The organism is Pseudanabaena cinerea FACHB-1277 (assembly GCF_014696345.1).
Classification (GTDB): Bacteria; Cyanobacteriota; Cyanobacteriia; order Pseudanabaenales; family Pseudanabaenaceae; genus Pseudanabaena; species Pseudanabaena cinerea.
Genome location: NZ_JACJPY010000032.1, coordinates 1 through 47,833, shown reverse-complemented (window position 1 = coordinate 47,833; position 47,833 = coordinate 1). Strand labels below are relative to the sequence as shown.

General features: G+C 44.0%; 36 protein-coding genes and 1 pseudogene. 19 read left to right on the top strand and 18 right to left on the bottom strand.

Annotated features, from left to right (window positions below; genetic code table 11):
* Positions 1-395 precede the first annotated feature (395 nt).
* From H6F44_RS11555 to H6F44_RS11540, 4 genes and pseudogenes are all read right to left on the bottom strand, one after another.
* A pseudogene (locus tag H6F44_RS11555) lies at positions 396-1,784 on the bottom strand (HsdM family class I SAM-dependent methyltransferase); the annotation flags it as partial.
* Between the two features lie 127 nt (positions 1,785-1,911).
* On the bottom strand, positions 1,912-2,175 hold the full coding sequence (locus H6F44_RS11550; RefSeq protein WP_190351112.1) for a Txe/YoeB family addiction module toxin: 264 nt from the start codon (positions 2,173-2,175) through the stop codon (positions 1,912-1,914).
* Positions 2,172-2,414: a type II toxin-antitoxin system Phd/YefM family antitoxin gene (locus H6F44_RS11545; RefSeq protein WP_190351111.1), complete on the bottom strand. Its 243-nt coding sequence runs from the start codon at positions 2,412-2,414 to the stop codon at positions 2,172-2,174. The genes H6F44_RS11550 and H6F44_RS11545 overlap by 4 nt, the downstream gene beginning before the upstream one ends.
* 186 nt (positions 2,415-2,600) lie before the next feature.
* Positions 2,601-5,138, bottom strand: a complete 2,538-nt coding sequence (locus H6F44_RS11540) for a DEAD/DEAH box helicase family protein (protein WP_190351110.1) — start codon at positions 5,136-5,138, stop codon at positions 2,601-2,603.
* A 66-nt stretch (positions 5,139-5,204) separates the two neighbouring features.
* Between H6F44_RS11540 and H6F44_RS11535 the strand changes: the two genes are divergently transcribed.
* Positions 5,205-5,345 carry a hypothetical protein gene (locus tag H6F44_RS11535; protein WP_190351109.1) on the top strand — a complete coding sequence of 47 codons (141 nt, stop codon included), beginning with the start codon at positions 5,205-5,207 and terminating at the stop codon, positions 5,343-5,345.
* Between the two features lie 44 nt (positions 5,346-5,389).
* Here H6F44_RS11535 and H6F44_RS11530 read toward each other — a convergent pair whose 3' ends face one another.
* The 5 genes from H6F44_RS11530 to H6F44_RS11510 form a co-directional block, all read right to left on the bottom strand.
* Positions 5,390-6,157, bottom strand: a complete 768-nt coding sequence (locus H6F44_RS11530) for a Fic family protein (protein ID WP_190351108.1) — start codon at positions 6,155-6,157, stop codon at positions 5,390-5,392.
* A 120-nt stretch (positions 6,158-6,277) separates the two neighbouring features.
* Entirely contained in the window at positions 6,278-7,990 is a 1,713-nt protein-coding gene (locus H6F44_RS11525) for an ABC transporter ATP-binding protein (protein ID WP_190351114.1), read from the bottom strand.
* A gap of 178 nt (positions 7,991-8,168) precedes the next feature.
* On the bottom strand, positions 8,169-8,354 hold the full coding sequence (locus H6F44_RS11520) for a hypothetical protein (protein ID WP_190351107.1): 186 nt from the start codon (positions 8,352-8,354) through the stop codon (positions 8,169-8,171).
* A 34-nt stretch (positions 8,355-8,388) separates the two neighbouring features.
* Positions 8,389-8,556, bottom strand: coding sequence for a hypothetical protein (locus H6F44_RS11515; protein WP_190351106.1), 168 nt, complete (start codon positions 8,554-8,556; stop codon positions 8,389-8,391).
* A gap of 35 nt (positions 8,557-8,591) precedes the next feature.
* Positions 8,592-10,256: an ArnT family glycosyltransferase gene (locus tag H6F44_RS11510; protein ID WP_190351105.1), complete on the bottom strand. Its 1,665-nt coding sequence runs from the start codon at positions 10,254-10,256 to the stop codon at positions 8,592-8,594.
* Positions 10,257-10,436: 180 nt separating this feature from the next.
* On the opposite strand from H6F44_RS11510, the gene H6F44_RS11505 reads away from it, so the two are divergent.
* The 5 genes from H6F44_RS11505 to H6F44_RS11485 all read left to right on the top strand — a co-directional run bounded on the left by H6F44_RS11505 (position 10,437) and on the right by H6F44_RS11485 (position 17,479).
* On the top strand, positions 10,437-10,577 hold the full coding sequence (locus H6F44_RS11505) for a hypothetical protein (protein WP_190351104.1): 141 nt from the start codon (positions 10,437-10,439) through the stop codon (positions 10,575-10,577).
* Positions 10,578-10,820: 243 nt separating this feature from the next.
* The gene (locus tag H6F44_RS11500) at positions 10,821-12,782 is read left to right on the top strand and encodes an ATP-dependent nuclease (RefSeq protein ID WP_190351103.1); all 1,962 of its coding nucleotides are present in this window, start codon (positions 10,821-10,823) and stop codon (positions 12,780-12,782) included.
* A gap of 353 nt (positions 12,783-13,135) precedes the next feature.
* Positions 13,136-14,788 carry a dipeptide ABC transporter ATP-binding protein gene (locus H6F44_RS11495; RefSeq protein WP_190351102.1) on the top strand — a complete coding sequence of 551 codons (1,653 nt, stop codon included), beginning with the start codon at positions 13,136-13,138 and terminating at the stop codon, positions 14,786-14,788.
* 12 nt (positions 14,789-14,800) lie between these two features.
* On the top strand, positions 14,801-16,156 hold the full coding sequence (locus tag H6F44_RS11490; protein ID WP_190351101.1) for a pyridoxal phosphate-dependent decarboxylase family protein: 1,356 nt from the start codon (positions 14,801-14,803) through the stop codon (positions 16,154-16,156).
* A 213-nt stretch (positions 16,157-16,369) separates the two neighbouring features.
* Positions 16,370-17,479, top strand: a complete 1,110-nt coding sequence (locus H6F44_RS11485; RefSeq protein ID WP_190351100.1) for a sensor histidine kinase — start codon at positions 16,370-16,372, stop codon at positions 17,477-17,479.
* Positions 17,480-17,701: 222 nt separating this feature from the next.
* Here H6F44_RS11485 and H6F44_RS23770 read toward each other — a convergent pair whose 3' ends face one another.
* On the bottom strand, positions 17,702-22,849 hold the full coding sequence (locus tag H6F44_RS23770) for a translocation/assembly module TamB domain-containing protein (protein WP_190351099.1): 5,148 nt from the start codon (positions 22,847-22,849) through the stop codon (positions 17,702-17,704).
* A gap of 73 nt (positions 22,850-22,922) precedes the next feature.
* On the opposite strand from H6F44_RS23770, the gene H6F44_RS11475 reads away from it, so the two are divergent.
* Positions 22,923-23,336: a helix-turn-helix domain-containing protein gene (locus tag H6F44_RS11475; protein ID WP_190351098.1), complete on the top strand. Its 414-nt coding sequence runs from the start codon at positions 22,923-22,925 to the stop codon at positions 23,334-23,336.
* Between the two features lie 3 nt (positions 23,337-23,339).
* Here the strand turns inward: H6F44_RS11475 and thiO are convergent, their stop codons facing one another.
* Complete coding sequence (gene thiO, locus H6F44_RS11470) at positions 23,340-24,347, bottom strand: glycine oxidase ThiO (RefSeq protein ID WP_190351097.1); 1,008 nt, start codon at positions 24,345-24,347, stop codon at positions 23,340-23,342.
* Positions 24,348-24,503: 156 nt separating this feature from the next.
* On the opposite strand from thiO, the gene H6F44_RS11465 reads away from it, so the two are divergent.
* A complete protein-coding gene (locus tag H6F44_RS11465) occupies positions 24,504-25,073 on the top strand; it encodes a fasciclin domain-containing protein (protein ID WP_190351096.1) in 570 nt (189 codons plus the stop codon).
* Between the two features lie 169 nt (positions 25,074-25,242).
* Here H6F44_RS11465 and H6F44_RS11460 read toward each other — a convergent pair whose 3' ends face one another.
* The 6 genes from H6F44_RS11460 to H6F44_RS11435 form a co-directional block, all read right to left on the bottom strand.
* On the bottom strand, positions 25,243-25,896 hold the full coding sequence (locus tag H6F44_RS11460; protein WP_190351095.1) for a class I SAM-dependent methyltransferase: 654 nt from the start codon (positions 25,894-25,896) through the stop codon (positions 25,243-25,245).
* A 38-nt stretch (positions 25,897-25,934) separates the two neighbouring features.
* Positions 25,935-26,393: a chemotaxis protein CheW gene (locus H6F44_RS11455; protein WP_190351094.1), complete on the bottom strand. Its 459-nt coding sequence runs from the start codon at positions 26,391-26,393 to the stop codon at positions 25,935-25,937.
* Positions 26,394-26,567: 174 nt separating this feature from the next.
* On the bottom strand, positions 26,568-28,028 hold the full coding sequence (gene radA / locus H6F44_RS11450; RefSeq protein ID WP_190351093.1) for a DNA repair protein RadA: 1,461 nt from the start codon (positions 28,026-28,028) through the stop codon (positions 26,568-26,570).
* Positions 28,029-28,091: 63 nt separating this feature from the next.
* Positions 28,092-28,988, bottom strand: a complete 897-nt coding sequence (locus H6F44_RS11445; protein ID WP_190351092.1) for a branched-chain amino acid ABC transporter permease — start codon at positions 28,986-28,988, stop codon at positions 28,092-28,094.
* Positions 28,989-29,064: 76 nt separating this feature from the next.
* Positions 29,065-31,077, bottom strand: coding sequence for an NAD(P)H-quinone oxidoreductase subunit 5 (locus H6F44_RS11440; protein WP_190351091.1), 2,013 nt, complete (start codon positions 31,075-31,077; stop codon positions 29,065-29,067).
* A 300-nt stretch (positions 31,078-31,377) separates the two neighbouring features.
* Complete coding sequence (locus tag H6F44_RS11435) at positions 31,378-32,211, bottom strand: universal stress protein (protein WP_190351090.1); 834 nt, start codon at positions 32,209-32,211, stop codon at positions 31,378-31,380.
* A gap of 219 nt (positions 32,212-32,430) precedes the next feature.
* Between H6F44_RS11435 and trpB the strand changes: the two genes are divergently transcribed.
* Positions 32,431-33,672 carry a tryptophan synthase subunit beta gene (gene trpB / locus H6F44_RS11430; protein WP_190351089.1) on the top strand — a complete coding sequence of 414 codons (1,242 nt, stop codon included), beginning with the start codon at positions 32,431-32,433 and terminating at the stop codon, positions 33,670-33,672.
* 152 nt (positions 33,673-33,824) lie between these two features.
* Complete coding sequence (gene remA, locus H6F44_RS11425) at positions 33,825-34,085, top strand: extracellular matrix/biofilm regulator RemA (protein WP_190351088.1); 261 nt, start codon at positions 33,825-33,827, stop codon at positions 34,083-34,085.
* Between the two features lie 98 nt (positions 34,086-34,183).
* Here remA and rpaB read toward each other — a convergent pair whose 3' ends face one another.
* On the bottom strand, positions 34,184-34,921 hold the full coding sequence (gene rpaB / locus H6F44_RS11420) for a response regulator transcription factor RpaB (RefSeq protein ID WP_190351087.1): 738 nt from the start codon (positions 34,919-34,921) through the stop codon (positions 34,184-34,186).
* Positions 34,922-35,140: 219 nt separating this feature from the next.
* Here rpaB and H6F44_RS11415 point away from each other — a divergent pair, with 219 nt between their 5' ends.
* From H6F44_RS11415 to H6F44_RS11375, 9 genes are all read left to right on the top strand, one after another.
* Entirely contained in the window at positions 35,141-35,698 is a 558-nt protein-coding gene (locus H6F44_RS11415) for a J domain-containing protein (RefSeq protein ID WP_190351086.1), read from the top strand.
* Entirely contained in the window at positions 35,664-35,936 is a 273-nt protein-coding gene (locus H6F44_RS11410) for a DUF3143 domain-containing protein (protein WP_190351085.1), read from the top strand. Before H6F44_RS11415 ends, H6F44_RS11410 begins: the two co-directional genes overlap by 35 nt.
* A 340-nt stretch (positions 35,937-36,276) precedes the next feature.
* Entirely contained in the window at positions 36,277-37,293 is a 1,017-nt protein-coding gene (locus tag H6F44_RS11405; RefSeq protein ID WP_190351084.1) for an aspartate-semialdehyde dehydrogenase, read from the top strand.
* A 233-nt stretch (positions 37,294-37,526) separates the two neighbouring features.
* Positions 37,527-38,420 (top strand): 4-hydroxy-tetrahydrodipicolinate synthase, encoded by an 894-nt coding sequence (gene dapA / locus H6F44_RS11400; RefSeq protein WP_190351083.1) that lies wholly within the window; start codon positions 37,527-37,529, stop codon positions 38,418-38,420.
* Between the two features lie 83 nt (positions 38,421-38,503).
* Positions 38,504-40,369 carry a ribonuclease J gene (locus H6F44_RS11395; protein WP_190351082.1) on the top strand — a complete coding sequence of 622 codons (1,866 nt, stop codon included), beginning with the start codon at positions 38,504-38,506 and terminating at the stop codon, positions 40,367-40,369.
* 142 nt (positions 40,370-40,511) lie between these two features.
* Positions 40,512-41,111 carry a precorrin-6Y C5,15-methyltransferase subunit CbiT gene (gene cbiT / locus H6F44_RS11390; RefSeq protein ID WP_190351081.1) on the top strand — a complete coding sequence of 200 codons (600 nt, stop codon included), beginning with the start codon at positions 40,512-40,514 and terminating at the stop codon, positions 41,109-41,111.
* Positions 41,112-41,309: 198 nt separating this feature from the next.
* Positions 41,310-45,383 (top strand): GAF domain-containing protein, encoded by a 4,074-nt coding sequence (locus H6F44_RS11385; protein WP_190351080.1) that lies wholly within the window; start codon positions 41,310-41,312, stop codon positions 45,381-45,383.
* A gap of 198 nt (positions 45,384-45,581) precedes the next feature.
* Positions 45,582-45,941 carry a PAS domain S-box protein gene (locus tag H6F44_RS11380; protein ID WP_190351079.1) on the top strand — a complete coding sequence of 120 codons (360 nt, stop codon included), beginning with the start codon at positions 45,582-45,584 and terminating at the stop codon, positions 45,939-45,941.
* A 31-nt stretch (positions 45,942-45,972) separates the two neighbouring features.
* Positions 45,973-47,742: a PAS domain-containing hybrid sensor histidine kinase/response regulator gene (locus H6F44_RS11375; RefSeq protein ID WP_190351078.1), complete on the top strand. Its 1,770-nt coding sequence runs from the start codon at positions 45,973-45,975 to the stop codon at positions 47,740-47,742.
* Positions 47,743-47,833 lie beyond the last annotated feature (91 nt).

Sequence of the window (47,833 nt, the reverse complement as noted above, 5' to 3'; positions counted from 1 at the left end):
GAATGCTGCTGGTTTATGGAACTTCTATTTAGATTCTGCTTAAAAATGGATGGAAAAAGTAAAACCCTTTCTGTACTTTACTTTTATTTCCCAACAGGTCTATTTTCTAAATTTCTTACCCAAATAAGATTTCCATCTTTAAAATAAAACTCCCGATCATCCGAAACAATCCAAGAGATCCCAATTGTACCAACTGCTGAGATCAACAAGTCACCTTTTGCAGGTGATCCAAAGCGAGATTTAATCGACTGAAATCTTTCTTCAGAAATAAACAGTTCGAGTGTAATTTCGTGACCTTTGCTTAACTCAACTATCTCTTTAGTTCGATAAAATGGAATGCCAGATGGAACATATTCTTCTGCAAGTATTCTTTTGCTAGATGTTACTTCGGAAACATCACCTAGCTCAACCATTGGAAAATGACTACTAACAAAGCTTGTCTCTCGATATCTTTCCCCAATCAAATTATAATCACCACTAGCCGCAATCTTAGACTTCGGCACAATCAAAACCCGATCATCCTCACTCGTAATTAACTCCTCTCCCTTCGTAATTCGTAATTCGTAATTCGTAATTTGATCCAAAACAAACGGCAAATCATCCCCTTCAACCGCCCGCCTTTGTGCGCCCAACCCAAACCCATCATTCTCCACCTTAAAAAACGCAATCTTATCCGTCTTCTTCGCCAAAGACTTATCCAAAATCAAAATCGAAGTCTTCACCCCAGAATAAGGATTAAAAACCCCAGCAGGAAGCGAAATCACCGCCACCAGCGAATTTTCAACCAACATCTTCCGCAAATCCTTATAAGCAGTCTGACTCTGGAAGATAATCCCCTCAGGCACAATAATCCCCGCCCTACCCCTTGGCGAAAGATGTTCCGCCATATAGTCCACAAATAGAACCTCACTCCGCTTCGCCTTAATCGAAAACCGCTTATGGGGCTTAATCCCACCCTTCGGCGACATAAACGGCGGATTCGCAAGGATCACATCCGCAAACTCATTCCAGCGATCCTCAGAAGTCAAAGTATCGTACTCAAAAATTTGTGGACTCTTAAACCCATGCAAATAGAGATTTACCAACGACAACCGCACCATATCGGGCGAAATATCATAACCCTTAAAATTCGTCGCCATCTTCCCCTTCTCATCGGGCGTAAGCGTACTATTCCCCTGAGCATCCAGATTAGACCGCAAAATATGCTTATACGCCGAAATCAGAAAACCCGCCGTACCACAAGCAGGATCGAGAATCACCTCACCCTTTTTAGGTTGCAAAATCTCCACCATAAAATCAATAATATGGCGCGGCGTGCGGAACTGCCCCGCATCCCCCTGCGAACCCAACACCGACAGCAAATACTCAAACGCATCCCCCAACCGTTCCGAATGATCATAGGTAAAACCATCAATCACCTTCAAGAAACTCTTCAACGTCTCAGGATCGCGATAGGGAAGATATGCATTCTTAAAAATATCTCGAAACAACGCAGGAATCCCCGCATTTTGCGGCATCGTGCTAATCCCCTCACTGTAAAGGCTCAGCAACTCATGCCCACCCACGCTCGGACTCATCAACCGACCCCAACCAAACTTCGCAAACTCACCCGCAAAAAAACTGCGATCGCCCCCCAACTCCTCCACCTCCGCATCCATATCATCCATAAACTTATAGATGAGAGCAATGGTGATCTGTTCCACCTGTGACTTCGGATCGGGAACCTTCCCCACCAAAATATCACGAGCAGTATCGATGCGGCGTTTAGTTTCAGAATCAAGCATTAAAAATTACGAATTACGAATTAACAATTACGAATTGGTAGAATATTATAACTCCTAAGCGATACCCCTAACCCTAACCCAATAACTCGTAATTCGTAATTCCCAATTCGTAATTCCCAATTCGTAATTATTCATAATGCGTCCACATCCGAATCACCTTCACAACGCGATCGCTATCTAAAACTTGATAAACCAAACGATGCTGAATATTAATCCTGCGTGAATATGCACCCGCCAAATCTCCAACTAACTTCTCATAACTTGGAGGCGTTTGATAAGGGTTCTCTTTGAGAATATCCAACAACTTATCAGTCTTAGCTTTCAACCCCGCCGACAATAATTTCTGTGCATCCTTCTGAGATTGTTTTGTATATACAATTCTCCAACTCACCAGTCCAAATCCTCATCACAATCAGCGATCGCAGTAGCCAAACCAGCTTGAATCGATTCCCGCATATTTGGTATTGACAACAAATAAAGTGTCTCCTGAATCCCCTTCCAATCATCCTCCGATAACAAAACCGCATTACCACGCTTAGCCGTAATCAAAATCGGCTCATGGGACTCATTAGCCTCATCAATCAGACGATAAAAATTCGCCCTAGCCTCACTAGCCGTAAAAGTTGACATTACATTTTCTACTTAACTCAAAAATATAGCTTATTATAAGCGTACGCTATCCAGTACGTCAATAATCAATTACGAATTGATCAATTACGAATTATTAATTGACTTGCACAGCAAGCTATCCTAAGCCCAAAACAGAAAAAAGCTCCGTAATTCGTAATTCGTAATTCCCAATTCCCAATTCGTAATTCAACTAACGAATCTCTCCAACACCACAAACTCCCTCACATACTCAGGAATTAAATTACGGTATGACTTCGGCACAGCCTTAAAACTATCAAGGGATAAAAACGCATTTGTCGCTAACTCAGCATAATTTTTTGCCTCAATGATTTTCCGAATCTGGTCGTTAGTTACATAGGCTTTAAAGTAACTCTTAATCGCAGGAATTGACTCATCAGGCTGATAATTTGCCACAAACTTCTCAAATTCTTCCTCCAACAACTCATCCTTCAACTTAAATCTGGGAATTAAGCCAAAAATCTTTTCCAAAATCTCGCGCACCTCCAACCGCCGATCCACCGCCGCCGCCTTACGCAACTTTTCCAAGGTATAAGCCTGTTCAGAATCAGCAAAAAATTTCTCATTCACATAGGCGATCGCCTTTTCCCAATGCCCGACCTCGATCGCCGCCGCCAACTCGCGATCGTTGCGAATCACCTCCTCAAAACGCTCAAAATATAAGCGATCGATCTTCATGCCACCATAGGCTATCGCCTCTTCCTTGAGACTCGTAATGATATCTGCACCAAGATGCTCATAGCTATTAATCCCGCCAGTTCCACCTCCCGTACCGCCATCACCGCCACCAGTCTCAGCTTTCGGCTTAGGCAAAGCCAACACCTCATCATATTTAAAATCCTTCTCAAAGTATTCACAGTTCGCGAAGAAATCAAACAATTTAAAAGCAGTCTTCTCTGGATGCTTTACCGTTGCCTTGAGATCCTGATCATGCAAATCAGTCAAAAAATTATGCCTACGAGTCCCTCGTCCCTTAATTTGAATAAAATCTGTCGGTGAAAAGATCGGACGAAATAACCCCAAATTCAACAAATCAGGACAATCATAGCCCGTCGTCATCATCCCCACCGTCACACATACCCGCGCCTTGCTCGTGCGATAGGTTTCCAAAAAATTCGCCGTACCGCGCAAATTATTATTCGTAAAATTACTCGTAAATAGTTGAGCGTCCGTTATTTGTGATGTCACCTGTACTGCAAAATCTGAATTGTACCGATTCGGAAATATACGATCCGCCATCTCATTCAAAATTTCCGTCAACTTCAGCGCATGAGGCTGACTCACCGCAAAAATAATTGACTTCCCAATCTCGCCACTAATCGGATCGCGAAAAGCCTTCTCTAAAAAAGTCTTACAAAAAAGCTGATTGGTCGCTGATGAAAAAAAGCGCTTCTCAAATTGCCGAATTTTAAAACTCTCTTCCGTCTTTTCGCCTTCTTCATCCGTAAACTCCACCAAAAAGCCATCCTTAGACAAAAGCTCTGTCGTCACCTCAGTCCGCCCATCAACCACAGTTGGCTGAATCAAAAAGCCATCCCTAACCCCATCATTTAAACCATAGCTAAAAGTCGGAATTCCATCCGCACAGCCAAAAGTGCGATAGGTATCCAGCATTATCCGCCGTTCATATTCTCGTGGATCTTTAGTCGTGGGCTTAGCTCGATCAAATTGCTTCAGATAATCCTTCGGTGTCGCCGTCAGCCCTAATTTGTAGCCAATAAAATAGTCAAATACCGCCCGTGCATTCCCACCAATAGAGCGATGCGCCTCATCCGAAATCACCAAATCAAAATCCGTCGGTGAAAAGCGATCGCGATATTTGTTACCCGTTAGCAATGACTGCACCGTAGTCACCACAATATCCGCAAGTCGCCAATCATTACGATTTTCCTTATAAATTACCGTTTTATAGTCATTTTTAAGCAGTAGGTCAAAAGCTTTCTTAGCTTGCTCCTCTAACTCAATGCGATCGACCAAAAACAAAACCCGCCGTGCATTTCCCGTCTTTAAAAATAACTTGATCACCGCCGCCGAAGTCAGGGTTTTCCCTGTCCCAGTCGCCATCTGAAACAAAAAACGATCTTTCCCAGCTTGCACCGCACCTTGTAAAGCCGCGATCGCCTGTTTTTGATAACTCCTTAAAAATCGTAATTTATTCTTCTCAATAAAACTCGCTCTTTCCAGTTCATTCTTCCATCCTGCATCATTCTCATAATCAGGATATTGCGTCAACACCACATAATCATCATCAATCACCTCATCGACAAGACGTTGCGGATCAGCAATCACTTTCTGATACCCAATCACCGATTGAGGCGTAGGAAAACTTGTAATTTCATAGGGATTCCCTTGTTCCAAACCCCAAAAATAATGCTTATTGCCATTGGACAGAATCACAAAACGGCATTTTTGAGACTTGGCATAATCTCGCGCCTGTTCTTTCCCCACGAGCGGATCAAGATTCCCCGCCTTTGCCTCCAAAACAATAAACGGAGAACCCTTTTCATTCAGCAGCAAAAAATCAATAAAGCCCTTTCTCGTCTTCCCAAAATCCTCCCAAAATTCATCCAAATCCCAAGATGTAATCTGAGTCCCCGCCTCAAGCACGATATTCGCAGGCTGTCCCCCTTCCGCAAAAAAACGCCAACCCGATGATTCAAGCAACTTATTAATCTTAATTCTGACTGTAGCTTCATTATTTGTCATTACCAACCACCAGTATCAAACCCAAACATGGATTAATTTTTCTGCTTTATTTCATTATAAAACAACTTGCGATCGTCTGGCGATCAGCCCATAGCTAGATTAGTATCTACTGCCCCCAAGCGATCGTTATTTGGCAGCGACAAAGGTAAAATATTCATGTCCGATGACTTTGATGCTCCCTTGCCAGAGTTTGAGGAATATTCGTAATTGATAATTCGTAGAGGACTGGATAGAGATCATTTTGCGATCGCCTATTCTGTGTTCTTTTTCGGATTTAAAATATTGATGTATCGATCTAATCCTGACAAAACTTTTTCGGCAATCAACAAAATAAAGGACTGTTTATCATTCTCAGCTTGCACCTTTTCTAAAGCATCATAGTAAGCCATGCGACTTTCATAATCACCGCCAATAATTGCTAAAGGGAAACCATGCTGTAATAAAATCAAGTTCATAATTAAACGGGAAGTGCGACCATTGCCATCAATAAAAGGATGAATGGAAACTAATCTTTCGTGCATTTCGGCAGCTAAAACTACGGGATGTAAATCATTTTTATGGAGTTCATAAAATCGAAAATAATCTTCCATTAAATCTTGCAATAAATAGGGCTGCGGTGGTAAATGTTTACTTCCTGCGATCGCGACAGGTAACTTGCGATAAACTCCAGCATTCTTGCGATCTATGCCATACAAAACAATTCCATGAATTTGTTTGAGTATATATTCTGATAGCTCCATTTTTTGAGTAACTAGATCTTCAATGAACAAAATTGCTTCTTTATGATTAATTGCTTCCAAATGTTCGCGCATACTTTTGCCACTAATCGTCATCCCTTCATTGATTACAAGCTGAGTTTCACGCAAGGTTAAAGTATTGCCTTCAATGCGATTACTCTCATACAAAAATTCAACTTTTAAAGCTTCTTTAATTGTGGCATTGTCAAGATTTTGACGCAAAATGTCTAGCTCAGATTTGCGCTGATTAATCTTAGTTAGTATCGATTCTAGATCTTGCATGGTTAACTCTTGTCAAAATTCTACGCAAAATTACGCGAGGCAAATAGTATTCCCAATTAAGAAATGACATAGCCATTTTTAATTGGCGATTTTTAATTGGCGATTTTTAATTGGCGATTTTTAATTGGCGATCGCATGATCAAACTGGCGCGAATGTAATTGGGCATAGCGTCCTCCTTTTTGGAGCAAATCATCGTGGGTTCCTGATTCCACAATCTTCCCCTGTTCTAAAACAATGATACGATCACTGTTTCTAATGGTCGCTAAGCGGTGCGCGATAATAAATACGGTGCGTCCCTGCATTAAACGCTGTAACGCTTCTTGGACAAGACTTTCCGATTCGGTATCTAAGGCGGAAGTGGCTTCGTCAAGGATCAGGATTTTGGGATTATGCAGCACAGCACGGGCTATGGAAATGCGCTGACGCTGACCACCAGAGAGGTTTACGCCCCGCTCTCCCACCCATGTGTCATAGCCTTGGGGTAGTTCGCGAATGAAGTCATGGGCATTGGCAATCTTAGCGGCAGCTTCCACTGCTTGAGTGTCATAATCCTTTTTACCAAAGGCAATATTAGAAGCAACGGTTCCTGAGAAGAGAATGTTCTCCTGCGGCACTAGCGCTAATTGTTGGCGCAGGCTCTTGATCTGCACATCACGAATATCATAACCATCGATCAGGATCTTGCCATGATTGACATCATGGAAGCGCATCAATAAATTCATCATCGTTGATTTGCCAGCACCCGACGCTCCCACCAGCGCGATCGCTTCTCCTTGCTGTGCCACCAAATTGATATCCGTAAGTACAGGGCGATCGCTTTGATAATGGAAGCCCACATTAATATATTCCACTTTGCCCGTAACTTCAGGGAGAGGAATTGCGTGGGCTTTTTCGGTCACTACGGGTTGAATATCAAAAATCTCAAAGATGCGATCCACAGATGCTTCCGCCTGTTTGATTTCGTTATAGCTATTGGTGGTATTGGCGATCGGGTCAATTAAGAGCGCCACACCTGCCCCAAAGGCAACAAACTGTTCGGGCTTGAGCCAATTGTTAGCAATGAGCCAACCTCCCAATAAAAACAAAAAGCAAATTCCTGTCGCTTCCAAAAAGCCAACCACAGGATATTGAATCGCTCTCACGCGATCGGCGGCATATTTGCGGCGGCTATTTTGTTCTGCTTCCTGTTGAAAGCGTTCAATTTCATAGGCTTCTGTGGCAAAGGCGCGGACTAGGCGAATGCCGCTAAAAATCTCCGATAGCAAGGCGGCAAGATTAGAAACTTGATCCTGGCTACGGCGGCTTAGGCTCAACATCCGATCGCCAAACCAAGCAATTAAAATCGCAATTAAAGGAGCCACCGCCAGGGTGGTCAGCGTCAATATCCAGTTTAGATAAATCATATAAGCCAGTACAAACAATAATTGCAGGACTGACGGAATAAACTGATGAAAGAATTTACCGATTACTTCACCAATGCGATCGATATCTTCGGTGAGGCGATAGGATAGATCCCCCGTCCGCGATTCGGCAAAGTAATCTAAATCTAAGGTTTGCAAATGGGCATAGACATCAACACGCAAATCCCTCGCTGCATTTAGTGCTGCCTGTGCCATCATCGAGTCCTGCCCATATTGTGCCAAGCCCCGAAATACAAACATCACCACCGTAAAAGCGGCGATCTGCAAAATCCCATTCACATCGCCCTTGCCCAAGGCCTGAGCCACTCGCCCCATCAACTCTGCCAGCAGTGGCATTGAGCCGATAAAAACAAGGGTACATAAAAATGCTTTGGCAATGAGAAAGCGCTGGGGATAAACATAATCGCGCATTTGCCAATAGGAGGAACGTTTTGAAGGCTGCCCCGCAGATTTGCCCGCAGATTTGCCTGAAAATTTGTCTTTCAAACTTTTAGCTCAAATATTTGCAATTCACCATAAATTAGTTTCTCACTTTGTTGCATCCTCACTATATTTTTTTGAGGGCAGAAGCTAATTGACTGACAAATTCTTAACCATAAACGAGCAAGATACTCGTTTCACAAGGATTCTGCTTTTGTGGGTCAGACATCTTGTCTGACAAGGCTTGTAAATACTTTTGTGGGTCAGACATCTTGTCTGACAGGGCTTGTAAATACTTCTGTGGATCAAACATCTTGTCTGACAGGGCTTGTAAATACTTCTGTGGGTCAGACATCTTGTCTGACAGGGCTTGTAAATACTTCTGTCAGTCAATCAGGTTGGTCATGCTCAAGATAGTCAACTTCAGTACTTGTATCGCCCAGAGAGGCTTTGATGACTAAAACCGTGGCGACCTCAAAACTGGCGATTGAGGTTTGCGTACCATATTCAATTCGGTATTCAATTCGGTATTCAATTCGATTCAATTCGGTATTCAATTCGGAAAATCAGGTCGCAGTGCAACCTGACTTTTTTAGTTTCCGTAGGGGCGTGGGTAAGGTCTGAGCATAGGCGAGGTGCGATAGACAGGGAAAATTTGCACGGCTTGACCGCCGCGCTGAATGGGAATATCGGCAATTTTAGTAATGGAATCAAAATAGCCTTTATATTTATCAAGGGGATTGGGAAAGCGATCGTCCTTTAGAAATAGTTCGGAAGTGACGTATAGAGCCTGTTTGCCCACAAAATCTTGGGGCTTACTCCAATAGGCAAAGCCACGCAAATCTTCATCGAAACAGGTAACTTTTTTACCCAATGGCTCGATCGCCATGCCAACTTGACCCGCCACAAAGAAGTTATTCACAAATACAAAATCTGCTTTTTGTAGCTCAGCCTTTAGTTGGGGATTCTCCACAAAGGCTTGACGTAACTGCACAATATCCACCATTTGCGTAGATGGATCGTCCTTCGCTTCCCAAAAGCCACCCGCGATCGCTGCATCACCACCCTTCTGAGCAATGCCCAAATGAACGTGCAGTAACCCAATCAACAGCAGAGGTAAAATTACTAAACCCGACCCCCAAAGCCAATTGCGAATGAATTTTGGGCGTTTTAACTGCACTAATGCTGCCCTCTCTCCTAGCAAGAAAGTAGCGCCAAAGAATCCTGGCATATGCCAAGAGGGTAAAATTTGAATAAAACCACCTAAAAAGGTGAAGCCAAAAAAGATGGGCATGGATACACAGAGGATAAATAGACGTTTATTGAATAATGTTGCTTCAGCCGTTTTTAACTCTGGTTTTAATTCAGATTTTAATTCTGAAATGTCCGTAGAATCTGCTACCTGAGATTTTGAAGTTCTCTTATTCATAATCTCAGCCAAGCTTTTGAAGCTTGTCCACCAAATGGGAATGCCAAAGGTGGGGAATAGATAGCCCAAGGCAACTAGCACTGTTACCAGCAAGCGCTCTAGGCTATACCCAGTGGTGGGAATAGCGCGATTGCCTTGAAAACGGAAAGAAGCCCATTCGTGCTGAGCATTCCAAAACACGACAGGGGCGATCGCTGCCAAAAATAGGGCGATCGCTGCCAAAGTCCATTGCGAAAATAAAGCACGCCGATGTTGTGGGCTAACCAAACAAAAGAGAACTAAGCCACCACCTAGCAAAGCCCCGTGATATTTGCCCAAGAATGCTAGTCCTACCAATAACCCAACGATAGCGAGGCGGTAGGTGGGTTGATAGGATATGGAATTTGGGGAATTTGCGGATGGGAAAAATTCGATCGCTGCTACGTATAGACAGGCTGCCCAAAAGAACATCAGGGCATTATCGGGCAGGGTGAGGATGCCAAAGGCAATTTGGAAGATGGGAATCGTGGTTAAAATCGCGAGGGTCATGGTGGCGGCGCGATCGCCAAATAGTTTTTTGCTGGTTAGGTAGGAAAAAAGCAAAGTCCCCGTGTACAGCAATACGCCGCCGATGCGAAGGGTGAAAGGATTGGCGATGCCAGTGAGCCAGATGCCAATTCCCGCAGTAAAGGCAACTAGGGGCGGATGATCGAAGTAGCTGAGATGTAGGTTTTGGGTGTAGAGATAGTAGTAGGTTTCGTCAAAGCCGAGGTTGAGGTAGTTGGCGCATAGCAGTCTAAACAATCCTCCCCATAGGAGAATGGCGATCGCCCATTTTTCAATTTTCACACTATATTCCTTGTGTAAGTCCTTTCAGTAAAATTACGCTAACGATTGTACCCGCGATCGCCGATGAAGTAATTTCTAACCTACCTGCTTAGAAGATGGTTGGAGTGGTGATGATGCCCTCAATGCTGTCTTTAAAGTCAATTCCCACATTGATGACATCTACAAACTATTTATGGTGCTGTGGCAGGAACTGAGATTAATGAGGGGATAGATCGTTATGCCTATCATCAAGGTTTGTTTGTAATTAAGCCTTCAGGTGAGGGTGTGGCGATCGCCAATGATGACGATTTTAAAATTGCTACATGGCAAATCAGCACTTAAATCTAAATATTTGCCTAAAATCGCGTAAAAAGCTATATAATCATTCAAATGACATCGTACTTACTTAATTGATCTATGTGAAGGTGAAAGCAGTCACTTTATTGGTTCGATAGTAGTGACAAATATTGCTTCTAGATCAAATTATGAATCACACCAAATAAGAGTTCTGCTCTGCCTAGACCAAATCAATTCCAATGTTAATAGTTTTAATCAAGTCAATATCTTAATTTCAGAGCCAATAAAATGTTTATACGGTCGATAGAAATTAAAAATTTTAAATCATTTCAGGATGTCACAATTTTACTAAATTCTGACATCAATATATTTACGGGTAAAAACAATTCAGGAAAAACAACCGTTTTAGAAGCGATCGCATTGTGGCATGAATGTTTTACTAAATTAATTCGTCAGGCTGGACGAGCAACCAAAAATTATAATAAGGGAGATTATATTCTTGGAAATACACAAGACAAGTATTTCCCTTTTTATGAGATTCACAGTGTTCGCAGCCCTAACTTTGATGACATTTTCTATGAGCGTGACAAAACAAAAAAAATAGAGCTTACTGCACTATTAAATAATGGTAATAAGGATTTAGTAGTTAGTTTTCAAATAAGTGTATCTGGACTAAACTATGTTATAGAACTAATTGATTTTAATAAGTACGATTTTAAATCATTTAATAATTTCTTTCAAAACCTTCCCGTACCAATCAGCTTGTACTATGCATCACCTGTGCCAACAATTCGAGCTAGAGAGAATTTTGCAACTCTTCCTCAAGTAAAAGAAGCAATTCAAATAAGAGAATCATCTAGCATTTTGCGTAATCGTCTATATTCTTTATATCGTAATCAACGTAATCTTGATTTATATAGAAATTTTATTGATGACTTATCTTATATTCTATTTGACAATCAAGAAAAAATTGAATTTTATACTAATAGCGATATTCAGAAAGATACTCAGGTGATCTTAGAATTCCAAATTGGTAAACGTGGAAACAAAAAAGATATTAACTTACTTGGCAGTGGATCATTACAAATCATTGAAATATTACTCAATTTGTATGATCACGTTCAAATTACTGATCTGAATATTATTTTATTAGATGAACCAGATAGCCATATTCATAGAGATATCCAAAAGAGGTTGCTAGAAATTATAACTAAGTTTGCAGATCGTAATCAGGTTATAATGACAACTCATAATGAATCGCTAATACGTCATTCAGATATACGTCATCTTTTTCACTTAGAGAACAGTTTTCAAGGTAATTATAAACCAGTTGACAATAATGAGATTAGTAAACTTGGTCTTCGTTTTAAAGGTATTTATCCCAGTGTTACTAATCCTATTATCAGTTCGTTGGGAAATACTAATGGATTAGACTTTATTAATGGAATTGAATCTGATCGACTTATTTTCGTTGAAGGAGAAGATGATGCAAGAGCAATTAGTCTACTATTACAAAAAAGTAAGTCTTCAGCAAGCTCAAAAAAATATGTCTTTTGGGTTTTGAATGGAGTCAATCATATTTTTAATGATATCCTGTCTTATAAAACTGTTTTTTCTGTAATAAAAAATCAAAGAACATTATGGGAAAAGTCTGTTTTGATTTTTGACAGAGATTTTTTAAATGATGCACATTATCAAGCAATTGCTAAAGCAATGAAAGAAAAGCTTGGTTTAGAAACCTACATTTCGATTGCATATACATTTGAAGCTACCTTATTAACGGAGTTAGATGTATTAAGCCGCCTATTAGCAAAATGGATTGAGGTGTCATATTCTCAGCAAGTTGATACAGATACATTAAGAGAAAATTTACATATAAGTTATCAAGAGATTGAAAAAGATTTACAACAAAAATATCTCGACAATAATGAGTGGATCTTACAAGCTGCCCATAGATATATCAAAGTTAGAGACAGCTTAAAAATCTTATTCGCTAGATCTAAGTCATCCAATCTAATAGTTGAAGATAATGCTGAAATTACAATGTTATATCAAGAACATCTAAAACAATCTATTATCACTCAAAAATTCTTTAAACTAACAAAAAAAGAGGATGTATCAAAGATACTCAATGAAGTCTTGCAGCCTTATCACATTTCTTTTGATATTGAAAATGACTTTATTGATTTACTCAGGATGGTAGATCATTCAACTTGGTTTAAAGAATGGGACTTTTTATTAAACTTATGACTATTTTTGCTCATACTACAGCCTGTTTAGCTATCAAGGGGTACAATTTTAGCCTGTAACGGTTGCGTGGACTATTCTAATGTGTCCCATATTGCCTCAACAGGCTGTATCAAATAGATCAAATAAATATTTTAAGCGATCGCTGTTTGATTGAGATTGGGGGCGATGGTATTTCTATTTCGTGCCTTTACCAAAATCTGGGAGGGTGTATTTGCAACTCTATCGGGGATGGGGTTAGTAAGTTAAAAAGAAATAAGTTAATCCAAAGATCTGTTCTTCCTGTAAATATTCTTGCCATCCGCCTCTATAATCCTTTTTATAAATCTTTTTTAAATAAAACTTTATAAAACAATATGCTGCTTGAAGTTGACAATTTAACGGTTCACTATGGAGAGGCTCCGCCAGCCGTCGATCGCGTTAGTTTTCAGCTACAGGCGGGGGAAGCGCTAGGGCTAATCGGCGAAAGTGGTTGTGGCAAATCGACTGTCGGGCGATCGCTGATAAATCTATTACCGCGCTATGCCAGCAGCGAAGGTACGGTTTATATCGATGGTGAGGCGATCGCCACCAAAAAGGATGGCGCATGGCGGGGTGAAAAGGTGGGTTTGATTTTTCAAGATCCGATGACACGCCTCAACCCATTGATGAGCATTGAGGCACATGGCTTGGAGTTGCTCAATTCCCATTTTCCTAAGCTGTCCACAACTTCGGCAAAACAAAGACTCAAAGAATCTCTGCAAGCGGTACGCATCGATCCTAGCCGCGCTAAGCAATATCCCCACGAGTTTAGCGGCGGGATGCGGCAAAGGGTGGCGATCGCCCTAGCGCTATTGCTCAATCCTGTATTGTTGATTGCCGATGAGCCGACCACTAGCCTTGATGTCACCGTTGCCACAGAAATTTTAAAAGAACTTACGGAATTGCGCCGCAGTCGGGGGATGGGGCTGTTGTTAGTTACCCATGACTTGGGGATGGTGGCGGAATATTGCGATCGCATTGCGGTGATGTACAAGGGCGCGATCGTTGAGACTGGTACAGTGACGAATATTTTCACCAATCCACAGCATCCCTATACCCAGAGCTTGTTGCGATCGGTCTTGCATTTTCATCCCGAAGCCCTTGAAACTATTGCATCTGTTGATCATTCACCCACAGAAGCAACTAGCGCAACCGCTCCTGATAAGTCAACCGAGCCGCAGGTAATTGTTAAGGTCAGTCATTTAAAAAAGCATTATGTGACGGGTGGCAATTTTCTAGAGCGTTTGACTAATCCTGAAGCGGGGATTGTTAAGGCGGTGGATGGCATTGATTTAGAAATCTATGCTCAAGAGTGCTTTGGCATTATTGGTGAAAGTGGCTCTGGCAAAAGCACCACAGGCAGAGCGATTTTGCAACTAATCAAACCCGATCGCGGTTCCGTATATTTTAATGGTGTGGATTTGACGAGTCTCGCCCCTCAACAAATGCGAAAGATGCGATCGCAGATGCAAATGATTTTTCAAGATCCTAAAGCCTGTTTCAGCCCCAAAATGACCATCTTTCGCAGTGTTGCCGATCCCCTGCTAATCCATAGGCTAGTACCTAATCTAGAGGCGGCAAGGGAACCCGTGGCGAAGATTTTAGAAAAAGTGGGGCTAGATTTGCAGCTTGCCGATCGCTATCCATCGGATCTATCGGGCGGACAACTGCAACGGGTGGCGATCGCCCGTGCCTTGATTACCAATCCCAAACTGGTGATCTGTGATGAACCCGTGAGTATGCTCGATGCCTCGATTCAGAGCCAAGTTTTGCAACTGATGCGCGATTTGCAGCAAGAATTTAAACTCACCTATATTTTTATCACCCATGATTTGGCGGTGGCACAGTTCTTTTGCGATCGCATTGCGGTAATGCGTAAGGGTAAAATTGTGGAGCAGGGTACTACGCAGGCAGTTCTCACCAATCCGCAACAGGTCTATACCAAATCTCTGATTGCTTCTATTCCCCGCATTCCCCAAGTCCATTGATTTTAAATTCTAATGCCTGATTTTTCTGAGCAATCTTTCCTGAACGCGCATTTTCTCAATCCCGATCGCTCCAATCTGCCAGAGATCCGCAAGCTGGGCTATGCCTTTGTGGATCTCATTGTTGATGGGGTGCTAGATACTCAAAATCAGGCGTTTATTCAAGATTCTTCCCCCTTTGTCAGCATCATTCCCGAGCAGGGAGAAGCGCTGACAGAGATTATCGATGCGGTGCGATCGCAGATTTTGCCCCGCACGATCAACTTCCATAACCCGCGTTACATGGGACATATGGATAGTATCCCTGCGGCAGTAAGCATTTGGGCAGATGCGCTGATCTCGGCAGTCAATAACAATATGCTCAGTTACGAACTCTCTCCCATTTTTACGCAAATGGAAGCACAGTTGATGCAATGGTTCGGCAATCTATTTGGGATGGGAACTGATTGCTTCGGTACTTTGACGGCGGGAGGAAGCCTTGCCAATATTTCGGCGATGTTGTTGGCAAGGAACTGGAAACAACCTCAGAGTAAAGATCTGGGTAATATCGATCACCTAGTCGCCTTTGTATCCGATGCGGCGCATACTTCCTTTGAGAAGGCGATGAATGTGGTGGGATTGGGGAAGGACAATCTATTGCGGGTTCCGAGCAACGATCGCGGTGAAATCATTTTGGAAGCTTTAGAATCCATGGTTCAGCAGCAAATCCAACTGGGGAAGCAACCTTTTTTTATAGCGGCGATCGCTGGCACGACCATAACTGGAGCCGTTGATCCAATTCAAGCGGTGGGCAGACTCGCGAAACAATATGATTGCTGGTTTCATGTGGATGCTGCCTATGGCGGCGCTGGGATATTTACGCCCAAATTACAACCCCTCTTCCAAGGTTGCGACCTTGCCGATTCCCTGACCTTTAACCCGCAAAAATGGCTCTGGGTATCGCGCACCTGTGCGATGCTACTGGTCAAAAATAGGCAGCATCTCATTGATGGCTTTGATGGCAAACTGCCCTATATGGATGATCAAACCCTAAATTTTGGCAATCTCAACCTGCAAGGTACACGCCGCACCGATAGCCTCAAATTATGGATGGTCCTCAAATCGATGGGAACTTCAGGCTGTCAATATATGGTCGAGCGATCGCTAGAACTCAGCGATCGCCTTGTCAAATGGATTAATGATGATCCAGAATTGGAACTAGTTTGCGAACCAACCTTAAATATTATCTGTCTGCGATCGGCTAATCCCGATGTTAGCAGCAGTGATCTCCGCCAAAAGTGGATAGACGAAGGGAAGTTATGGCTGTCATTACCACTGTGGAAAGGCGATCGCATTCTCAAAGCTGTAATTTTACATCCCTATGCAGGGTAATTTCTAAGACCCTCACCCCTAGCCCCTCTCCCTTTTTGGGAGAGGGGAAACAGAAAATTTTTTACTCCCCTTCTCCCGTTCTGGGAGAAGGGGTTGGGGGATGAGGGCAATTTGGATTATGCGTAAATCCTAATTTCTATCATCAGGATGACTGCTTTATTTACGGTTTCATGACAATATCTTAATGCTGTACGTCTTGATCTGAGCGTTACGATGAAATCCCCTGACCGTTTGCTAATTGTTGATGATGTGCCTGACAATGTATTTCTTGCCAGAACTATTCTTGAAGATGAGGGGTATGAGGTCATCACAGCAACTAATGGTCTTGATGCGCTGAAAATAGTCGAGTCATCTCCTCCCGATTTGCTGCTGCTAGATGTGATGATGCCGCTCATGGATGGCTATGAAGTCACTAAAAGGATCAGAGCCATGAAGGATCTGCCCTTTATCCCCATTTTGTTAATTACCGCTTACGATCGCGCCAATGCTGTCAAGGGGCTAGATCTTGGCGCAGATGAATTTATTCGCAAACCCATTGAGGCGGACGAACTGCTAGCGCGGGTACGATCACTATTGCGGTTAAAACATAGCATTGCCGAACGCGATCGCATTGATCGGCAGCGTCAAGATTTTGTCTCACGCCTCACCCATGATTTACGCACACCCTTAGTTGCCGCCGATCGCATGATCGGTTTATTGCAAGATGGCGCATTGGGCGAGATTTCTGCATCAGTGCGCGAAGCCCTCACGATTATGGAGCGTAGCAATCTCAATTTATTAGAGATGGTCAATAAATTACTGGATGTCTATCGCTATGAGTCGGGAAGTAAAACCATTAATCTGCAAGATCTCAATTTAAAGGAACTATTAGAGCAAGAATTGCAGGAGCTTAGACCGATCGCTATTTCTAAGGGACTAGCCCTGCATAGCGATCTCGGTACGGCGGAAAAAGTAATTATTAAAGGCGATCGCCTCGAATTATTGCGCGTATTCAATAATTTGATTGGCAATTCCCTTAAGTTTACCGATAAGGGCGATGTAACTATTAGTCTAAACCTTGATCGCCATGCTCAAACCGTAGTCGTGGCGATCGCTGACACAGGCGCAGGCATTCCCACCGAAGAGCAGCCTTTCCTATTTCAGAGATTTCGCCAAGGCAATCATCAAAAACAAGGCAGTGGCTTGGGGCTGTATCTCTCCCATTACATCATCAGCGCCCACAATGGTCAGATTCATGTGCAGTCAGTTCCCCATCAAGGTTCCACTTTTTACGTGCATTTACCCCTTGTTGCTGTGAGTGAAGCAGGGCGATCGATTGACTAATGAATAAGAACTCGTGTCAGCACTTTGCGCGGACTGACAACAGTTACCGATCAAATCAACCATAGTAAAAGTCTTGAAAGCTTTACCTAGCAAAGTTTTCAAGACTTGTCTTGGTTTATCGCCGTTTGCAAGTTGTCCTTGACAACTTGCAAACCATCAAATCCATATTTTCTATCTTTGTTTTTTACCTTGTCCGTACCTAAGCTGAAAACCAAAGATAGGTTAAAAGCGGTTTTCATACTCGACTGATATGCCTGTTTGCCCATTGGAGCTATAGCTGCCCCTCAAGAGAACATTAGGATCAACGCGATAGCGCACGGCGAAATTAGTGGGCTGAGTGGAATCATTAATGATCCGTTGCAGGGCAACCGAGAAACTATTGCTAACATCGATCGCGGCCTCAGCAGATAGCCCTAGCGTCCCCGTACTCGTGCCTTCGGAATTCGTGGTGACAGGGCTAAGGTTAAATTCTGCGAGATTTAAAGCATCACCGATCGCATCCTGTAGAAAGTTAAGCACTGTACCACCTGCAAAGCTGGCAAGGGCTGAAGCGGGGTCTGAGCCACCCTGCTGCTGAAGTACACCACCACCGATCAGGGTGACGATTTCTGCTTGGCTGCGCGGTGGGCTACTAGATAGGCGAATATCAGGGGCAAGCGCCGTGCCTGTGACACTCGCCTGTACCCGTAGGGTTTTTTGCGCCCCCAGATTGCTAACTGGCACTTCATTGGGGCTGAACAGATCGTTAGGACGATTGGAATTAATCGGCACACGAGTAACTTCAGCAACAGCGCCTGATACACGCACATTGAGGTTGGGGTTAAATCCTTGACTGGGGCGGAATTCGACAAAGTTTTCGTAGGCGCGATCAAGACGGAATCTTGCAGAAATGGCATTAAATTGTCCTCTGGAAATCTTAATTCTGCCTTCGGGTTCGGGTCTTTGCAAAGTTCCATTAAAGACTAAAGTTCCTTCACCAAGGAAGTTAAATATGGGAAATCTTGTCACCTGCATATTTTGCAATTTGACAGCAAGGCGATCAAAGGCAATGTCGGTGGTGGGACTTGCATTCGCTCCTTGACTTTCGGCAGCCGCGTCATTACCAATCACAAAGCGTCCTTCTCCCAGCAAAACTTCGCCTGTGAGAATTGGTTCAAATAACGAACCTCTGACAATTACGCGACTGTTGAAGTTGTCGGAACTGATATCGCGAATATTTAACTTGAGTTTATCGGCGTTAATGGCGAGGGCTTTTTGATATTCGGGGCTTTCTTGGGTAAATAGTCGGGTATTGCTGATGGGCAGAAATCCATTGATTTGCAGGTTGCCATCACTGAATTTGCTGGTAATCTCACTAAAGAGGCGATCGCGGGTAAAGTCGATCGCCCCTGTTACTTCGGTAAATTTACCAGGCAAGCCTAATACTTCAATTTGGGCGTTATCCAGAACCACCTTACCAGCGATTTTAGGATCTCTAAACGTACCATCAGCGTTGATATTAATCGCACCTTTGCCACTAATCCAGTTTAGGGTCGGATTAATGGCATTGATCAAGGCAATACCGCCATCTTTAACATCTAGTTTGACCTTAAAGTTGCCAAAGACCCCAACATTACCTGCCGCTAATACGGCTCCTTCTGCTAGGTTCATATTGACATCGAAGTTAACGTTTAAGGCGGCATAATTGAACTTGACGGCAACTCGCTCAATTGGTTGATCGTTGTAGGAGCCGTTGGTGAGGTTGAGATCACCATCGATTTTAAGATCAAGGACATTTGTGCCAGCGATCGCTAAACTGCCATTGACCTTACCTTTAATATTTTCAAAGGCATTTTTACGAAAGAAGGGCAGGAAGCGAATACTTTCAATGGGGAAGTCTTTGAGTTCAACTTTTCCACTTTGTTCGCGAAATCTGAGCAAGGGATTAGGATCGGTCGTGACCCTTATCCTTGCATCGGTAATGCGTCCATAGCTTTCACCAGATTGAAAATTAGCATTGGCTAGTCTAAATACGCCGTTACCATAGCCACCCTTAAGCTGCACATCGGCAATATCGTATTTGTTGTAGCTAAAGTTTTTACCCACGAGATCAAAGTTAAAGCGAAAGCCACGACGCTGGCTAAATCTAAAGCCAAGATCGCCCTCAATGTCGCCATAAAAAGTGGTAAGTGGTGGCAAATCGAAGTTACGCGCTGATTCAACTATTTCCTGCTGTTCTTGGCGCTTGCTGAGTTGAGCGAGGTACTGCAACTGTTTGTAAAGGGGTTCACCTAAAAGCGCGATCGCCTCTAATGGCTTTAGGTCAGAGGCTTGATTAGCGGCAAGGCTAATGCCTTGGGTAATATCTACCACATTTGACCATTGCAGAGTCGCCAAAATATCCTGTACCTTACCTTTGGTAATCTTGACATTGCCGACTAATTGATTTTCAGCATTAGGATCATAGGTGAAGCGGAATTTGTAATCATTGCTAAAGTCGGCTTTGCGAATATTGAGGTTGCCGTCTTTAATATCCAAAATACCATTGGCATAGGATATTTGGGCGATCGCTTTCTCGCCCACCACACGACCAAAGCGAGGGCTGTCAATTGTAATTTGTCCGATCGCTTTGGGAGATTGATCAATATCCACAACTAAGCGACTGGACAACTGCCCCCCCACATCATTTTGACCTGCGATGGAAGTAATGAGGGCTAATGGCAGATGATCAACATTAACATTCAAGCGATTGGGATTGTTCTCTAAGCGCTTGGCGATCGCCGTGATTTTACCAATTTTGAGATCCAAATTAACAGGACGAAAAGCAGCATCGAGTTGAGCGATGAGGCGATCGCTGGTAATACTATCATTTCGCCGCAGATCGAGATTTAATCCTTGATTGCTGTTAAAGTCTAAAGTTCCCGTTAATCGATCGATGTCAAAGGGATTTTTGGCAATACTAGAACCTTGAGCAAAGGCATTGCGATCGAGCCTTAATCCAGCCAGGGCTAGTTTACCTGTCGCCTGAATGACGCTATTAACCGCATTCATCGAGCCGTTAAAGGTGGCATTGTCTAGTTCAATTTGATTGATGCGAACATTGGCAACCTGTAATTTGCCAGTGAGTTGCGGTGAGGTGACTGCGCCTGCGATCGCCCCGTCAAAATTGAGCTTGCCCCTTGATGGCATGGTGATGCCTTGCTTGGCGAGACCACTGCCCAAAGATGCAAGATCGACATTCTCCAACTGCAATGCTCCTGCAATCTTAAGTTGATCGATCGCCCCCGCTAAATTACCGCGAAAATTAAGTAAACCCGTTGCTTTAGCTGGGATCACAGAGGAAAGAGAAGCAAGGCGGTCAATACTAACATTTTGGGAAACGAGATCGAGATTAAGGGCGGCTATGCCTGAGGGAAGTTGATTTTGATCGTAGGCTAAGTCGATTTTGCCATTAGCGGTTAGATAGTTGCCAACCTCAAGGGAAGGAACTAAGAGATTTCTGCCATCCCATGTGAGATTGGCGGCGATCGCATCAGGTAATTCGGTCAGCCCTTGGGGCAAGCTCAAGGAGGCATCGGCAGTAATATCACTTAGTTTAAAACTACCGCGATCGCTGCGAAGATTGATCAAACCTTGGATAAAGCCCTTTTGATTGAGTAGGAATGCTGAGAGCGGAATACCATTGCTATTTAGCTGTGACTTCCAAGCTCCATCTGCCAGATTGTAAGTGCCAGTCAAACCAACCTCGCCAATGGGAAACTTCACCTTTGTGTTGCGAATAGTAGCCAAGCCATTGGCAATACTTACCTCACCTTGGGCGGGATATTGGGCATTGGGAGCATTAACCTGAGCCAGAATTTGTGGGTCTTCCAGACTGCCCGCCACTTGCACATTGGTAATCACCTGTCCGATCGTAATCGGTAATTTCGCATTGTAGAGAGCTGCAAAATCTTCCACCACGCCCACTAAGCTGGAATTAAAAAGAATTTCGGCAGGTTGATCCTTTTGTGGTAAACGAATTTGCCCTTCCCCCGTTAAGGTTGCCCCTGTGGAAGCGGCTTGCACCTTCTTGATCCTGATGGTATTAGCATCTTGCAGTTGCACCGTTGCCAAGAGCCGATCAATATTAACGCGATCAATACTGATCGGTTTGGGTGCATTCAAATTGAGGGTAAGGGATGGTTTTGACAATAAGCCAGTGAGCTTGCCGCCGAGATCCACCTGTCCTGCGATCGCCACAGGCAGTTTCAAATTAAAACTCTCAGCCCCTTTTGCAAGATCGATGGTGGTATTGGCAAAGCTGATATTAAAACCTGTTTTTTCGCTAAATGTGCCAGCGATCGCTGCCTTGAGAAAATCATATTCGGCGACAAAGTCTTTTAAAGTGGCAGTATTGCCATCAAAACTAAACTGTCCTGCAATATTCGTGATTGGCTTTGGGAGTTGTGGCGACTTAACTGCCCCAGAAAACAGTTCGGCGGTCAATGCTACTGTGGGTAATTCTCTACCTGCAATAACGCCTATCTTTGCCTCAGCATTAATCTCGCCCTGCTCCACTGTCACGGGGGCATTGATGGCAAAGCCTTGGACGGCCGCCACCTCCAAGTTATTAGAACGCAAATCGACGGTTCCTTGTCCATTGGTCAAATCCCAATCAACATTGAAGGATACTTTGCCCTTGTTACCATCTGGGAGGGCTTCAGCATTGGCGATCGCTAGGGCAAGCTGTTCGGGGCTAGGAGGTGCAGCGATCGCCGCTAAATTTGGCAAGGTCACTCTTCCCTGACCATTCATTTGCAGACTTTGATTATTGGGATCGGTGATTTGCCACTTGCTATTGATTTGGACTTGGCTGAGAGAGACTAGTTCGCCCTTAGCGATCGTTTGGATTGTTACCTGAGCATTGTCAAAGCGCAGGGTGCGTAAATCCACAAACCCCGCATCTTGATCGGGAGCAGGCTTGGTAATTTTGGGCAGTTGCAACATCCCCGAAACATCCTGCTTCAGAAATACCTGTGGCTTTTCGGCGATCGCGTCCAAACCCAGTTGACGGCGAGTCAGATAACTCCATAGATCCACCTTCACCTCTAGGGCATCCACCGCCAGAAAATTGGACTCCTGCGCGGTTGGTGGTACTAGGGATTTGCCAAACCTGACACTCGAAAAGCTAAACCGTTCAACTTCTCCCAATTGCAAAGGTCGCTTCAATGCCTTGGCAAGCTCTGTTTGCAATAGTGGTGACAGTTGTTCATTGATAAAATAGCGTCCATACCAAAAGCCGCCAAGGGTGGTTGCTGTCAAAGCGATCGCGCCGATCACGCCCACACGTCCCAGAATTTGGGTTAGAGTAGACTTAGTTGGTTGCTGCGGCGGTAATTGAGCCTGTCCCACAAATTTTCACTCCATTGATGCCCACACAGGTATTATTCTGGCATATTGTGTATAGCATTTTAGTGGTTTCGCGATGCCGCCAAGGTTACAAGTTAAAGATGAAGATTGCTCACCATTGGGGCTGTATGTTCTGCAATACCTAGAGGAGCAGAATATAAGCATGAACCATTTAGCAGAATTGGCAGGTGTGCCACAGCCAAGGCTAAGGGGTGCTTGCTTCAAAGGAACCTGCCCTACGCCTGAGACCTTGACAAAGCTGGCTAAGGTCATGGGCAAACACCACTTAGAGCTTTATACATTGGCTTATCAAGGACGCATTGAGCAGGTTCCTGAAGATGTGGATGATAATTTGCTAGATATTTTAATCAGGCAAATGCTAGAAACAGCGCGTGAGCTAAATCTCGCTATGCCCATAACGCAACCAACTAAAGCCAAAATCCGTAAGGCGTTGATTGAGTTGGGCTTTCGAGAAAAACGGGAGGATTAGCTCTCAGCCTTGCCTGAAGGCGATCGCCTCAGTAACTAGCTGGGCAGTGAGAGGAGCAAATAAAATGCCGTTGCGATAATGCCCTGTGGCGAGGATGAGATTGTCGTAATCGCTCTTGCCAATTAAGGGAACTTCCTGTGGTGCATGGGGACGGAAACCCCACCAAGTTTCGGTGATGGGCATGGCGGCGATCGCTGGATAAATATTAATAGCATTGTTTAATAATTGGGCGATGCCTGCGGCGGTATTGCCTTGGCTAAAGCCACAATCTTCAACGGTTGCGCCGATCACAATTGTGCCATCCTGACGCGGCACAATGTAGCAACTGGGGCCATAAATCACCCTTTGCAAGCGGCGATCGCCGTCAAAAACTGAGAGCATCTGCCCCTTGATCGGTTTGATCGGTAATGGCAACAGCGATCGTGTCCATGCGCCCGTTGCCAAGATATAGCGATCGCTTTGCATTTTGCCGTTACTAGTTTCCAGATGCGTTACTCGCTCTCGCTCCCTTGCTATGGCATGAACGATTGTCCCTTCTAAAATTTTGATCGATAGCGATCGCGCCGCCATTAATAGCGCTTGCATGAGCTTCCGATTATTTACCTGTCCGTCATGGGGCAACCATAGCGCTCCCTTGACAATATCGCCTAGCCCTGACTGGCGGCGGTGTGCCTCTTGGAGATCGATGTAATGGGGGTGCTGTAGGCGGCGATCGTCACTGGCAATAATTGGCACAATCATGCCGCAGCACCAATAGCCACAGTCTAACCCTGACAATTTCATAATATTGGCAATCCATTGAGGATAGAGATCGCGACTGCGGATGCCAAAATCTAATAAATCACCCTCTAGCATCTCCGCTTCGGGGGCAAGCATTCCCGCCGCCGCCCATGTTGCGCCCTGACCACAGCGATCGCGCTCTATGATCGTCACACTTGCCCCCTTTTGCGCGAGAGCGATCGCCGATGCTAGACCAATAATTCCCCCACCAATTACCAAAACATCCGACATAACTACACCTCGAAAATAAATTGTCCTAATTGCTAATTTTAGGTTTTGAATAGGTTTTAAATAGATCTTGGCATCCTAGGACACCCCAAAACTCAGAAAGTTGACTTATTATTAAATATGAGTAACAAAACTTATTAAAACTTAAAGGTCAATCCTATGAAAGCTAATACAACTACTAGATTCTTACTCAACGTCGCTGGTGCAGCGATCGCCACATCAAGTCTACTATCTAGTTTGCCCGCTTTAGCCAATGATTGTCACTCCTCTAGCTCCAAGAAAATGGCTGAAGCTGTTGCTAAGCAAGAACCTAACATTGTTGAGGTTGCTGTTGCTAACGGCTCTTTTAAAACCTTAGTTACTGCTGTTAAAGCCGCAGGGCTTGTAGATACGCTCTCTGGTAAAGGACCTTTCACCGTATTTGCACCAACCGATGCTGCCTTTGCCAAATTACCTAAAGGAACTGTCGAAAAACTACTAAAGCCTGAGAATAAAGCCACTTTGGTTAAAGTTTTGACCTACCATGTTGTGCCAAGTAAGGTTTTGTCCAAGGATATTAAAAGTGGTACTGCCTCAGTGAAAACTGTTGAAGGTGGTTTGATCACAGTTACTAAGTCAGGCAAGAGTGTCACCATCAACAACTCCAACGTGGCGATCGCTGATGTGAAAGCCAGCAATGGAGTTATCCATGTAATCGACACTGTACTTTTGCCCCCTGACTTGAAGTAATAACAACTCACAAAAATGTGATTACACTTTTGTGAATTGAAAACCAAATCCAGTAAGGTTGTTCAATAAAGAAATGTCTACGCCATTTCTTTATTTTTTATAATGCATACTTCCTGCAAACCTAAGAGCAAATGGGGCGGAGCAAAGCGCCGCCCTACTTGTTTTTAACCTATATTTCACAGCGAGTCGCGATTACGGCATAAAAAGGATCGCTGCTTGCCATGCCCAGCATTGCTAAAAAAGGCGAACTGGGCGTTACATTTGCCACTAGTTCAGGCTTGGTAAAACCCTTGGGAACCGATGCGAAATAATTAAATACTAACCTTGTGCGATCGCTTTCCGAGCCATCCCGCCATGCTTGAATTGCCTTTTGGTAAAACATCCGATTAGAAAAGCTGATAATGGCGATGCCCCCCACCTTCAGCACTCGATGGATTTCTGCAAATACAACTTCAGGATATTGCAAATACTGCACTGAGACGATGTTAATCACTGCATCAAAGCTTTGATCGGCTAGGGGCAGGATTTGATTTTGATTGAGGTTCTGCACAAAATAATGATCTAGGCGCGGATTTTTGGCTAATTCTTCAGCATTGAGTCCATGCCCTTCCACATGGGCAAATTTCATATCGGTGGGCAAATGCGACACCCAACTACTCATTAAATCAAGGATGCGGCTATTGGGGGTTAGTCTTTGACGATAAAGATCGGTGAGTTGCTCAATAAAGCGATCGTCCACATGATTAACGAAGCGCGGATAGTCATAAAACAAGGCATCATCGGCATTATCAAGCTTAGTGCGCTGTTGGTTTGAGAGTTTCATGATGGAAAAGCAATATCTAGCAATTTGTCTATACCAAATTATGATGCCATTTTTAGCAGTAAGTCTGCATCTAGCAAAAAGACGGTTTGCAATTGTTCAGATTTTTTGAGGGATACTTGCATCATGTGGCTGGCAATACCAAGGGTGTCGCGATCGCGATATTCTGACGGTACTGGCTGCAAAATATTTAGCGGCACATCCTGCACATTTGGCAAAGAGGCGATCGTCAGCCCATACCAGCCTTGCCGCCCTGCAAATATCACCAAAAAGCCCTGAGAAATTGCCGATTCTTTGCCATAAATCTTTTTATACAGGTCAATTACCAAAACTTCTCGATCCTCATAGGTCGCTATTCCCAACAACTTGTCGCCACTGCGATGAATCTGTGGCAAAGGAATAATCCGAATAATGCTATCGATTCCCATTGCCAGATTGAGATTTCCCATCGTGAAGATCAGGAACTTGAGGGTTTCTTCTTTTTTTTGATTAATGAGCATGGCTAATAAATGAAGCTTATAGAGGCTTTGAGTAGTACAGAAATATTTCTGAGTCTATTACATGGCTGGGTGAAAAGCCAAACTTGCAGACAAAAGGATTGCCACCTTGTTACTCCGCAAATTTTCAAAGATTGTCTGTTTTTTAGCTAGGCGCAAAGCGCTGTAACCTGTTTGTCAATTAGGTTGATCTTGGGTTGCGACTCCATTTCCATCTGTCGCTTCAAACTTGGTGCGCGGCAAGGCTGCCACGATCGCATCAAGAACTTTGGTAACAGTCACAATTTCCATTCCATAATCTTGCATCACCTGCATATTCGGAACGATCGCTTTTTTGAAGCCCAATTTGGCTGCCTCCTTTAGTCTTAAATCTAATTGAGGAACGGGGCGTACCTGCCCACCTAAGCCCACCTCGCCGATGAGAACAGTGCGCGGATCAACGGTGCGATCGCGAAAACTAGCAGCCACAGCGATCGCCACGCCCAAATCCACCGCAGGCTCCGCCACGTTCAAGCCACCCGCCGAAGCAGCATAGGCATCTAACTTTGATAAGGGAATGCCGATGCGCTTTTCGAGAACTGCCAAAATTTGTAAAAAGCGATTAGTCTCAATCCCTGTGGTGGTGCGGCGCGGCGACGAGTAACTAGTGGGACTAACGAGGGCTTGCAACTCCACCACAATCGGGCGGGTTCCTTCACAGGCAACGATAGTGGCAGTCCCTGGCACAGACTCATCACGGTTGCCGAGAAATAATTCCGAAGGATTTGATACCTCTCGCAACCCCCGATCAATCATTTCAAATACGCCGATCTCTTGGGTTGCCCCAAAGCGGTTCTTGACCGAGCGCAGGAGTCTATGGGTGGCAAAGCGATCGCCTTCAAAATAGAGAACAGTATCTACCATATGCTCCAAGACTTTTGGTCCTGCGATCGCGCCTTCCTTGGTGACATGACCAACGATAAAGAGGGAAATATTCTCCCGTTTGGCAACACGCATCAGGGCGGCTGTACATTCCCGCACCTGCGATACTGACCCAGGAGCTGCATTGAGATTAGCAAAGTATAAAGCTTGAATGCTGTCAATCACGGCAACTTTGGGGCGCAAAGATTGTAATTCTCGCAGTACGACTTCCAAATCGGTTTCTGCTAACAAATACAGACTTTCAGAATCTTCTTCAGAAATTCCCAAACGCTGCGATCGCAATTTCACCTGCTGGGCAGATTCTTCGGCACAGACATAGAGTGTGGGATAGCGACACATTAATTTCTGTGCCATTCCCAATAGCAATGTACTTTTGCCAATGCCTGGCTCACCGCCGATCAGCACTAGGGAACCTGCGACAATGCCACCGCCCAATACCCGATCTAGTTCTTCATAACCTGAAGGCGATCGCGCCTGTTGATTATCAGTAATTTGTGAAAGGGTGAGCGATTCGCGGGGAATATTTTTACTTGAGTTTTTACCTGAAGATTTGCCCGTACCAAGATTGGCAAAGGTGGCGATCGCATTTGTGTTTGTGGTCGGGATAATTTCTTCTTGCAATGTTCCCCAGCTAGCACAGCCAGGGCATTTACCATACATTTGCGGGAAGTCATCACCACAACTATTACAAACATAACGAGTTTTTGCTTTTGCCATAGTAGTGCAAGCACGCTCCCTTAGGGGATCTGGATTTCGATGGTTTGGGTTTAACTAGGTGTTTCAAGTACCTTTAAATAATCCTTGAGGTTTAAATAGCAAGACACAGATCATAATTACTAAACCAATGCCGAGCTTGTAATCTGTACCGATACAATATTTTTGCAATTCCCCCAGGGCGACGGGGCAGGTGGTGGCAACTTCTTGAGAAATACCGACAATAAATGCTCCTGCGATCGCACCGTAAGGATTACCGATGCCACCCAAGATGACAGCAGCAAATATAGGTAGGATCATGAACCAGCCCATATTCGGACGCAGGTTGGTGATTAGTCCGTAAATGCTGCCACCAAAGGCGGTCATGCCCCCTGCAATCACCCAAGTCCAAAGAATAACAGCATTAACATTAATACCTGACACCTTAGCCAGTTCAGGATTATCGGCAACTGCTCGCATCGCCTTACCAATCTTGGTGTTTTGCAATAGATAGTGCAGTGCCGCAATAATAGCGATCGCCGCGATAATTACGACAATTTTATTGCGCGTAATTGCCACATCATAAATATTAATCGCGGGGAAAGTCGGCAGATCATACTTTTGCGGCTTTGCCCCCCAAATCAGCACGATCGCATTGCGGATCACTAGCGCCAAACCAATGGAGACGATCATCATCGTGGTGGTAGTGGCACGTTTAGCTCTCAGGGGTTGCCACAGGATTTTTTCGCAAATCAGCACCACTAATATCGAAAGCAGGCTCCCAATGGCGATCGCTAACCAAATATTGATTTTGAAAGTGGTATTGGCAAAAAAGGCAAAATAAGCGCCTAGGGTAAGGATATCGCCATGGGCGAAGTTAGAGAGACGGAGAATACCATAGGTAAGGGTTAATCCAACAGCCGCTAGAGCAATAATACTACCCACAGCAATGCCATCAATAGTTGATTGCAGAACTTCTATCATTAAATTTTTTAGATTACAGATTTATTTAATTTTGAAGCGGCGCGAAGCGCCGCTTCAAAATTATGCTGATTCTTGATTAGATTGATGTGGCAATTACGAAGCCAAGAATACCGATGAAAATGACAAGGGCATAAAATTGTGCCTTACCGTTTTCAAAATATTTCAAGCCTTCGCCAGAAACCACTGTCACAAAACCAGCAAGGTTGACTATGCCATCGACAATCTTGGCATCAACCTCTAGCACCTGACGGGCAATGCGGCGCGATCCTAAGACAAAGACAGCATTGTAAATTTCGTCAATGTACCATTTGTTTTTGGAGAGAAGATAGAGCGGTTGAATGGACTTGGCGATCGCACTGGGATCGATCTTTTTCTGCATATACATCAAGATTGCCAGCGAAATACCGATCAAGCCAATGCCAATGGAGCTACCACCCATCAATAAAAATTCGGGAGTAAAGCCTTCCACAGGCACTTCACTAATTACTTCAGAGGCAGGATGAATAAAGTACTCGAAGTAATTGCCCAAGGGTGTGCCGACTAAACCAACGGCGATCGATGGGATCGCCAACATCATCAGAGGGAATGTCATCGTGATCGGTGACTCGTGAGGCTTGCTGGCATGATGATCGCTGTGGGATTTTTCCTCGGAAGGTTCTTTGCCCACGGAGTTTTCAGCCTTGACCATCGCCAATAGCTTTTTGTCTGTCCCGCGAAAATTGCCTTCAAAAGTAGTGAAGTACATACGAAACATATAGAAAGCGGTGATCCCCGCCGTCACAAAGCCGATCGCCCACAATACGGGGTTGGCGGCATAGGTCGCCCCAAGGATCTCATCCTTTGACCAGAAACCTGCAAAGGGAGGAATACCGCTAATTGCCAAAGTGCCGATGAAGAAGGTAATCGCTGTAATTGGCATATATTTCCGCAGTCCACCCATGACGCGCATATCTTGGGCAAGGTCGGGATCATGTCCCACCACTTCCTCCATGCCATGAATGACGGAGCCAGAACCCAAGAACATCATCGCCTTAAAGTAAGCATGGGTCATCAGGTGAAATAGCCCTGCGCCATAGGCTCCCACGCCCATTGCCATAACCATGTAACCCAATTGGGACACGGTGGAATAGGCAAGCCCTTTTTTAATGTCATTTTGGGTAATCGCAATACTTGCGCCTAAGAAAGCGGTAAATGCCCCTGTCCAAGCGATCGTATTCATTACCGTAGGAATTTCTTCAAATACAGGGAACATCCGCGCAATCAGGAATACGCCAGCCGCAACCATCGTTGCCGCATGGATTAATGCTGAAATCGGAGTGGGACCTTCCATCGCGTCAGGTAGCCAGACATGGAGGGGAAACTGTGCCGACTTAGCGGCGGGTCCCATGAATACCAGAATTGCAAATAGGGTGGCTAAGGCGGCGCTAATTGCCCCTGACTCAATCAATTCGGTGAGTCTTTCGCCCATTTCCACAAATTCAAACGTGCCTGTTGCCCAATACAAACCAAGTAAGCCTAGCAATAGTCCAAAGTCACCCACGCGGTTGGTGACAAATGCCTTTTGGCAAGCATCGGCGGCTCCCTTGCGATCGAACCAGAAACCAATTAGTAGGTAAGAACACATCCCCACCAATTCCCAGAAAATATATATCTGTACCAAGTTGGGGCTAACTACCAATCCCAACATGGAGGAGGTGAATAGGCTCAAGTAGGCATAAAATCTCACATAGCTGGGATCATGCGCCATGTAGCCATCGGTGTAGATCTGCACCAAAAAGGCAACGCTAGTCACGATCACCAACATCAATGCTGTTAAATGATCAATGGTAAAGCCCATGTTGAGATGGAAGCTACCCGCCTGCGCCCACTCAAAACTATAGAGATAAGGCTCATGCCCTTGAATCTGGCTCCAAAGCAAATTGGCAGATATCACCCCTGCGCCGCCCGTTGCGGATACGCTGAGGATCGACCAAAGCGATCGCAGTTTGTTGGTGGATTTGTTAAAGGTAATCAGTCCTGTGCCGATAATCAATGCTGCGGCGAGTGGCAGCAAGGGGATCAGCCATGCGTATTGATATGCAAAGTCCATAGGTCGCGTTGAAACGCTAAGTTTACTGTAGAGACACTTCTAATCTAGTTAGTTTACTACAGTCAGATCATGGCTGATGTGTTGGTGATGAGCATTGCTACCCATTAAATCAATATTTTAGGAAAAATTAATTCTCTCGTTTTTTGTAGAGGCGATCGCCATTCTGTCAATTGCCCTATGCGTCCCTAAGCAATGTTAGCCAATTAGCCAATCAAAATAAACTACGCTTATGCAAAAGCAAAAAACGGCATAGCCATTTCTTGCTTTTGTATAAATACCGCAAAAAATCCACAAATTAATTTATTCGATCGTGCGGGTTAGCAGCACTGGCACTGTTGCATTTACCCTTACATAGTCAGAGACAGAAGTCCCAAGCAAGCGATCAAGATCGGGTAAACTGCGGGCGATCGAAGGGCGACGATCAGGAGAGCCAAGCATTAACAAACTGGCATTCGACTCATCGGCAAGGCGGCAAAGTTCACGACCGACATCACCAGAGCCAACAAACGATCGCGCTGGAATGTTTAGCCGCTTCAACTTAGCAGCAGCCTCGGCTAATACAGGATCGTTACTAGCCGTAGTATCGTCATTCTTCTTCACAATTCTAGCCAAGAAAATCTCCACATCCTTAGCGCCACTAGCCAATTTGATTGCCAAGTCAAGGCTATGGTTAGCCGCCGCCGAACCATCCACTGATACCATCACACTGCGGATCGTCTTAACATATACGTCATCCTTGATCAACAGCATTGGCACATCGGACAACTGAAACACATATTGACTAACGGAGTTTGCCAATATCGCTTGCAAACGTCCCATACCACGGGAACCGATAATCAACAAATCAGCTTTGAGTTCTTCGGCAACCTTACAAACTACATCCTTAGGTTCGCCCTCCTTGAGTAATGGGACAGTGGTGTTACCCGAAGTGAGGCGGAGGTTGTTAATTTCCCTTTCAATAATTTTCTCACCCGCTAGGCGGTATTCTGCCACCGACTCAGAGTTAATCGAATTGGGAATAACGTGCAGTACATTGATCTGTGAATTTTGGATGCTTGGAAAGGCAAGCAGCATATTCAACATTTCCCGCGATCGCCCCGAACCATCCACAGCTAACAAAATTTGGTGTAACATATCGAGCTACCAACTCATCTATAAAAAAGTACAAAAGATCTAATAAAAAGCTTGCTATATCTTGAGTAAAGCGCAATTACAGTGCGATCGCCCTAAATCGTTGGGATTCTTAAAATTTATGCCTAATTGCCAACAAAAAGAGACAGATGATGCCAAGCAGCGCCTATCTCTTTTTGTTATCCTAGCTACAAGGAAAATAGCTTTATCAATACCATTGCAATGACTACAACGCCGATCGCGCCCAAATTTACAACAACCCCAAATCTCAATATTTCCAATAGCCGCCCCGATGCCCTTGGCAGATTTGGCATTTTTGGCGGTAAGTATGTGCCTGAAACCTTGATGAGTGCGCTTACAGAGCTAGAGACAGCCTTTTATCATTATCAAAACGATCCCGATTTTAACAATGAGCTAGATGGCTATCTGCGTGATTATGTGGGTCGCCCTAGCCCTCTATATTTTGCCGAACGGCTAACCCAACATTACGGCACGGCGCAGATTTACCTAAAACGGGAGGATCTCAACCACACAGGGGCGCATAAAATTAACAATGCCCTTGCCCAAGTGCTGTTGGCGATCCGTATGGGCAAAAAGCGGGTCATTGCCGAAACAGGGGCAGGGCAGCATGGAGTCGCCACCGCGACAGTATGCGCTCGTTTTGGCTTGCAATGTGTGATTTACATGGGCGTTCAGGATATGGAGCGTCAGTCTTTAAATGTATTTCGGATGAAACTGATGGGGGCAGAGGTGCGCCCTGTGGAAGCAGGGACAGGCACGCTCAAGGATGCCACATCTGAAGCAATTCGCGATTGGGTAACTAACGTTGTTGATACGCATTACATTCTTGGTTCAGTGGCAGGTCCTCATCCCTACCCGATGATTGTGCGCGATTTTCACGCAGTCATCGGCAAAGAGAGCCGCCGCCAAAGTCAAGAGAAATGGGGCGGGTTGCCTGATATTCTCCTTGCCTGTGTGGGCGGTGGCTCTAATGCGATGGGTTTATTTCATGAATTTGTGGATGAGCCTTCGGTGCGGCTGATCGGTGTAGAGGCAGCAGGACGCGGCACTAATACTGAATTTCATGCAGCCACTTTAACCCTTGGGCGGGTTGGCGTATTGCATGGGGCGATGAGTTATCTCTTGCAAGATGATCAAGGGCAAGTGCAGGAAGCCCATTCGATTAGCGCGGGGCTAGACTATCCTGGTGTAGGCCCTGAGCATAGCTATCTCAAGGATCTTGGTCGGGCTGAATATTACAGCGTCACCGATCAACAGGCGTTAGATGCTTTTCAGTTATTATCGCGTTTAGAAGGGATCATTCCTGCCCTAGAAACCTCCCATGCGATCGCCTATCTCGAAACCCTCTGCCCTCAACTAAGCAGCGATCAGCGCATTATCATCAACTGCTCTGGACGCGGCGACAAGGATGTAAATACCGTAATTCAGTATCTAAATCTTTAGAGCCTGTAAAGCGTTGTTTGGCAGCACCTTACAGGATTTAAAAACTGCAACTTTACGAAATATGTCTTAAAAGCTTGATTCTGTCGCTAGGATGTCATAATACTTGCCAAAATGTAGCTAAACCACCTCTAAATCGCTCCTCAGTCATACCTATGGATATCAAGCTTATCAATATTGGCTTTGGCAATATCGTTTCCGCAAATCGTGTGGTGGCGATCGTCAGTCCAGAGTCAGCGCCGATCAAGCGAATTATTAGTGAAGCTAAGGAGCATGGCAAGCTGATCGATGCCACCTATGGCAGACGGACAAGGGCAGTTATTATTACCGATTCCAGTCATGTCGTTTTATCAGCAATTCAACCCGAAACCGTGGCTAATCGATTTGTGGTAACAAAAGAAGTTAGCAATGATTAAGACTCCAAAAGATTCTCGGCGCAAAGCGCCGCAAGTCTTTAGCAAAAAAAAGCACTACTTTGTAGCGCTTTTTTTGTTTTTGAACGCAGAGCGTTGCCTCAAGACTGTTTAGACTCAGCATTGTCGACAATGCGCTGGAATAGATAGCCTGTACCCCTTGCTGTGAGAATTAGCTCAGGATTGCTAGGATCTTCTTCTAGCTTTGCCCGCAGTCGGGAAATATGCACATCCACCACACGGGTATCGACATGGCGCTCTGGTGTATATCCCCAGACCTCCTGCAAGATTTCGGCTCTCGAAAAAGCCTCACCCGATCGCCCCACCAACAACTCCAAGAGGCTAAATTCCATACCTGTTAAGCGAATGCGCTCATCAGATTTGTATACTTGGCGTTTGTTAGTATCGATTTTAATCGTGTTGATATGAATGACCCCAGAGCTAGGAATCCCTGAAGTACCATTGCGATCAAAGCGCCGCAGTACTGAACGAATTCTTGCTTCTAACTCCTTGGGCGAAAAGGGCTTAACAACATAGTCGTCTGCGCCTAGCTCTAGTCCTGTGATGCGATCGGCGACATCCCCCAAAGCTGTCAACATAATAATGGGGATATCAGATTCTTTGCGTAGTTCTTGACATACTCCATAGCCATCAAGTTTTGGCATCATGACATCAAGCACAACTAAATCTGGGTTTTCTAGGTGAAAAACTTCGATCGCCTCTTCGCCATCTGCGGCAGTAACAACTTCATAGCCAATCATTGACAGACGGGTTTCTAAAATCCGACGAATACTTGCTTCGTCATCCACAACTAGAATTTTTTCCTTATGGTTTTCCAAGCCAGTGTCCACTCCATTAAGCTGATGCCAAGGTTCGGTAAAATTTTATATTTTTACATATTTATTCAATTAAGTTTACAAGAAAGCGTCCATTACAGAAATAATAATAGGAGTTCAAAGCTCAGCATCTTTAACGCTAAGATGAAAAAACGCTAACAAAAGATCTAGAGTGAAAATCAGACGAGCCTATTTGTTCGCTTTGTTACTCCAGAAAAATCCATGTCAAAAAGCCCCAAAAAAACCTACTATGCCATCCTTGGGGTCACACCCTGGGCAAACGAAGTAGATATTCGCCGAGCCTATCGCGATCTTAGCAAGCTTTACCATCCTGACACCACCCAACTGCCCCAAACAGAGGCTGTCGAAAGCTTTCGGCAAATTAATGAAGCATACGCCACCCTCAGCAATCCTGAACGGCGCAATGCTTATGATCGCCTCATCCAGTTTTCGCGCTACCAATACAGCAATGCCGCCAACCCAAATGTAGCCGCAACACCTAACTATGAAGACTACAAATTGCGATCGCCGCAAAACTTGCAAACAATAGACAATGACGGTTTACCCACCGAACGCCCCCTATCTGGTGGTGAACTATTTGCACTATTATTAATTGGTGGTACGCTATTGGCCTGTTTGGTTCTAGCAATTCTAATAGCTTGGCTACGGGGCGACCCTCTGCTGCCCGATCTGATGCCTCAAATACTCGAATCTTCACCTATATCAATGATGTCTAATCTTATTTATGGCGCTTCCATCCCCAACTACTCCCCTATATAACCATCCCTTGCCAGCCCTCGAAGCATGGCTCAATGCCCAAGGCTGCGATCAAGATCAAAACAATCCGAATGTTTGGCGAGTCACCCGCCCTGCATGGCAAGCCGAAATTGTTATGGATATTGAAGACATTCGTGTACGTTATATCCAAGATGCGATCGGCGGCAAAGAGATCCAACGCGCTTTCCCTTATTCCCTGAGTCGTCAGGATGTCGAAGATGCGATTTTTACAGGTCCCTAACCTAAAGTAGGAATTTGTTAACAAAGTTAGTTGATATTTTGTTAATATATGGTTAACTAAAATGGTTAACTAAATAAGTGAATGAACAAGTTAAGTCATTCCATCAAAGGTTTCTGTAGATTTGCAGTATATTTAGTTTTAGGTCTAGGGATCATCAACCCTAAACACTAGAGAGCCTCCGCATCTCAGGCTAACGCTCTCATTAACAGTCTTTTTCGGTAACTTTGGTTATTAGTCCAAAGAACTGATCAAAGGGTTAGGGCAACCAAGTTACAAAGTTAGTTGCGAAAAAGGAACCATAGTTTTTCAATTTTTTAATGTTTCTATTATCGGAGGTTCATTGAGTAAAACATACAGCGTTGCCATTCTCGGTGCAACAGGTGCAGTTGGGACAGAGCTTTTAGCCTTGCTAGAAGAAAGAAAATTTCCTCTAGGCAAACTTAGTGTATTGGCTTCGGAGCGATCAGCAGGTAAAGAGATCGAATTTGCAGGCGATCGCTTGCGAATTGAATCTGTAAATGCTTCGTCTTTTGATGATGTAGATATCGTGCTAGCCTCCGCAGGAGGGAGTACTTCTAAGGAATGGTTGCCGATCGCCGCTAAAGCAGGAGCCGTCTGCATCGACAATTCCAGTGCCTTTCGGATGCAGTCCCATGTGCCATTGATCGTGCCAGAGGTAAACCCTGAAGCGGCGATCGCCCATCAAGGCATTATTGCCAATCCCAACTGCACCACCATTTTGTTAGCCGTAGCTATTTATCCATTGCATCAGGTACAACCTATCAAGCGGATTGTTGCGGCAACCTACCAGTCGGCTAGTGGTGCAGGGGCAAGGGCAATGGAAGAAGTCAAAATTCAGAGTGCCGCCATTCTCAAGGGTGAGACACCTCAACCTGAAGTCCTCCCCTACCCTCTCGCCTTTAACCTGTTTCCCCACAACTCACCCATGACCGCCAACTCTTACTGCGAAGAGGAGATGAAAATGGTGAATGAAACCCGTAAAATCTTTGGGGATAGCAATATTCAAATTACGGCTACCTGTGTTAGAGTGCCTGTATTAAGAGCGCATTCTGAAGCAGTAAATCTCGAATTCCATCAGCCCTTTGATGTTCACAAAGCGCGAGAAATTCTATCAACTGCGGTTGGGGTGAAGTTAGTAGAAGACTTTGATAAAAACTATTTCCCGATGCCCATTGATGCAAGCGGTCAGGATGATGTATTGGTGGGGCGGCTGCGCCAAGACATTTCTCATCCTAACGGTTTAGAGCTATGGCTATGCGGCGATCAGATCCGTAAGGGAGCAGCGTTGAATGCAGTCCAGATTGCTGAATTGTTGATTGCTAAATCCCTGATTTAGAATCCAATTTTAAAAATCCTGATGAAAGGGAGAAAACTGATATTTTCTTCTTTAGGTAGCTTGAAAAAGTAAGTTAGGCATTTCTTAGGATTTTATTAGCCTTAACAAGGGGTTTAAGCTCCTTGCCTATGCGGGTTATTTTTATCAAAATGTCCTGACATCACTGCATCAAATCAACATCATGATTTTCAATTCACTTTAACTTTCACTAATTTTTGTAAAAAGCTCTATCTATGAGTGCTGACTTTGGACGATTACTAACGGCAATGATTACCCCCTTTGATATGGAAGGCAGGGTCGATTATGCTCGAGCCGAGAAATTGGCACATGATCTGATTGCGACAGGGACAGATACCTTAGTTGTGTGTGGTACAACAGGCGAGTCACCAACCTTAACTTGGGATGAGGAATATCAGCTATTTTCAGTACTGAAACAGGCGATCGCAGGCAAAGCTAAAATCATCGCTGGCACAGGTTCTAACTGTACATCTGAGGCGATCGCTGCCACCCAAAAAGCTGCACACCTCGGCTTAGATGGCTCTTTGCAAGTGACCCCTTACTACAACAAGCCACCCCAAGATGGACTATACGCCCATTTTCAGGCGATCGCCGCCGCCTCTCCCGAACTGCCGATCATTCTTTACAATGTGCCAGGAAGGACGGGCTGCAAGTTAGAGCCAGATACTGTGGCGAAACTAGCAGAAATCCCCAACATTGTCGCCATAAAAGAAGCAACTGGAGATTTAGATCAAGCAAGTCACATTCGCAGTATCACCCCCCCAGAATTTACACTTTATTCAGGGGATGACTCCTTAACCTTGCCCTTAATGGCAGTGGGTGCAAAGGGCGTAATTAGCGTTGCTTCGCACTTAGTGGGTAGACAGTTGCAAACCATGATGCAATCCTTCGCCGCAGGCAAAATAACAGAGGCGACTGAGATTCATCTGCAACTATTCCCCCTATTCAAAGCTTTGTTTCTCACCAGTAATCCAATTCCTTTAAAAATGGCTTTACGACTGATGGGAAGCGATACAGGCATCTTGCGATCGCCAATGGTTGCAGGTAATGCAGATCTTGAGGCAAAAATCAAGCAAGTTTTGCAAGATGTGGGATTGCTGAGCTTTTAGCTTTTAGCTTTTAGCTTACTTGAATCAACTTTTTACTTTTTACTTTTTACTTTTTACTTTTTACTTTCCCAAAGAGATAACCTATGACTAACACACCAGCACTCAAAATAATTGCTCTTGGCGGCTTGCATGAAATTGGCAAAAATACATGGGTATTTGAATACAACAATGAAATTATGTTGCTTGATGGGGGGCTATCTTTCCCTGACAACATGATGCCGGGGGTGAATGTGGTATTGCCAGATATGACCTATCTGCGCGATAACAAACACAAGATTAAAGGGATGATTGTTACGCATGGTCATGAAGATCATATTGGTGCAATTTCCTTCCACTTGAAGCAGTTTGAAATTCCCATAATTTATGGGCCTCGCTTAGCCATGGCTCTGCTCGAAGACAAACTTAAGGAAGCAGGTGTACTCAATCGCACCGAACTCCGCCGTGTGATGCCCCGTGATGTGGTGCGGGTGGGTTCAAGCTTCTTTGTGGAGTTTATTCGGAATACGCATTCCATTTGTGATAGCTTTTCCATTGCCATTAATACCCCTGCGGGCTTGGTGATCCATTCAGGCGATTTCAAGATCGACCATACGCCTGTTGATGGTGAATTCTTTGATTTGGCACGTCTGGCGGAGCATGGTGAAAAGGGTGTACTGGCGCTGATTAGTGATTCTACTAATGCGGAAGTACCAGGAATTACGCCTTCAGAAAGAGCCGTATATCCTAACCTTGAGCGCTATATTCGGGCTGCCACTGGACGGGTAATCATTACCACCTTTGCCTCTTCTGTGCATCGGGTCAGTATGATCTTGGATATCGCCGACAAGCAGGGGCGCGTGGTTGGTGTGGTTGGGCGATCGATGTTGAATGTGATTGCCCATGCGCGGAACCTTGGTTATATCAAGTGTCGTGATGATCTATTCCAACCTTTGCAAAATTTGCGTCATTACCGCGATGATCAAATTTTGATCTTGACGACTGGCTCTCAGGGTGAACCGATGTCGGCGCTAACCCGCATGGCAAACCGTAGTCATAAGCAACTTGAGGTGCGTGATGGGGATACGGTGATTTTCTCTGCCAATCCGATTCCTGGTAATACGATTCCCGTGGTTCGCACGATCGATAAGCTGATGGCTCTCGGTGCTAATGTGATCTATGGTAAGGATAAGGGTATCCATGTATCGGGTCACGGCGCTCAGGAAGAACATAAGATGATGTTGGCTTTGGTGCGTCCTAAGTTCTTCTTCCCTGCCCATGGTGAGTTGCGGATGTTGAAGCAACACGCGAAGATGGCGGCGGATATGGGTATTCCTAAGGAAAATATTGTCATTGCTGAAAATGGCGATGTGGTGGAAGTTTCCCAATCGGCGATTCGCATTGTTGATAAAGTGCCTTCGGGTGTGGAGTTGGTGGATTCTTCGCGGGATGGCATGGTTAAGGGTGATGTCTTGCGCGATCGCCAACAAATTGCGGGGGATGGCATCTTTACGATCGCTGTGTCCATTGGATTGGATGGCAAACTATCGGCTATGCCTGATATTCAGCTAAGTGGTGTGGTCTTGCCGATGGAGCGATCGCTGATTATCGCCGCTATTTCCAAGGCGATCGAAAATTCTCTTGCAAGTTGCTGGGGTAATTTCGCCAGAAATATTGGCTCCCTAGAGGTAGATTGGGTTGGCTTGCGCGGTCAATTGGAAAAGGATCTCACCCGTGTATTGCGTCAGCAAATGCAGAGCAAGCCGATGATCGTCTTCCTATTGCAAACCCCTGGCAATGTAACTCAGTCAGAGACCCCTAAGCCCAATGCCCTCGGTGTGACGCTAAAACCCTCGAAGGTGAGTGCTAGTGGTGCTGTTGACAAGCCTGTTGTCAATACTAAGGTGGCGGAAACAACTGGTGCAGTTACTTCTAGTGCTGGTCGCCGCAGACGTACTACCACTAGCGTTTAGGCAGGTATCACAGCGCACTGAAATGTGTATTTCGGTACATTTATTCGCATAGGGATAATAGTCCTTGTGCGAATTTGTGGTTTGATGGATAGCAGCAAAGTTGCTGATTCGTTAAACTTATATCTTTACTTGTCCTATCTCCATGACTGCATCGATCTGGCCTTATGTTACGCCTGGCATCCCTGATGAGCTATTCGATCGCTTGCCAGGGATTCCGATGAGCAAATGTGAGACGCGCTTACTTATTCTTGGACAGTTGCGCCTACGTAATGACTCTATTCTGTGGGATATTGGCGCGGGTACAGGCACAATTCCCATTGAGGCGGGGTTGCTATGTCCTCAGGGGCAGATTGTGGCGATCGAGCGGGATGAAGATGTGGCAGGATTAATGGCGCTCAATTGCCAAAAATTTGGAGTTGATAATGTGGAAATCATTGTCGGCAATGCGCCTGAATGTTTAGCTAATTTCACAAAGACTCCCGATCGCATCTGTATTGAGGGTGGGCGATCGGTTGCGGATATTCTTGATTATGGTTGGGGGCGATTAAGCACTGGTGGACGGGCGATCGCTACTACTAATAGCCTTGAGGGGCTATATGCGATTTCGGCCAGTTTTGCGAAGTTGCAAGCACGAAATGTGGAAGTGGTTCAGTCCTCGGTTAACCGCTTAGAAACAAGGGGACATCATCAAGTTTTTGCAGCAGTTAGCCCCATGTTTATTATCAGTGGCGAAAAGCTATAATTTAATAGAGGCTGTTTGAAAGGTCTCGGTACTTGCTAGAAATATCGATGTCTCTCCCCTAACCCCTCCTACGAAAGGGGGAGAAGATTAAAAAAGTCACCCTTTTTAAGGGGGATTTAGGGATATAAAAAGTTTTAAAGCACTTTCTAAGACTCTAGATGTTTTTGTTTATTTACTTGCCTCATTTGGTTTGATTTCATGCAAAAACCTCACACGCCACTGAACGAGAGCGATCGCCAACTCGCTCTTGAGCGCTACCAAATTCTCGATACATTGCCAGAGCAGGAATATGATGATCTGACCCAACTAGCCGCTAGCATCTGCGGTACACCGATCGCTTTGATATCTTTCATTGATAGCGATCGGCAGTGGTTTAAATCTCGTGTGGGCATTGAAACAGCAGAAACCCATCGCGATATTTCCTTTTGTGGTCATGCAGTTGCCAACGATGCATTTTTGAATGTTCCAGATGCAACTCAAGATCCTCGCTTTGCTGACAACCCCCTAGTTGTTAATGAGCCAAATATTCGCTTCTATGCAGGCGTGCCTTTAAAAACCTCGGATAATTTTAATTTAGGAACCTTGTGTGTCATAGGTCGCCAGCCACAGGACCTAACACCTCAACAGATACAACAACTCAAAGCCCTGGGTCGCCTGGTTATTAGCCAATTGGAGTTACGACGTAATAACGAAGCATCAAAAATGCTTATGACAGTGCTTGAATCTTCACATAAAGTCTCAATGCTGCAACAGGCAATTTTAGACAGTGTGAATTTTGCGGTTATTTCCACTGACTTGCAAGGTAATATTCAATCCTTCAACTCAGGGGCAGCATCGCTATTGGGGTATAGTGCAGATGAAGTAATTGGCAAAAGTCTTGAAATTTTCCATGACATCAAAGAAATCATTGAGAATTCCCATCAATTATCTATAGAATTAAATCAACCGATCAAAGCTGGAATTGAAATATTTACGACTAAAGCAAAATTGGGGATAACCTTTGAAAAGGAATGGATTTATATTTGTAAGAATGGCGATCGCATTCCTGTTTTATTGTCGATTACTGCTATCTATAATCAGCTAGAAGAAGTTACTGGATGCCTCTGTGTAGCCAGAGACCTTACTGCCCAAAAAGAATCTGAACGCGATCGCCTCCGTCGTCAGCAGACCGAAAGATTGGTAACAGCCCAAAGTCGAATCGCGGCAGTGCTTGCAGAGTCACCTAGCTTTAGTAATGCGGCAATACGCATCTTACGGACACTATGCGAACAGTTATCTTGGGACGTAGCTGAACTATGGCTGATTAGTAACTATCCTCGTTCTTTGAGCATGATGACCAGTTATGCCAAGCCAGAAATTGATTCAATAGAATTAATTCAGACGCATAAACTGATGTCAGTTGAATATGGTTTGGGGTTAATTGGCTCGGTATGGGCAGAAGGGAAACCTAAGTATATTGAGATTGATCAATATCCTAACTTTTATAAATCAGAAGTTGTCAAAAAAATGGGTATAGGTTATGCACTAAGTTTTCCTATATGTGGTGAGAATGATTCGGTTTTGGCGATTATTACTTTGTTTAATCGGGAAAGGCATGATTGTGGCACAGAAATAATCAACGTGGTGACAGCGATCGGTAGTCAAGTCGGGCAATATATGGAGAGGCGAAAAACCGAAAGGGACTTACATAAACAGAACTGGCGCTCAATACTGCTTTCCGATATTGCTCTGCGTATCCGTCAGTCTTTAGATATTCAGGAAATCCTGAATACTTCTGTAAGTGAAATTCGCAAATTTATTAGAGCTGATCGCGTCATCATTTACCGATTTCATGATAATTGGACAGGGACAGTAGAAGTGGAATCGCTCAATCCTAAATGGAAATCCTCTTTAAATGCTAATATTCAGGATACTTGCTTTCAATCGGGATACTGGCGAATTTATCAAGATGGACGCAAGTTAGCGATCGATAATGTCGCTGAATCTGATCTCAGTGAATGCCACAAAGAGCTTTTGTTTAGTTTTCAAGTGCAAGCAAATCTAGTTGTTCCAATCATGGAAAATGCTCATTTGTGGGGATTGCTTATCGCCCATCAATGTTCTGCGCCAAGACATTGGGAATCTTTTGAAATCAGTCTTTTGAGTCAGCTTGCCGACCAAATTGGGATTGCGATCGCCCAATCAAGATTGCTTACCCAAGAGAAGGAACAACTCAAGCTTTTGCAACAACAAAATGTTGAGTTAGAAATTGCTCGTAAAGAAGCTGAACAGGCAACTGTAGCCAAAAGTTCTTTCCTAGCTACGATGAGTCATGAGATTCGGACTCCTATGAATGCAGTCATTGGTATGACAGGACTACTACTAGATACCAAACTTGATGCAAGGCAGAGAGACTTTGCGGAAACCATTCGTTTTAGTGGAGATCATTTACTAAATCTGATTAACGAAATTCTTGATTTCTCTAAATTAGAAGCAGGTGAAATGCAATTAGAGAATCTTGATTTTGATTTAGATATCAGCATAGAAGAAATCACGGAAATACTTGCTCCATCAGCACATTTTAAGGGCATAGAGCTAGCATCATTCATTCATCCCAACGTGCCGAAATGTTGTCGCGGCGATGTTAGTCGGTTACGTCAAGTCTTACTAAATCTGACAAACAACGCTATCAAATTTACCTCTAAAGGAGAAGTAACAATCGAAGTTACGGTAGAAACTGAAAGTGAAAGTGATGTGGTTTTAAAATTTGCAGTCATTGATACTGGTACTGGTATTCCTCTGCCTGCACAGACGAAACTATTTCAACCCTTCACTCAGGTTGATGCTTCCACAACTCGTCAATATGGTGGCACTGGTTTGGGCTTAGCCATTTGCAAGCAAATTGTAGAGTTAATGGGCGGTTCGATCCATGTGGAAAGCGAGGAAAATAAAGGTTCAACCTTTTGGTTTGTAATTCCATTGCAAAAACAGCTTAATTGTGTCCGTGATTTTATAGGAGCTGAAGTTTTAGAAGATATTCGAGCTTTGATAGTTGATGATAGTATTACCAACTGCAATATTCTATACCATCAACTTAGTAGTTTTGGAATGCGTGTTGATACGATTCAGCAATCTAGTTTGACTTTACCTTATCTAGAAAAGGCGATCGCTGAAAACGATCCATATAAAATCGCGATCCTTGATATGCAAATGCCAGAATTTGACGGAGCGCAGTTGGGAATACAGATTAAAAACTCTCCTAGCCTTAAGGATATTCACTTGGTTATGCTTACATCTTTGGATCAAAGTGGAGATGCTACCCATATGATTGAAATTGGTTTTGCTGAGTATCTCCGCAAACCAGTCCGTAAGGTGCGCTTATTGAATTGTTTAATTGAAACCATTTCTGGCAACTCCCAAAAATCAACTATTGAATCATCGCTTTACTCTGTCGGCAATCTACCACCAATCCAACCTTTTAACCTTAAAATCTTACTTGCAGACGATAGTTTAGTTAATCAAAAAGTTGCACTCAATCAACTTCAAAGTTTAGGATATCAAGCTGATATTGCCGCAAATGGACAGGAAGTATTAGATCTATACGCCCAAATTCATTACGATATGATTTTGATGGACTGTCAAATGCCAATTTTGGATGGCTATAGTACTAGTCGCCAAATTCGCGCATTAGAAACAGCCAACGGTTGTCTAGAATCTCATAAGGTGATTATCATTGCCCTGACAGCTAATGCATTACAGGAAGATCGCGATCGCTGCTTAGCGGCAGGCATGGACGACTACCTCAGCAAGCCAGTCCGTAAAGAGAATCTTGCCGATATTCTCTCATTATGGAGCAGGGTTATTGCTCAAAGGAGTGAGCTAGAAACAGCCAAAGTTGCTGAAACCGATCCTAATGATAGCGCCACCTATTCTGGTGCTAAAGCATCAAGCCCCCATGGTATTGCAGAAGAACTAGAGATTAATTGGGCATATCTAGAAGAAATGTCTAATGGTGATAAGGAGTTTAAACAACAACTTCTGCTGGCATATTTAAGCTCGTTGCCTGAGCATATGGAAGCGTTGAAAGTAGCGATCGCCCGAAAGCAATATTTTGAGATTGAGCAAGAAGCTCATTTCATTAAAGGTTCAAGCGTGGCGATCGGTATTAATGGCATTGCACAACTTGCATCGATACTAGAGGAGAGCGGCAAACAAAAGATGCTTCCTGAAAATGCAACCTTACTTTTTGACAAAATAACACTAGGACTTAGGGAAATAGAAAGCCATATTTAGATCTTCATTCTCTTTTATTGCATTCTCTTTCACTTCATTCTCTTTCATAGTTTGGACTTAATCAATAACAACTTTACTTACAACCCTTGCAAAAGGTATAATTAACCTATATTTTTATTACAGCAATTTGGTTTAGATTTGAGCACAAGGCACTGTAAGAACATAATTAACGCCCATATTAACCTTGAGGATTTCTTGATGAACCGCCCCCAGACACTTGTAGAGATTTTAACTAGCGATCTCCCTAGTGTTATTGCTGATTTTCAGGGAATTATTGTTGATGTCAATGAGCATTTTGAAGTATTGACGGGATGGCAAAAGCAAGAAATTATTGGACAACTGATCTCGGTGATTTTACCAAGTTATTTTCGAGAGTCCCATCATATGGGGTTTTCCCGTTTTACAGCTTCAGGAGTTTCAACCATTCTCAATCATCCACTAGAGCTTAAAGTAATTACCAAAGACGAACGAGAGATTTTATCTGAGCACTATATTCTTGCTGAAGAAATAGACGGTAAATGGAGCTTTGGAGCAACATTGCGTCCACTTGAATCTTAATTTTCTAGTTAATAATCTTAAGAGTATATTCATGGAATCTACATCCTCTCAAATACAAGAACTGCGATCGACCCTTGGCAAGATGGAAATCGCTCTGGGGGCAGTAGATAGCGCGATAGTGTGGACTAATGCATCAGGTCGTATCCAGTGGTGTAATAAGTCTTTCGATCGCTTAGTTGGAAAATTACATATTATGATTTTGGGCAAAGAATTATCATCACTTTTGCCTCTGCATTATGATGGAATTCTTGTGCCAGCCGATAAACATCCCATTGCATTAGCTATGGAGGAAAAAGGGAAAATTAGTGAGTGTTATGAGTGCTATCTTGGTAAGCAAGTTTCGATCCTTGAGATTACTTCTACCTACGTGGAAATAACGGTTAATGAGCCAAAAGAGATTAGCATAGTTGTCACAATTAACGATATTACCGAACAGCAAAGAAGCCAAACATTATTGCATCAGTCTAAATTAGAACTAGAGAAGCGAGTTAATCTTCGGACTCAAGAATTGGTCGAATTAAATGAACGGCTAAATCAACAAAATCACGAACTTCAAATAGCCAAACAAACAGCAGAGAACTCAAACAAAGCAAAAAGTTCTTTCTTAGCAACCATGAGTCATGAAATCAGAACACCAATGAATGCAGTGATTGGGATGACAGGCTTATTGCTAGAAACTAGTCTAGACGCACAACAGCGAGATTTTGTTGACACAATTCACAACAGTGGTGAACACCTGCTAAATCTTATCAATGAAATCCTCGACTTCTCCAAACTAGAAGCTCGTGAAATGCAGCTAGAGATACTTGACTTTGATATCGAGTCAAGCTTAGAGGAGATTGCTGATATTTTAGCTAAACCTGCTCATAGTAAAGGGTTAGAAATAGCCACATTTATTCATCCAGATACGCCAAAATACTTGCAAGGAGATATCAGTCGGTTGCGACAAATTTTATTGAATTTGACTAATAATGCCATTAAATTTACCGAACAAGGAGAGGTGATCATTGAAGTAAGCCCAGAGGCTGCACTAGGAAATTCTGTGGTTTTGAGATTTGCTGTCATCGACACTGGAATTGGGATATCAGAATCTTCTCAGTCTAAGCTGTTTCAACCTTTTATCCAAGTTGATGCTTCAACAACTAGACAATATGGCGGCACTGGTTTGGGGCTAGCGATCTGTAAGCAATTGGTTGAGCTGATGGGAGGAGAAATTTATTTAGAAAGTGAAGAAGGCAAGGGCTCCACTTTCTGGTTTACAGTTCCTTTTGAAATGCAACCCAATAAATCCAGTGAGGATCATAGTCTAGGGATAGAAAATCTCAGGGGACTAAAGGTTTTGGTGGTTGATGATAGCATCACGAACTGTAATATCCTTTATCATCAGCTAAAATCTTGGGGAATGGTGGTCGATGTGCTTATCCAGTCTCCTGATGTTATTCCTTGTCTCCTTCAAGCTATAGAGATGGGACAGCCACATCATGTTGCCATACTAGATATGCAAATGCCTGAATTGGATGGTGAGCAGTTGGGCATCCAAATTAAAAGCTCGACAGTCCTGAAAAATCTGCACTTAATTATGCTTACTTCATTAGATCAAAGTGGTGCAGCAAGCCGTATGTTGGAGATTGGCTTTGCTGACTATCTCTGTAAACCAGTCCGCAAAGCGCGTTTATTAAACAGCCTAGTTGACACGATCGCAGGTACACCAGATGGACAAAAACTAATCAAAAAGAATCTGATAAACAGAGAAGTTCGTACTGCCTCAAAGCTCCGAATTTTCGCTCATGGGGGTAAATAGGTGAAATGGTAAAATAGGAAAAAAGTTTTGACGCAACAACAGACATAAACATGATCAAGTTTCCCCTAACTGAACTGTTAGACGATCAAGC

Excerpts from the sequence above, each read along its gene's own strand:
- H6F44_RS11545 (WP_190351111.1), bottom strand. The coding sequence starts at position 2,414 with ATGTCAACTTTTACGGCTAGTGAGGCTAGGGCGAATTTTTATCGTCTG.
- H6F44_RS11540 (WP_190351110.1), bottom strand. The coding sequence starts at position 5,138 with ATGACAAATAATGAAGCTACAGTCAGAATTAAGATTAATAAGTTGCTT.
- H6F44_RS11530 (WP_190351108.1), bottom strand. The coding sequence starts at position 6,157 with ATGCAAGATCTAGAATCGATACTAACTAAGATTAATCAGCGCAAATCT.
- H6F44_RS11525 (WP_190351114.1), bottom strand. The coding sequence starts at position 7,990 with ATGCGCGATTATGTTTATCCCCAGCGCTTTCTCATTGCCAAAGCATTT.
- H6F44_RS11520 (WP_190351107.1), bottom strand. The coding sequence starts at position 8,354 with ATGTCTGACCCACAGAAGTATTTACAAGCCCTGTCAGACAAGATGTTT.
- H6F44_RS11500 (WP_190351103.1), top strand. The coding sequence starts at position 10,821 with ATGTTTATACGGTCGATAGAAATTAAAAATTTTAAATCATTTCAGGAT.
- H6F44_RS11495 (WP_190351102.1), top strand. The coding sequence starts at position 13,136 with ATGCTGCTTGAAGTTGACAATTTAACGGTTCACTATGGAGAGGCTCCG.
- H6F44_RS11490 (WP_190351101.1), top strand. The coding sequence starts at position 14,801 with ATGCCTGATTTTTCTGAGCAATCTTTCCTGAACGCGCATTTTCTCAAT.
- H6F44_RS11485 (WP_190351100.1), top strand. The coding sequence starts at position 16,370 with ATGAAATCCCCTGACCGTTTGCTAATTGTTGATGATGTGCCTGACAAT.
- H6F44_RS11475 (WP_190351098.1), top strand. The coding sequence starts at position 22,923 with ATGCCGCCAAGGTTACAAGTTAAAGATGAAGATTGCTCACCATTGGGG.
- thiO (WP_190351097.1), bottom strand. The coding sequence starts at position 24,347 with ATGTCGGATGTTTTGGTAATTGGTGGGGGAATTATTGGTCTAGCATCG.
- H6F44_RS11465 (WP_190351096.1), top strand. The coding sequence starts at position 24,504 with ATGAAAGCTAATACAACTACTAGATTCTTACTCAACGTCGCTGGTGCA.
- H6F44_RS11460 (WP_190351095.1), bottom strand. The coding sequence starts at position 25,896 with ATGAAACTCTCAAACCAACAGCGCACTAAGCTTGATAATGCCGATGAT.
- H6F44_RS11455 (WP_190351094.1), bottom strand. The coding sequence starts at position 26,393 with ATGCTCATTAATCAAAAAAAAGAAGAAACCCTCAAGTTCCTGATCTTC.
- radA (WP_190351093.1), bottom strand. The coding sequence starts at position 28,028 with ATGGCAAAAGCAAAAACTCGTTATGTTTGTAATAGTTGTGGTGATGAC.
- H6F44_RS11445 (WP_190351092.1), bottom strand. The coding sequence starts at position 28,988 with ATGATAGAAGTTCTGCAATCAACTATTGATGGCATTGCTGTGGGTAGT.
- H6F44_RS11440 (WP_190351091.1), bottom strand. The coding sequence starts at position 31,077 with ATGGACTTTGCATATCAATACGCATGGCTGATCCCCTTGCTGCCACTC.
- H6F44_RS11435 (WP_190351090.1), bottom strand. The coding sequence starts at position 32,211 with ATGTTACACCAAATTTTGTTAGCTGTGGATGGTTCGGGGCGATCGCGG.
- trpB (WP_190351089.1), top strand. The coding sequence starts at position 32,431 with ATGACTACAACGCCGATCGCGCCCAAATTTACAACAACCCCAAATCTC.
- remA (WP_190351088.1), top strand. The coding sequence starts at position 33,825 with ATGGATATCAAGCTTATCAATATTGGCTTTGGCAATATCGTTTCCGCA.
- H6F44_RS11415 (WP_190351086.1), top strand. The coding sequence starts at position 35,141 with ATGTCAAAAAGCCCCAAAAAAACCTACTATGCCATCCTTGGGGTCACA.
- H6F44_RS11410 (WP_190351085.1), top strand. The coding sequence starts at position 35,664 with ATGGCGCTTCCATCCCCAACTACTCCCCTATATAACCATCCCTTGCCA.
- dapA (WP_190351083.1), top strand. The coding sequence starts at position 37,527 with ATGAGTGCTGACTTTGGACGATTACTAACGGCAATGATTACCCCCTTT.
- H6F44_RS11395 (WP_190351082.1), top strand. The coding sequence starts at position 38,504 with ATGACTAACACACCAGCACTCAAAATAATTGCTCTTGGCGGCTTGCAT.
- cbiT (WP_190351081.1), top strand. The coding sequence starts at position 40,512 with ATGACTGCATCGATCTGGCCTTATGTTACGCCTGGCATCCCTGATGAG.
- H6F44_RS11385 (WP_190351080.1), top strand. The coding sequence starts at position 41,310 with ATGCAAAAACCTCACACGCCACTGAACGAGAGCGATCGCCAACTCGCT.
- H6F44_RS11380 (WP_190351079.1), top strand. The coding sequence starts at position 45,582 with ATGAACCGCCCCCAGACACTTGTAGAGATTTTAACTAGCGATCTCCCT.
- H6F44_RS11375 (WP_190351078.1), top strand. The coding sequence starts at position 45,973 with ATGGAATCTACATCCTCTCAAATACAAGAACTGCGATCGACCCTTGGC.